At 71.1% G+C, this 57084-nt stretch carries 51 protein-coding genes (1 of these 51 only partly in view); 24 read left to right on the top strand and 27 right to left on the bottom strand.

Annotation, left to right across the window (positions count from 1 at the left end):
• The 4 genes in view from ABZ154_RS21205 to ABZ154_RS21190 are tightly spaced (at most 46 nt apart) and all read left to right on the top strand, a layout consistent with a single transcriptional unit that may run on beyond the window.
• Positions 1 to 729, top strand: the 3' portion of a protein-coding gene (locus ABZ154_RS21205) for an NTP transferase domain-containing protein (RefSeq protein ID WP_356834790.1). Its footprint begins 171 nt before the window's first position; only the last 729 of its 900 coding nucleotides appear in the window; the start codon falls outside the window, past its left edge; its stop codon occupies positions 727 to 729.
• Positions 726 to 2246, top strand: a complete 1521-nt coding sequence (locus tag ABZ154_RS21200; RefSeq protein WP_356834788.1) for a molybdopterin molybdotransferase MoeA — start codon at positions 726 to 728, stop codon at positions 2244 to 2246. Before ABZ154_RS21205 ends, ABZ154_RS21200 begins: the two co-directional genes overlap by 4 nt.
• On the top strand, positions 2204 to 3352 hold the full coding sequence (locus tag ABZ154_RS21195) for a potassium channel family protein (protein WP_356834786.1): 1149 nt from the start codon (positions 2204 to 2206) through the stop codon (positions 3350 to 3352). The genes ABZ154_RS21200 and ABZ154_RS21195 overlap by 43 nt, the downstream gene beginning before the upstream one ends.
• 46 nt (positions 3353 to 3398) lie before the next feature.
• Positions 3399 to 4457, top strand: coding sequence for an NAD(P)H-quinone oxidoreductase (locus ABZ154_RS21190; RefSeq protein WP_356834784.1), 1059 nt, complete (start codon positions 3399 to 3401; stop codon positions 4455 to 4457).
• Positions 4458 to 4552: 95 nt separating this feature from the next.
• On the opposite strand, the gene ABZ154_RS21185 is transcribed toward ABZ154_RS21190, so the two are convergent.
• The 6 genes from ABZ154_RS21185 to ABZ154_RS21160 form a co-directional block, all read right to left on the bottom strand.
• Positions 4553 to 5101 carry a bacterial proteasome activator family protein gene (locus ABZ154_RS21185; RefSeq protein ID WP_026241814.1) on the bottom strand — a complete coding sequence of 183 codons (549 nt, stop codon included), beginning with the start codon at positions 5099 to 5101 and terminating at the stop codon, positions 4553 to 4555.
• Positions 5102 to 5211: 110 nt separating this feature from the next.
• Positions 5212 to 8070: an FtsX-like permease family protein gene (locus ABZ154_RS21180; RefSeq protein ID WP_356834782.1), complete on the bottom strand. Its 2859-nt coding sequence runs from the start codon at positions 8068 to 8070 to the stop codon at positions 5212 to 5214.
• Positions 8067 to 8873, bottom strand: coding sequence for an ABC transporter ATP-binding protein (locus ABZ154_RS21175; protein WP_356834780.1), 807 nt, complete (start codon positions 8871 to 8873; stop codon positions 8067 to 8069). Before ABZ154_RS21175 ends, ABZ154_RS21180 begins: the two co-directional genes overlap by 4 nt.
• A gap of 256 nt (positions 8874 to 9129) precedes the next feature.
• Entirely contained in the window at positions 9130 to 9753 is a 624-nt protein-coding gene (locus ABZ154_RS21170) for a PadR family transcriptional regulator (RefSeq protein WP_356834778.1), read from the bottom strand.
• 94 nt (positions 9754 to 9847) lie between these two features.
• Entirely contained in the window at positions 9848 to 10288 is a 441-nt protein-coding gene (locus ABZ154_RS21165; protein ID WP_356834776.1) for a hypothetical protein, read from the bottom strand.
• A gap of 420 nt (positions 10289 to 10708) precedes the next feature.
• Positions 10709 to 12355, bottom strand: coding sequence for a protein kinase (locus ABZ154_RS21160; RefSeq protein WP_356834774.1), 1647 nt, complete (start codon positions 12353 to 12355; stop codon positions 10709 to 10711).
• 370 nt (positions 12356 to 12725) lie between these two features.
• On the opposite strand from ABZ154_RS21160, the gene ABZ154_RS21155 reads away from it, so the two are divergent.
• Positions 12726 to 14357: a protein kinase gene (locus ABZ154_RS21155; RefSeq protein ID WP_356834772.1), complete on the top strand. Its 1632-nt coding sequence runs from the start codon at positions 12726 to 12728 to the stop codon at positions 14355 to 14357.
• Between the two features lie 61 nt (positions 14358 to 14418).
• Here the strand turns inward: ABZ154_RS21155 and ABZ154_RS21150 are convergent, their stop codons facing one another.
• The 3 genes from ABZ154_RS21150 to ABZ154_RS21140 all read right to left on the bottom strand — a co-directional run bounded on the left by ABZ154_RS21150 (position 14419) and on the right by ABZ154_RS21140 (position 16699).
• On the bottom strand, positions 14419 to 15450 hold the full coding sequence (locus ABZ154_RS21150) for a phosphotransferase (protein ID WP_356834770.1): 1032 nt from the start codon (positions 15448 to 15450) through the stop codon (positions 14419 to 14421).
• Between the two features lie 63 nt (positions 15451 to 15513).
• Positions 15514 to 15951, bottom strand: coding sequence for a pyridoxamine 5'-phosphate oxidase family protein (locus ABZ154_RS21145; protein WP_356834768.1), 438 nt, complete (start codon positions 15949 to 15951; stop codon positions 15514 to 15516).
• A gap of 88 nt (positions 15952 to 16039) precedes the next feature.
• Positions 16040 to 16699, bottom strand: coding sequence for a response regulator transcription factor (locus ABZ154_RS21140; protein WP_356834766.1), 660 nt, complete (start codon positions 16697 to 16699; stop codon positions 16040 to 16042).
• Between the two features lie 348 nt (positions 16700 to 17047).
• Here ABZ154_RS21140 and pdhA point away from each other — a divergent pair, with 348 nt between their 5' ends.
• The 3 genes from pdhA to ABZ154_RS21125 are packed head-to-tail and all read left to right on the top strand — an operon-like array spanning position 17048 to position 20628.
• Entirely contained in the window at positions 17048 to 18208 is a 1161-nt protein-coding gene (gene pdhA, locus ABZ154_RS21135; protein WP_356834764.1) for a pyruvate dehydrogenase (acetyl-transferring) E1 component subunit alpha, read from the top strand.
• Between the two features lie 2 nt (positions 18209 to 18210).
• Positions 18211 to 19191, top strand: a complete 981-nt coding sequence (locus ABZ154_RS21130) for an alpha-ketoacid dehydrogenase subunit beta (RefSeq protein WP_030563182.1) — start codon at positions 18211 to 18213, stop codon at positions 19189 to 19191.
• Positions 19192 to 19203: 12 nt separating this feature from the next.
• Positions 19204 to 20628, top strand: coding sequence for a dihydrolipoamide acetyltransferase family protein (locus ABZ154_RS21125; protein WP_356834762.1), 1425 nt, complete (start codon positions 19204 to 19206; stop codon positions 20626 to 20628).
• 105 nt (positions 20629 to 20733) lie between these two features.
• On the opposite strand, the gene ABZ154_RS21120 is transcribed toward ABZ154_RS21125, so the two are convergent.
• Positions 20734 to 20886 (bottom strand): hypothetical protein, encoded by a 153-nt coding sequence (locus ABZ154_RS21120; RefSeq protein WP_356834759.1) that lies wholly within the window; start codon positions 20884 to 20886, stop codon positions 20734 to 20736.
• 10 nt (positions 20887 to 20896) lie between these two features.
• On the opposite strand from ABZ154_RS21120, the gene ABZ154_RS21115 reads away from it, so the two are divergent.
• Positions 20897 to 21115 (top strand): hypothetical protein, encoded by a 219-nt coding sequence (locus ABZ154_RS21115; RefSeq protein WP_356834757.1) that lies wholly within the window; start codon positions 20897 to 20899, stop codon positions 21113 to 21115.
• An 82-nt stretch (positions 21116 to 21197) separates the two neighbouring features.
• Here the strand turns inward: ABZ154_RS21115 and ABZ154_RS21110 are convergent, their stop codons facing one another.
• Positions 21198 to 21626 carry an ATP-binding protein gene (locus ABZ154_RS21110; RefSeq protein ID WP_356834755.1) on the bottom strand — a complete coding sequence of 143 codons (429 nt, stop codon included), beginning with the start codon at positions 21624 to 21626 and terminating at the stop codon, positions 21198 to 21200.
• A 226-nt stretch (positions 21627 to 21852) separates the two neighbouring features.
• Between ABZ154_RS21110 and ABZ154_RS21105 the strand changes: the two genes are divergently transcribed.
• Positions 21853 to 22734, top strand: a complete 882-nt coding sequence (locus tag ABZ154_RS21105) for a helix-turn-helix transcriptional regulator (RefSeq protein WP_356834753.1) — start codon at positions 21853 to 21855, stop codon at positions 22732 to 22734.
• Positions 22735 to 22739: 5 nt separating this feature from the next.
• Positions 22740 to 22934 carry a DUF397 domain-containing protein gene (locus ABZ154_RS21100; protein WP_356834751.1) on the top strand — a complete coding sequence of 65 codons (195 nt, stop codon included), beginning with the start codon at positions 22740 to 22742 and terminating at the stop codon, positions 22932 to 22934.
• A 69-nt stretch (positions 22935 to 23003) separates the two neighbouring features.
• Here ABZ154_RS21100 and ABZ154_RS21095 read toward each other — a convergent pair whose 3' ends face one another.
• The 5 genes from ABZ154_RS21095 to ABZ154_RS21075 all read right to left on the bottom strand — a co-directional run bounded on the left by ABZ154_RS21095 (position 23004) and on the right by ABZ154_RS21075 (position 25427).
• A complete protein-coding gene (locus tag ABZ154_RS21095; protein WP_356834749.1) occupies positions 23004 to 23906 on the bottom strand; it encodes a D-alanyl-D-alanine carboxypeptidase in 903 nt (300 codons plus the stop codon).
• A 151-nt stretch (positions 23907 to 24057) separates the two neighbouring features.
• Positions 24058 to 24222 carry a hypothetical protein gene (locus ABZ154_RS21090; protein ID WP_356834747.1) on the bottom strand — a complete coding sequence of 55 codons (165 nt, stop codon included), beginning with the start codon at positions 24220 to 24222 and terminating at the stop codon, positions 24058 to 24060.
• Positions 24192 to 24458, bottom strand: coding sequence for an AAA family ATPase (locus ABZ154_RS21085; protein WP_356834845.1), 267 nt, complete (start codon positions 24456 to 24458; stop codon positions 24192 to 24194). The genes ABZ154_RS21090 and ABZ154_RS21085 overlap by 31 nt, the downstream gene beginning before the upstream one ends.
• Positions 24459 to 24466: 8 nt before the next feature.
• Positions 24467 to 25120 carry a hypothetical protein gene (locus ABZ154_RS21080; RefSeq protein WP_356834745.1) on the bottom strand — a complete coding sequence of 218 codons (654 nt, stop codon included), beginning with the start codon at positions 25118 to 25120 and terminating at the stop codon, positions 24467 to 24469.
• A 109-nt stretch (positions 25121 to 25229) separates the two neighbouring features.
• Positions 25230 to 25427, bottom strand: a complete 198-nt coding sequence (locus ABZ154_RS21075) for a hypothetical protein (protein WP_356834742.1) — start codon at positions 25425 to 25427, stop codon at positions 25230 to 25232.
• Between the two features lie 114 nt (positions 25428 to 25541).
• On the opposite strand from ABZ154_RS21075, the gene ABZ154_RS21070 reads away from it, so the two are divergent.
• On the top strand, positions 25542 to 26225 hold the full coding sequence (locus ABZ154_RS21070) for a GntR family transcriptional regulator (RefSeq protein WP_356834740.1): 684 nt from the start codon (positions 25542 to 25544) through the stop codon (positions 26223 to 26225).
• On the top strand, positions 26222 to 27529 hold the full coding sequence (locus ABZ154_RS21065; RefSeq protein ID WP_356834738.1) for an MFS transporter: 1308 nt from the start codon (positions 26222 to 26224) through the stop codon (positions 27527 to 27529). The genes ABZ154_RS21070 and ABZ154_RS21065 overlap by 4 nt, the downstream gene beginning before the upstream one ends.
• Positions 27530 to 27600: 71 nt before the next feature.
• On the opposite strand, the gene ABZ154_RS21060 is transcribed toward ABZ154_RS21065, so the two are convergent.
• Positions 27601 to 28425, bottom strand: a complete 825-nt coding sequence (locus ABZ154_RS21060) for a maleylpyruvate isomerase family mycothiol-dependent enzyme (protein ID WP_356834736.1) — start codon at positions 28423 to 28425, stop codon at positions 27601 to 27603.
• Positions 28426 to 28650: 225 nt separating this feature from the next.
• Between ABZ154_RS21060 and ABZ154_RS21055 the strand changes: the two genes are divergently transcribed.
• A complete protein-coding gene (locus ABZ154_RS21055) occupies positions 28651 to 29442 on the top strand; it encodes a carbon-nitrogen family hydrolase (RefSeq protein ID WP_356834733.1) in 792 nt (263 codons plus the stop codon).
• A gap of 189 nt (positions 29443 to 29631) precedes the next feature.
• Here ABZ154_RS21055 and ABZ154_RS21050 read toward each other — a convergent pair whose 3' ends face one another.
• Positions 29632 to 30123 carry an LURP-one-related family protein gene (locus ABZ154_RS21050; protein ID WP_356834731.1) on the bottom strand — a complete coding sequence of 164 codons (492 nt, stop codon included), beginning with the start codon at positions 30121 to 30123 and terminating at the stop codon, positions 29632 to 29634.
• Between the two features lie 64 nt (positions 30124 to 30187).
• Here ABZ154_RS21050 and ABZ154_RS21045 point away from each other — a divergent pair, with 64 nt between their 5' ends.
• Positions 30188 to 32005: a thioredoxin-like domain-containing protein gene (locus ABZ154_RS21045; protein ID WP_356834729.1), complete on the top strand. Its 1818-nt coding sequence runs from the start codon at positions 30188 to 30190 to the stop codon at positions 32003 to 32005.
• A 53-nt stretch (positions 32006 to 32058) separates the two neighbouring features.
• Here ABZ154_RS21045 and ABZ154_RS21040 read toward each other — a convergent pair whose 3' ends face one another.
• The 5 genes from ABZ154_RS21040 to ABZ154_RS21020 all read right to left on the bottom strand — a co-directional run bounded on the left by ABZ154_RS21040 (position 32059) and on the right by ABZ154_RS21020 (position 39787).
• Entirely contained in the window at positions 32059 to 32796 is a 738-nt protein-coding gene (locus ABZ154_RS21040) for a DUF4232 domain-containing protein (RefSeq protein ID WP_356834727.1), read from the bottom strand.
• Between the two features lie 258 nt (positions 32797 to 33054).
• Positions 33055 to 35886: a BTAD domain-containing putative transcriptional regulator gene (locus ABZ154_RS21035; protein ID WP_356834725.1), complete on the bottom strand. Its 2832-nt coding sequence runs from the start codon at positions 35884 to 35886 to the stop codon at positions 33055 to 33057.
• Between the two features lie 168 nt (positions 35887 to 36054).
• Positions 36055 to 36276, bottom strand: a complete 222-nt coding sequence (locus ABZ154_RS21030; protein ID WP_030563210.1) for a DUF6458 family protein — start codon at positions 36274 to 36276, stop codon at positions 36055 to 36057.
• Positions 36277 to 36377: 101 nt separating this feature from the next.
• Positions 36378 to 37676, bottom strand: a complete 1299-nt coding sequence (locus ABZ154_RS21025; protein WP_356834722.1) for a M18 family aminopeptidase — start codon at positions 37674 to 37676, stop codon at positions 36378 to 36380.
• Between the two features lie 284 nt (positions 37677 to 37960).
• Entirely contained in the window at positions 37961 to 39787 is a 1827-nt protein-coding gene (locus tag ABZ154_RS21020; RefSeq protein ID WP_356834720.1) for an acyl-CoA dehydrogenase, read from the bottom strand.
• A 183-nt stretch (positions 39788 to 39970) separates the two neighbouring features.
• Here ABZ154_RS21020 and ABZ154_RS21015 point away from each other — a divergent pair, with 183 nt between their 5' ends.
• Positions 39971 to 40429 carry an SseB family protein gene (locus ABZ154_RS21015; protein WP_015609740.1) on the top strand — a complete coding sequence of 153 codons (459 nt, stop codon included), beginning with the start codon at positions 39971 to 39973 and terminating at the stop codon, positions 40427 to 40429.
• A gap of 176 nt (positions 40430 to 40605) precedes the next feature.
• Positions 40606 to 41562, top strand: a complete 957-nt coding sequence (locus ABZ154_RS21010; RefSeq protein ID WP_356834718.1) for a pirin family protein — start codon at positions 40606 to 40608, stop codon at positions 41560 to 41562.
• A 258-nt stretch (positions 41563 to 41820) separates the two neighbouring features.
• On the opposite strand, the gene ABZ154_RS21005 is transcribed toward ABZ154_RS21010, so the two are convergent.
• Positions 41821 to 43929, bottom strand: coding sequence for a SpoIIE family protein phosphatase (locus ABZ154_RS21005; RefSeq protein ID WP_356834716.1), 2109 nt, complete (start codon positions 43927 to 43929; stop codon positions 41821 to 41823).
• A 175-nt stretch (positions 43930 to 44104) separates the two neighbouring features.
• Between ABZ154_RS21005 and aspS the strand changes: the two genes are divergently transcribed.
• Together aspS and ABZ154_RS20995 are read left to right on the top strand one after the other, a co-directional pair.
• The gene (gene aspS / locus ABZ154_RS21000) at positions 44105 to 45904 is read left to right on the top strand and encodes an aspartate--tRNA ligase (RefSeq protein ID WP_356834714.1); all 1800 of its coding nucleotides are present in this window, start codon (positions 44105 to 44107) and stop codon (positions 45902 to 45904) included.
• Positions 45905 to 46187: 283 nt separating this feature from the next.
• Positions 46188 to 46982: a L,D-transpeptidase family protein gene (locus ABZ154_RS20995; RefSeq protein ID WP_356834712.1), complete on the top strand. Its 795-nt coding sequence runs from the start codon at positions 46188 to 46190 to the stop codon at positions 46980 to 46982.
• Between the two features lie 73 nt (positions 46983 to 47055).
• Here ABZ154_RS20995 and metG read toward each other — a convergent pair whose 3' ends face one another.
• On the bottom strand, positions 47056 to 48669 hold the full coding sequence (metG, locus tag ABZ154_RS20990) for a methionine--tRNA ligase (RefSeq protein ID WP_356834710.1): 1614 nt from the start codon (positions 48667 to 48669) through the stop codon (positions 47056 to 47058).
• Between the two features lie 183 nt (positions 48670 to 48852).
• On the opposite strand from metG, the gene ABZ154_RS20985 reads away from it, so the two are divergent.
• Both ABZ154_RS20985 and ABZ154_RS20980 read left to right on the top strand, forming a co-directional pair.
• The gene (locus ABZ154_RS20985) at positions 48853 to 49545 is read left to right on the top strand and encodes a response regulator transcription factor (protein ID WP_356834843.1); all 693 of its coding nucleotides are present in this window, start codon (positions 48853 to 48855) and stop codon (positions 49543 to 49545) included.
• Entirely contained in the window at positions 49542 to 50843 is a 1302-nt protein-coding gene (locus ABZ154_RS20980; RefSeq protein ID WP_356834708.1) for a HAMP domain-containing sensor histidine kinase, read from the top strand. The genes ABZ154_RS20985 and ABZ154_RS20980 overlap by 4 nt, the downstream gene beginning before the upstream one ends.
• Here ABZ154_RS20980 and ABZ154_RS20975 read toward each other — a convergent pair.
• A complete protein-coding gene (locus ABZ154_RS20975) occupies positions 50777 to 52324 on the bottom strand; it encodes a VWA domain-containing protein (RefSeq protein ID WP_356834706.1) in 1548 nt (515 codons plus the stop codon). The two genes, ABZ154_RS20980 and ABZ154_RS20975, sit on opposite strands and share 67 nt — an antisense overlap.
• A 293-nt stretch (positions 52325 to 52617) precedes the next feature.
• Here ABZ154_RS20975 and ABZ154_RS20970 point away from each other — a divergent pair, with 293 nt between their 5' ends.
• Positions 52618 to 54687, top strand: a complete 2070-nt coding sequence (locus ABZ154_RS20970) for a PhoX family protein (RefSeq protein WP_356834704.1) — start codon at positions 52618 to 52620, stop codon at positions 54685 to 54687.
• A 329-nt stretch (positions 54688 to 55016) separates the two neighbouring features.
• Complete coding sequence (locus tag ABZ154_RS20965) at positions 55017 to 55418, top strand: S4 domain-containing protein (RefSeq protein WP_356834702.1); 402 nt, start codon at positions 55017 to 55019, stop codon at positions 55416 to 55418.
• A gap of 87 nt (positions 55419 to 55505) precedes the next feature.
• Here the strand turns inward: ABZ154_RS20965 and ABZ154_RS20960 are convergent, their stop codons facing one another.
• Positions 55506 to 56390: a hypothetical protein gene (locus tag ABZ154_RS20960; RefSeq protein ID WP_356834700.1), complete on the bottom strand. Its 885-nt coding sequence runs from the start codon at positions 56388 to 56390 to the stop codon at positions 55506 to 55508.
• 118 nt (positions 56391 to 56508) lie between these two features.
• Between ABZ154_RS20960 and ABZ154_RS20955 the strand changes: the two genes are divergently transcribed.
• Positions 56509 to 56916, top strand: a complete 408-nt coding sequence (locus ABZ154_RS20955; protein ID WP_356834698.1) for a hypothetical protein — start codon at positions 56509 to 56511, stop codon at positions 56914 to 56916.
• Positions 56917 to 57084: the final 168 nt, after the last annotated feature.

Below are 57084 nucleotides of genomic sequence, written 5' to 3'. Positions count from 1 at the left end.
CCCGTCACCTGGACACGTGAAGTCCCCCACGGCGGCGGCCCGTTGGCGGCACTGGGCGCGGGGGTACGGCTGACGACGGCGGAGCGGGTTCTCGTCCTCTCCGCCGACCTTCCGCTCCTGGGCCCCGCCGCGGTCGAGGCACTGCTCGCCGCCGCCGGCGAGGACGGCCGGGAGGGCGCGCTGTGCACCGATCCTGACGGCCGTGACCAGCCGCTCGTCGCCGTCTACCGGGGAGAGCCGCTCCGCCGCGAGCTGGCCCTCATCGCGACTGAGCACGGCGGCCTGGCCGGGTTGCCGCTCCGGCTGCTGACCGGCGAGCTGGATCTCGCCCGGGTCGATGCCGGGCCGCACGCCGCGTTCGACTGCGACACTTGGGACGACATCGCCGCCGCCCGCGCCCGGATCAGGGAGCATGGGGCCGTGCTGGACGAATGGATCACCTCGGTCAAGAACGAACTGGGAATCGAACTCGACGTCGACACCGATGTCCTGCTCGACCTCGCCCGCGACGCCGCGCACGGCGTCGCACGGCCCGCCGCACCGCTCACGACCTTCCTGGTCGGGTACGCGGCGGCCAGGGCGAGCGCCGGCGCGGGGCCGGAGGAAGCCGCGGCGGCGGTCGCCGAGGCCGCCCGCAGGGCCACCGCACTCGCCCTGCACTGGGAGGCCGAGGACGCGGCGAAAGGGACCCTGCCGGAGGCGACCGACGAACAGGCCGGAACACCATGACCCTTGACGACGCAGAAGAGCTGGCCGTCGAACAGGCCCTGGCGCTGGTCGGCGGCCGGAACCACGCGCGTGACCGAGCTGACGATCAGGCGCGTGAGCGAGCCGGTGATCACGCGCGTGACCGAGCTGGCGATGACGCGCGTGACCGAGCTGACGATGACGCGCGTGACCGAGCCGACGATCAGGCGGGCGATCAGGTGCCGCACAACCAGAACCCGGGTAAGCCCGCCGACCCCCGTCCCACCCCGTGTTCGACACCCTCCACTTCCGCCTCCCGCGCCCCGGCTCTCCCCTGGGACCGCGCGCGGGCCGTCGCCGCGCGGGCCGGGCGGGGCGGTCCGCTCGCCGTGGTCCGGCTGCCGCTCGACCGCGCCCTGGGCCATGTGCTCGCCGAGCCCCTCGCGGCGCTCACCGATCTGCCGTCCTTCGACACCTCGGCCATGGACGGCTGGGCCGTCGCCGGGCCCGGCCCCTGGACGTACGAGGAGGGCGTGAGCCTGCTCGCAGGGGGCGGAGAGAGCCCCACCGCCCGCCTCCCCGACGGCACCGCCGTACGCATCGCCACCGGAGCCCGTACCCCCGCCGACACCACCGCGGTCATCCGCGGTGAGCACGCCCACGTCGACGAGGCCAGAGGGCTGCTCTCCACCCGGCGGCCCGTCGGCACCGGCCAGGACATCCGCCCGCGGGGCCAGGAGTGCCGCTCGGGCGACCAGTTGGTTCCGGCCGGCACGGTGGTCACCCCGGCGGTGCTGGGTCTCGCCGCGGCCGCCGGGTACGACGCCCTCCCCGCCGTCCCCCGCCCCCGCGTCGAGGTCCTCGTCCTCGGTGACGAACTCCTCGCCGCGGGACTTCCGCACGACGGCCTGATCCGCGACGCCCTCGGCCCCATGCTCGGCCCCTGGCTCCGGGCCCTGGGTGCCGAGGTCTCCGGCCCCCGCCGCCTCGGGGACGACGCCGAGGCCCTGCGCGAGGCCCTCACCTCCTCCGACGCCGACCTGATCGTCACCACCGGCGGGACCGCCTCGGGCCCGGTCGACCATGTGCACCCGGTCCTGGCCGCCCTCGGCGCCGAGCTGCTCGTGGACGGCGTCACGGTGCGCCCCGGCCATCCCATGCTCCTCGCGCGGCTCTCCCCGGAAGGGCCCTGCCTGGTCGGTCTGCCCGGTAATCCGCTCGCGGCCGTGTCCGGGCTCCTGACCCTCGCCGAACCGCTCCTCGCGGGGCTCGCGGGGCGCCCGACCCAGGACGCGTACCGGGCGCTCGTCCACGCCGATGTGCCCGGGCATCCGCACCACACCCGCCTGGTCCCCGTGGTCCACCGCGCGGGCCGTGCGGGCGGCCGGGACCATGTGGCGCCCCTGCGGTACAACGGGCCCGCCATGCTGCGCGGGATCGCCGCGGCGGACGGGTTGGCCGTCGTACCGGCCGGCGGGGTACGGTCCGGCACCGAGGTGGAGATTCTGGATCTCCCATGGGCCCCGGCGACGCCGTGGACAGAAGGGTGTTTCACGTGAAACTTCCCGGCCACGACGCCATGGCCAGGCAGGCCGACGAGCATGTCGTCCCGACGCGAGTGATGCTTCCCCGCCGGGTCATCGACCGTCCGGCGCGGCAGGTGGGCAAGCGGCTGCTGATGGCGCTGCTCGTGCTGGCCACGACGGTGCTGATCGTCTGGCTCGACCGCGACGGGTACAACGACAACGCCGACGGCAAGGTCGACCTGCTGGACGCGGTCTACTACGCGACGGTCACCCTCTCCACCACCGGGTACGGCGACATCACTCCGGTGAGAGACGGAGCCCGGCTGCTCAACGTGGTGCTGGTGACACCGCTGCGCGTGATTTTCCTGATCATTCTGGTCGGTACCACTCTCGAAGTCCTCACGGAACGGACCCGCGAGGACTTCCGGCTGAAGCGTTGGAGATCCAACTTGCGTGACCACACCGTCGTCGTCGGCTTCGGGACCAAGGGCCGTTCGGCGATCCAGACCCTTCGCGCAACCGGCCTGGCGAAGGAGCAGATCGTCATCGTCGATCCGGCGTCAAAGGTGATCGATGCCGCCAATGCCGAGGGCTATACCGGCGTCGTGGGTGATGCCACCCGCAGCGATGTCCTCCTGCGTGCCGAGCTCCAGAAGGCCCGTCAGATCATCATCGCCACCCAGCGCGACGACACCGCCGTTCTCGTCGCGCTGACCGCGCGTCAGCTGAACCGCGGAGCGAAGATCGTGGCAGCGGTCCGCGAGGAGGAGAACGCGCCCCTGCTGCGGCAGTCCGGTGCCGACGCCGTGATCACCAGCGCCAGCGCCGCCGGACGGCTGCTCGGTCTCTCCGTCCTCAGCCCGAGCGCGGGCACGGTGATGGAGGACCTGATCCAGCAGGGCAGCGGCCTCGATCTCATCGAACGGCCGGTGATAAAGGCCGAGGTGGGCAAGAGCGTCCGGGAGACCGACGACCTGGTGGTCAGCGTGTTGCGTGGGCACCGGCTGCTCGGTTACGACGATCCGGCGGCCAGCCCGTTGCAGCTGACGGACCGGGTCATCACCATCGTGCGCGCCACCGCTCCGCCGGGTGCCGGCCCTTCCCTGCCCCATCTGCAGCTGCCGCCGCACCGCTCCTGACCCCGGAAACGGGCAGGCGGCCGGCGGCGGGAGTAGCCTCGCGGCCATGCATGCGATCACGATCCCCGAACCCGGTGGCCCCGAGGCGCTCGTCTGGGCCGAGGTGCCCGATCCCGTACCCGGCGACGGCGAAGTCCTCGTCGAGGTCGTCTCCAGTGCCGTCAACCGTGCCGACGTCCTTCAGCGGCAGGGCTTCTACAATCCGCCGCCCGGCGCCTCCCCCTACCCCGGCCTGGAGTGCGCGGGCCGGATCGCGGCGCTCGGCCCGGGGGTGACCGGCTGGGCGGTCGGCGACGAGGTGTGCGCGCTGCTGTCCGGTGGCGGCTACGCGGAGAAGGTCGCCGTACCGGTGGGCCAGCTCCTCCCCGTACCGGACGGCGTCGATCTGACGACGGCGGCCGCGCTGCCCGAGGTGACCGCGACCGTCTGGTCGAACGTCTTCATGGTCGCCCACCTCCGCCCCGGCGAGACCCTCCTCGTCCACGGTGGCTCCAGCGGGATCGGCACCATGGCGATCCAGCTCGCGAAGGCGGTCGGCGCCCGGGTGGCCGTCACGGCGGGCAGTCCCCAGAAGCTCGCCGAGTGCGCGGCGCTCGGCGCCGACATCCTCATCGACTACCGCGAGCAGGACTTCGTGGCGGAGCTGGAGAAGGCGACCGACGGCGCGGGCGCCGACGTCATCCTGGACATCGTCGGCGCCAAGTACCTGGACCGGAACGTGAAGGCGCTCGCCGTCAACGGCCGACTGGCGATCATCGGCCTCCAGGGGGGCGTGAAGGGCGAGTTGAACCTCGGCGCCCTGCTGACCAAGCGGGCCGCCGTCACCGCGACCTCGCTGCGGGGCCGCCCGCTCGGCGAGAAGGCGTCCATCATGGCCGCCGTGCGCGAACATGTGTGGCCGCTGATCGCAAACGGGGTGGTCCGGCCCGTCGTGGACCGTACGGTGCCCATGGAGGACGCCGCGGAGGCCCACAGGGTGCTCGAATCCAGCTCCCACATCGGAAAGGTGCTGCTGGTCGCGCCGAACGCGGAAACCGCGCCGAACGCGGAAACCGCGCCGAACGCGGAAACCGCGCCGAACGCGGAAACCGCGCCGAACGCGTAAGCGCCGAACGCGCAAACAAGGCGAACGGCAGCGGGGCCCGGCACACATCACGGTGTGTGCCGGGCCCCGCCTCCGTTGTCCGCCATCGGATGTGGCTACAGGTACGGTCCCGAACGGATCGGCCCGTGCGGGTCCCCGCCGCCTTCCTCGTCCTCGTGGGCCATCCCGGGCGGCAGGGCGCGGCGCATCTGCTCCAGCTGCGCGCGGGCTGCCATCTGCTGGGCGAACAGCGCCGTCTGGATGCCGTGGAAGAGGCCCTCCAGCCAGCCCACCAGCTGGGCCTGCGCGATCCGCAGCTCGGCCTCGGAGGGCACCGACTCCTCGGTGAACGGCAGGGAGAGCCGCTCCAGCTCCTCCACCAGCTCCGGCGCGAGGCCGTCCTCCAGCTCCTTCACGGAGCTGGCGTGGATCTCCTTGAGCCGGACCCGGCTCGCCTCGTCGAGAGGAGCCGCCCTGACCTCCTCCAGAAGCTGTTTGATCATGCTGCCGATGCGCATGACCTTCGCGGGCTGTTCGACCATTTCCGTCACCGGGACCTCGCGCGACTCGTCGTCACTGGCACCGCCGCCGATAGCCATTCCGTCCTGGCCCACGACAAGGACCTGCGGATGCTCCTGCGACCGGTCATTCCTCGGCATTTCCATGCCGCCATTGTCTCGCACACGTGCCGTACACCCTGTTGGTGCCCCCGGAAACGGATGATCCACCGTCTCCAGGGGCACCGGAAGGGTCCCGCGGGCACCAGATGTGCCGGTCAGCCCGCCCGTCGGGCCAGCTTCTGCCGGGAACTGGTGAGGGCGGCCGCGAGCAGCCCGGCCAGCACCGGGACGACCAGGGCCAGCAGCGCGATGGTCTCCCACGGCATCACGATCGGCGTGTACGCCGACTGCATCGGATCCGCGCGCATATCCGCCAGCGCCGCGCGCAGGTCGGTCAGGCGCAGCGCGACCGCTGGCACGATCCCCGCCAGTGTCCCCAGCAGCACTCCGGTCAGGGCGACGACCAGGCACTGGAAGCCGGAGAGCGACCGCCGTACGCCCGGGGGCGCGCCCACCGCGCTGAGGGTGGTGAGGTCGGCCTCGGCGTCGGCCTTGGAGAGCCCGGTCGTGATGGCCGCCGCGCCCAGGGTCACGACACCGGCGAAGAGGGCGAGGATCAGCAGGACCGCCGCGTCGTCACGTTGCTCGGCGGAGTTCGAGGTCCATACGTAAGCGCGGTTACCGGCCTGCTCCATCGCCGCGTCGGTCGCCTGCCGCTCGGCGTCCGTCGGTTCGCGGCCCAGCGTGTAGATGCTTCCCATCTCCTCGGAGTGCAGGCCGAGCCGGTCCGCGGTCCGCTGCGGCATGACCATCCGGATGCCCGGGGTCGCCGCGTAGCCGTCCGGGGCGACGTACACCTTCAGCCGGTCCGTCGTGGTGCGGGCCTTGCCGGGGTGCAGGGCGCGGTTCTCCTTGTCGCGCTCGTTGTAGAGGTGGCGGGCCTCGAGGGTGATCTCACCGTTCTCCGCGTACGCCGAGTTGAGCAGGACGGGCGTGCCCGCGGCGAGGGCCTCCGCCGCCGCCGGGTCGTCGAGCTTCACGTACGAGGTGAGCAGGGCGGTGTCCCCGATGACGATCTTGTGGTCGTCGTTGCCGAAGGCGACCATGGTGTAGTTCTCGTCCATGCAGGCGGGGGAGTTCATCAGCCGCTTGTGCTCGTCGGCCGAGATACGCAGGGCGAGTTCCTTGGCCCCCTTGCCCTTCAGGGGGCAGGAATGGGCCTTACCGGTGGGCTTGACGATCTCCAGGGTCCCGCAGCCGTTCTCCTCCTCGTAGTACACGGAGCAGTCGCTGCCGGCCCAGACCCGCCCGAGCCGGGCGGGCGCGCCGCTGACCGGGTAGTTCTGCTCGACGGTGGCCCGTGCGCGGGGCAGGTCGGCCTTCTCGGCGGGGTCGTAGGTCATCAGCGCGGCGGTGCCCGCCGTGAGGTTGGGCTGGTGGTCGTACGCCTGCTCGGCGGCGCCGCTGGCTGTGTACGTGGCGATGGCGACGCTGCCCGCGACGGCTGCCATGACGGCGGCGACGGCGGGGGCGGTGCGGCCCCGGTTGCGGGCCGCGTCGCGAAGGGCGATGCGGGGCGTCAGCGGGAGCCGGCGGCCGAGCCGGCCGAGGAAGCCGACGATGACCGGGATGCAGCCGAGAAGACCCAGTTCGGCGAGGACGGAACCGCCCGCGACCAGGGTGGTGTTGCCGCTGACGCCCCCGTAGGCCGCGACGGCGGCGCCGCCCGCGAGCACGATGGAGCCGACGACCGGCAGCACCCGTGAGCTGCGGCGGGAGCCGCGGCGGCCGGTGAGCGACTCCAGGACGGACTGGCGGCCCGCCACGATCGCCGGGGCGAGTGCGGCGAGGACACCGGTGACCAGGCCGAGTACGGCGATGCCGAGGATCTCCCAGGGCTGGACGGTCAGTTCGCCGAAGCGGCGGCCGGTGAAGTCCTCGATCACCGGGCGGAACAGGGCGGTGAGGCCGAAGCCGGCCCCGACGCCGACGACCGCGCCCACCCCGCCGAGCACCGCGCCGCCCGCGAGCACCACGGCCCGCACCTGGCCGCGGGTGCCGCCGCACGAACCGACCAGACCCAACTGGCGGCGCGAACGGCGGGCGCCCACGGCGAACGCCGGGCCGGCCAGCAGCACGATCTCCAGGACGGCCATGGCGGCCACGGTGAGGGCCGCCGCGGTCATCTCCGCGTCGCCGCTCTCCCAGTTCTGCATGTGCGCGGCCATGGGGACTTCGGAGTCCGGCGGCGGGTTCAGGGCGACCTGGCGGGCTAGTACCACCACGCCCTTCTCATTGGCGGCACGTACGTCCGGCCAGGTCACGCCCGCGCCGGGCGGGCCCTTGACCAGCCACTTCAGTTCGCTCGCCTGGGGCGGCAGGATCTCCTTGTCGCCGTCCGCGGTCTTCTGCCACGGGGCGATGACCGCGCCGGGGACGGTGAAGAGGGACTTGTTCTTCAGCTCGGCGGGGAGTTCCACCGCTCCGGTGAGGGTGTAGACCTGCTCGGGGCCGCGCACGGTGACGCGGTCGCCGACGGAGAGCCCGGACGCGTCGAGGAAGGCCTCGGTCGCCGCGATCTCGTTCTTGGCCCGCGGGTAGGCGCCCTCGGCCAGCTCGATCCGGCCGCGCAGCAGCGGTTCGGCGACGGCCAGTTCGATGATCTGGGTGTCGGTGATGCCGTGGCGGGTCGTCACGGAGGCGGGCACGGACCGCTCGGTGAGGTAGCGGGAGCCCTCGGGGAAGGTCGCCGGTACGTCGACGGGCTTGCGCTCGTCCTCGGGAAGCGTCTCCGGTGCGTCCTCGGGCGTCTGCCACATTCTGCCGTCGGGCATCTGCTCCAGCCGGACCGGGCCCAGCCCCTGGTCCGTGTAGCGGGCGTCCGCCGCTCCCAGCGCCGACGTCAGATCCTCCGCCGCGGTGGGCAGCGCGCTGCGGTACGTCAGGTCGGCGGCGGTCACACCGAGGACCGGCAGGGCGATCATCGCGACGACGAGGGCGCTGCGGCCCTTGGCCCGCACCGCGTCACGTCTGGCTATGCGGAAGGCGGCACGCCATCCGGGGAAGAGGCTCACTTGGCGGACCCGGCCGATCCGGAGGTGCCGGTGGTTCCTGCCGCTCCCGCGAGCAGCGAGTCGGCCCCGGTGGTCAGTGTCTGGTCGACGATCGAACCGTCGCGGAGGAAGACGACCCGGTCGGCCCAGGCCGCGTACCGGGGCTCATGCGTCACCATCACCCCCGCCGCGCCCTGGTCACAGCGGGTGCGCAGCAGGGCGAGGACGGCCTCGCCGGTCTCGGAGTCGAGCGCTCCGGTCGGCTCGTCGGCGAGCACGAGGCGGCGGTCGCCGACGAGGGCGCGGGCGATGGCGACGCGCTGCTGCTGGCCGCCGGACATCTCGTCGGGGAAGCGGTCGGCTATCTCGGTCAGCTTCATCTCGGCCAGTGCGGCGAGGGCCTCCTTGCGGGCCTTGCGCACGGAGACACCGTCGAGTTCGCGGGGCAGCGCGATGTTCTCGGCGGCGGTCAGGGCGGGGATGAGGTTGTAGTCCTGGAAGACGTATCCGACGCTGCGGCGGCGCAGGGCGGCGACGCCCTTGCGGCCGAGGGTCGCGATGTCCTGGCCCTCGATGATGACCTGGCCGCTGGTGGCGTTGTCGAGCCCGCCGGCCAGGGTCAGCAGGGTGGACTTGCCGGAGCCGGAGGGCCCCATCACGGCGACCAGCTCACCCGGGTGCACCGAGAGGCTGATGCCGCGTAGGGCGTGCACCTCGGCGATGCCGGAACCGTGGGTACGGGTCAGGGCCCGCAGTTCGAGTACGGGGGCGCCTGCGGGTGTCCCGGAGGACGGCGGCGGAGGTGTGGAGGCGGGCGAGGACATGGTGAGTGGTTCCCCCTAGGACGAAAGCGCTGGTCGTGGAGTGCGGAACAGGAAGCGTGCGGAACAGGAAGCGTGCGGATTCAGGAGACGTTCGGATCAGGAGACGTTCGGATCAGGAAGCGGCCGACTCTGGAAGCGGCCGGCTCAGGAAGCGGCCGGCTCAGGAACGTGAGGCACAGGAAACGTCAGGCTCAGGAAGAGTCAGGCACAGGAAACGTCAGGCGCAGGAAGAGTCCGGGCTCAGGGAACGTGAGGCTCAGCGCCGGGCCTTCGTGCGCCCGGTCAGGGAGCGGGCCGGGCCCCGGGTGGCCGCCGGGCCGGGTTCGGCCGAGGGCTCGGTGGCGGCGGCTTCGGCGAGGCGGACGAGGCGCGACTCGCAGTGGTCGAGCCAGCGAGCCTCGGCCTCCGCCTGGAAGATCAGCTGCTCCACCACGAGGAGCCAGGCGACCTCGTCCCGGTTGGCGGGGACGTCGGCCAGGGCCTGGGCCTTGAGCCGGGTGTAGTCCTGCATGGCCTTGAGGGTGTGGCTGCGCTGGGACTGGATGACACCACGGATGTCGACATCCGGGGCTCCCACGACCATGGCGAGCTTGATGGCCAGTTCGTCGCGGGGCGGGTTGGTGCGGTCCACCGGGGTCTCGAACCAGCTGCGCAGCTCGGCCCGGCCGTCGTCGGTGATCGCGTAGAGGTCGTGCCCGGCCTCGTCGGCCCCCTCCTGCACGACCATGCCGTCGCGCTCCAGGCGGCTGAGCGTCGTGTAGACCTGGCCGACGTTCAGGGGCCAGGTGGAGCCGGTGCGCGACTCGAACTCGGTGCGGAGCTGGGAGCCGTACCGGGGGCCCCGCTCCAGGAGGGCCAGCAGCCCGTGGCGGATCGACATACTGAGTATGTATACCGAGTATGTCCTTCCTGGCAAGTCTCGTGGCAGTACGGCCACGGGGCGGAAGAGCCCGTTTACGTGATGTGAAGCGGAATCAGTTCACCCGGCGCAGACGGAAGGCGAGGAAGGCGATCCCGAGCCCGACCAGGGCGATACCCGTACCCAGGGAGACCTGCTGCACCTGGCGTACGGCGGCGGCGTCCAGGGCGCGTGCGGCCGGGGGGCCCGGCTCGCTGAACGCCTCGGGCGGCGGAGTGAAGACCGGCAGGCCGACGGCGCTCTCCTCGGGCTCGTCCGACGGCTCCGGCTCGACCGGCGCCTCGGCCCGCGCCTCGGCCCGCGCCACCTCCAGCGGGGTCAGCGAACGCCCGGGGCGTGCCTTCCCGGCCCCGGCCTCGCGCCCGGCCAGCGGCGCGGTCGACCCCGACACCTCGACGGAAGCGGAACGGCTGGGAGAGGGCGGAGCGGAGCCTTCCGGGGCCTCGGCACCCTCCACGTCATCGACATCCGCCGAAGGGCTGCTGTCGGGCTCCACAGGCTCAACGGTCCCTTCCGTGCCGGGGGCCCCGGACGACGGCGGCAGGAGACCCGAGGGACGCGCGGAGGAGGGTGAAGCACCTGATGGGCCAGGCGTGGCGGCGGGACTCGACGCGCCGGGGGGCGTTGCACTGGCGGACGGCCCGTCGGCGGAAGCGGCCCCGCCCAGCGGACCCAACGGCCCCAGCGCCGCGCCGGCCGCCACCAGCAGACAGACCGCGCACCTCGACGACCACACGGCCGGACGTCCTGGAGCCATGAGATCAGCGTCACACGCGTACCTGCATCCGGCATCCCGGATGGGCGAGGAGGAGATAACCGGCCGTTCCGGGGTCCATTACCACCCCGAAACAGAGATCCACAGCCCCGCAATGATCAGAAACGAACGCCCCACGAAGCCCTGGAGCCCCGGGACCGTTCAGGAAGGCCGGCCCGTCGAGACCTTCAGCTCGAAGTGGGCGCCGCGCTCGGGGACCGCCGTTCCGGAGGACGGGAACTGCCCAACGATCTGGCCCTCGGCATAGGTGTTGCCCGGCTCCTCGATCTCCTTGATCGTCCAGCCCGCGGCGGCCGCGCACTCCTTCGCCGAGAAGATGTCCTTGTAGACGAAGCGGGGCGCCTGGACCTTCTTCGGGTCGTTGGAGTCCTCGGTGGCGTTCGTGCAGGCCGTCGTCTTCATCGTCCGGTTGCGCTCCGGCGGCCGGTAGCCCTCGTCCGTCGAGGTCTCGCTGGTTCCCGGGTCGCCGCCCTTGCTCGCCTCCTTGTCCTTGCCGTCCAGGAGGGAGAGCGCGGTGATCAGGCCGCCGACGGCGAGGAGCGCGACGACGATCGAGCCGACGATGACCGGCATGTTCCGCCGGGACGAGCCGCCGCCCGTGGAGCCGACGGCCGTCTGGTGCTGCGGGGTGATCGTGTACGGCGGCGGGGTCTGGTGGGCGAGCGGGCCCGGCGTCGGGTAGCCCTGGGCCGCCTGCGGATAGCCGTAGCCCGGCGCGGGCGTCGGGGCCGGCTGGTTGTACGGGCCCGACTGGTACGGCGGCTGCGGGTGCGGCTGGTACGGCGTCTGGACGCCCTGCGGGGCGGGGACGGCCTGGTCGACGGGCGGGAACACCGCCGAGCCGACGCCCGCCCCGCTGTTGGCCGGTCCGCCCCCGGCGACGATCACCGGGGCGCCGGTCTGACCGCCGGACGCGCCCAGCACCCGGGCGATCTCGTCCCGCATCGCGGCGGCGCTCGGGAAGCGCTCGTTCGGGTTCTTCTTGAGGGCGCGGGCGACGAGCGCGTCCATCGCCGGGGTGACCGACCGGTTGACGCTGGACGGCGCGACCGGCTCCTCCTGCACATGCGCGTACGCGATGGCGAGCGGCGAATCCGCGTCGAATGGGATCCGGCCGGTGAGCAGTTGGAAGAGCATGATGCCGACCGAGTACAGGTCGGAGCGGGCGTCCACACCGCGGCCGAGGGCCTGTTCGGGGGAGAGGTACTGCGGGGTGCCGACGACCATGCCGGTCTGCGTCATGGAGGTGACACCGGACTGCATGGCGCGGGCGATGCCGAAGTCCATGACCTTCACGATGCCGCGCTTGGTCATCATGACGTTGCCGGGCTTGATGTCGCGGTGGACCAGGCCCATCTCGTGGCTGGTCTCCAGCGCGGCCAGCACGTCCGCCGTCACCTTGAGCGCCTTGTCGGCGGGCATGGCGCCGTACTGCCGGATGTCGTCGGCCAGCACCGAACCGAGCGGCTGCCCCTCGACGTACTCCATGACGATGTACGGCATCAGGGCGCCGCCGAGCTCGTCCTCGCCGGTGTCGAAGACCGAGACGATGTTGGTGTGCTGGAGCTTGGCGACGGCCTGCGCCTCGCGCCGGAACCGCTCGCGGAACGACTGCTCACGCCCGAGCTCGGTGTGCAGGGTCTTGATCGCGACCTGGCGGTCCAGGGCGGAGTCGTAGGCCAGGTAGACGGACGCCATCCCGCCTTCGCCGAGCAGGTCACGCAGCTGGTAGCGGCCGCCTGCCACCGCCCCGCCCGCATAGCGGCCCTGTGCGCCGTCCTGACTCATGACTTGCTTCCCCCTCGACGGCGCGGCCCTGGTGCGCGATGTGTTGCACCCGCGACGTGATGCACACGCGATGTTTCTGTAGGACGCGGTCACGTGCGACCCGGTTCCGTACAACGCGATTACGCGCCAAGTCTGCCCGAGGGGTCCGACACGTCAAGCCGGGTGCCCGTTCCGTGACCCTACGCGCAGGAAGCGTCTCGGAAGCGTTACAGGAAACGTATGGATTCGCGGTGTGGGACACGCCGACCGGTCGGATGATCCGTCCGGTGCGGAACCTGGGTGTCCGGTGGAGGCTGTAGCGTGACGTGGCAATGCAGCAAGGCACCGTGAGAACCCGCGGACGCGCGGACAGATACGACGGCGAGGACTGATGGCACCCGATTCCGAAGCAAACGGCGGCGGATTTTCGGATGGCTCCGACGCCTGGGGTGTCGGTGGCGTCGTCGGTGACGGACGCTACCGGATGACCTACCGGCTCGGCCGGGGCGGCATGGCAGAGGTGTACGCGGCGGAGGACGTCCGGCTGGGACGTACGGTCGCGGTCAAACTGCTCCGCTCCGACCTGGCCGAGGACCCGGTCTCCAAGGCCCGCTTCACCCGCGAGGCGCAGTCCGTCGCCGGCCTCAACCACCATGCGATCGTCGCCGTGTACGACTCCGGCGAGGACACCGTGGGCGGCCAGACCGTCCCGTACATCGTGATGGAGCTGGTCGAGGGCCGCACCATCCGCGACCTCCTCCTGACCGCCGAGGCGCCCCCGCCCGAACAGGCGCTGATCATCGTCTCGGGGGTGCTGGAGGCGCTGGCCTACTCGCACCAGCACGGCATCGTGCACCGGGACATCAAGCCCGCCAACGTGATCATCACGGACTCCGGCGCGGTCAAGGTGATGGACTTCGGCATCGCACGGGCGCTGCACGGCGCCCAGTCGACGATGACCCAGACCGGCATGGTCATGGGCACGCCGCAGTACCTCTCCCCCGAGCAGGCGCTCGGCAAGGCCGTCGACCACCGCTCCGACCTGTATGCCACCGGTTGCCTGCTCTACGAACTGCTCGCGCTGCGGCCCCCGTTCACCGGTGAGACCCCGCTCTCGGTGGTCTACCAGCACGTCCAGGACATCCCGGTGCCGCCGTCCGAGGTCTCGGACGTGGTGCCGCCGGAGCTGGACGGGATGGCCATGCGGGCGCTGGCGAAGGACCCGGACGACCGGTTCCAGAGCGCAGAGGAGATGCGCGGGCTCGTCCAGTACAGCCTGCAGATGCTCCAGGTGCAGGGCGGCCACACCGGTACGTGGAACACCGGACCGGTCGCGCTCCATGAGGGCGGCCAGACCCCGCCGCACGGGATGGCGGGCTCGACCCGGGCGATGGGCCACCCGATGCACGGCGACACCTCGCAGGGGCCGATCCTGCCCCCGATGAACCCGGACGACGGCGGTTACGACGGCGGCCACGGCGGCCGGCGGGGCGGTGGCCGCCGCAACAAGATGCTGCTCTTCGTGCTGCTCGCCCTGGTCGCGATCGGCGCCGGGGTCGCGTTCGCCATCAGCGCGGCGAAGGACGACGGCAACAAGAAGACGCCGGTCACGCCGTCCACCTCGGTGAGCTCTTCCGAGGAGGAGCCGTCGGAGGAGCCCTCCGAGGAGGAGACCTCCGGGGAGGAGCCGGAGCAGCCGAGCAACTCCACGGGCGGTCAGACGCAGCCCCAGCCGCCGCCGTACAACCCGCCGCCGACCCAGACCCAGCCCTCGTTCACGCCGTCCCCGACGCCGTCCGACAACACGGACACCGGGACGACGGACGGCAACACCAACGAGGGCACCACGGGCGAGCCGAGCGGCGACCCCACCGACCCCACCACCGACCCGGGCACACCGGGCGGCAACGGCGGGGAGCCCGGCAGCTCCGAAGGCGCGAACGCCGGCGGTAGCGCGGGCAGTGCCGGCAGCAGCGGTAGCGGCGACACGGCCGGTCCCGCAACGGGGGGCACCACCCCCTAGCAACCGACCTGGGGACCGCCACGTCACGCACGCCGCCCCACGTCACGCACGCCACCCCGCGTCACCCCGTGAAGGCCGCGCACACCGCCTCGTACTCACGGGTCCACCACACCGCCAGGGCCGACACCGCAGGGAACTGCGGGTCGGCCCTTCGGTCGTCCAGGCGGTAGCGCCAGCGCAGTATCCAGAAGTCGTTGAGCCGCTCCCACCACACCCGGTGCACGGCGGCGGTCAGTTCGGCCGCTCCCGCCCCCGCCGCACGCCGGTACGCGCGGGCGTACGCCCGTACCTTCGGCAGGTCCAGCTCCCCGCCCGGCTGCACGAAGAAGATGGCCGCCGCCCGGACCGCCTCCTCGGCGCGCGGCTGCACACCCAGCCGGTCCCAGTCCACGATCGCGACCGGATCGGCGCCCCGGTAGAGCAGGTTGAGCGGATGGAAGTCGCCGTGAACCCACCCGGTGGCGGGTCCGTCCGGCGTCGGAGGCCGGCGGTGCGCATGCCGCTCCAGCAGCACCCGGCGCTCCACGAGGCGGTGCACGGCGAGCTCGTCGAAGGCGTCACGCGGGGTGTCCCGGGAGCGCTGCCCACGCGCCACGGCCAGCAGTTCGTCGATCAGCGCGAAGGTGTCGGCGGCGTGCGGGCTGCCGTACCCGGCGGGTAAGGGCCCCTGCGACGGCTCGGGTGCACCATCCGGCGGCATGACCTGCTCAAGAGCGGTGTGTACGGCTCCGAGGAGCGTCCCGAGCCGCCGGGACTGGTGGGGGGTGAGCTGGGATCCGACCCGGTGCAGGCCGTCGACCCAGGGGTGCAGGGCGTAGCAGCGGTCGCCGATCACGGTGACCGTGGTGCCCTCCGCGTCGGTCAGCGGCGGGACGACGGGGACGCCGAGGGAGGCCAGGCGCTGGGTGGCGCGGTGCTGCCGCACGATCGTGGCGCGCTCACCGGTGGCGTCGCCGATGTGCTTCTTGTCGAGGTGGTGCTTGAGGAAGTAGGAGCCGCGGGTGGTGGACACGCGGTATCCGTGGTTCAACAGGCCCTTGGTGATCGGCTCGCAGGCGAGCGGTTCTCCCACGTCGGGGTAGCGGCGCAGCACCTCGCCGACCGGGGGAACTGGTGGGCGGGTTACATATGAGCGCGGCACTTACCAAATGGTAGATCACGCTGCGTGGCGGACAAGCTGACTTGCGTCGAAGCCCAGAGTGTGCTCCGTGACGAAGTGCGGGTCGACCCGGAGGTAGGCCGACGCGAAGGGCTCCCCGTTGACGCGGACGGGGGCGGCACCGAAGAGTTCTTCCTGCTCAGGGCAGAGATGGACGATCTCGGCGGGCCCGGTGAACTGCACCGACCACAGGGTTTCGCCCCCCTCGCCACAGGACGCGTTGTAGTTGTCCGCCCCATAGGCGACGACGCTCCCGTCGCATGCCTCGTGGTAACCGAATCCGCTGTGTATCCGCAGCAGGATGCGGCCGTCGCTCACGATGTGCCGGGCCACCGCCAGGAACGGCAGGGCGCGCATGCTGGTGGCGAGGCGGCCGTACGGGACCCGGCGGAGCAGATCCATCGCCGTGGGCGCGGGGGATTCGTCGGAGGGCATACGGTCCACTGTCCGGCACGCGTAGGGGCCGGGTAAGAGTCCCCGGCCCCGGGTGGCGCGGGACCAAAGTCCCCAGCCCTCCCGTGGGTCAGCGGCGCTCGGCCTGGAGCCGTGCGACATACGCGGCCGCCTGCGAGCGGCGCTCCATGCCCAGCTTGGACAGCAGGCTGGAGACGTAGTTCTTGATCGTCTTCTCGGCGAGGTGCAGCCGCTCCCCGATGACCCGGTTGGTCAGCCCCTCCCCGATCAGGTCCAGGATCTTGCGCTCCTGCTCGGTCAGTCCGGAGAGCTTGTCGTCCCCCTTGCCGTTGCCGCCGTCACGGAGCCGCTCCAGCACCCGGGCGGTGGCGACGGGATCCAGCAGGGATTTTCCGGCGGCGACGTCCCGTACGGCACCGAGCAGTTCATTGCCCCGGATCGCTTTGAGCACATAACCCGACGCACCGGCCATGATCGCGTCGAAAAGGGCCTCGTCATCGGCGTACGAGGTGAGCATCAGGCATTTGATGTTCTCGTCCAGCGAACGGACCTCCCGGCACACCTCCACACCGCTGCCGTCGGGCAGCCGGACGTCGAGCACCGCCACATCGGGACGCGTCGCCGGGATCCTGACCAGGGCGTCGGCGGCCGTGCCCGCCTCACCGACCACCTCGATGTCGGGCTCGACGGAGAGCAGCTCATGGACGCCACGCCGGACGACCTCGTGATCGTCGAGCAGAAATACCGTGATTTTTCCATCTTCGCGCACGGTCGCAGTCTCACATACTCGTCCCTCCTCCGCTCTTCCCAGCCGCTGATCCGCGGGATAACGTGCCGTTGTTCCGGCGGCCTGCAAGGCTGTTACCAGTGCTGTGACCAGCAGAGCTTCGTGATTTTTTCGATTTACTTGGAAATCCAAGCAAAAACGCAGGTCAGACAGGGTTTCGCAGTTATGCGATGCACTGGGTAACGTGCCTATGACAGGGCGCTCGCCGGGGCACCTGTCACGCCTGTATCCCGGCCGAGCGGCACCCACCCCGTGCACGGGTCCGGACACAGGCGAGCCGCACTGGTTCCCGGCAGACCCCGGGGGCCGGACCGACGGAGGAGCACGCACGTGACCGTGGAGAGCACTGCCGCCACGCGTAAACCGCGACGCAGCAGCAAGCGGACCAGCGCCGCCAAGACGCCACAGAGTTCCGAGCCCCAGCTCGTGCAGCTGCTGACGCCCGAGGGCGAGCGTGTCGAGCACCCGGACTACAGCATCGACCTGAGCGCGGACGAGCTGCGCGGTCTGTACCGGGACATGGTGCTGACCCGCCGCTTCGATGCCGAGGCGACCGCGCTGCAGCGACAAGGGGAGCTGGGCCTGTGGGCCTCGCTGCTGGGCCAGGAGGCCGCACAGATCGGCAGTGGCCGGGCGCTGCGCGACGACGACTACGTCTTCCCGACCTACCGTGAGCACGGCGTGGCCTGGTGCCGCGGGGTCGACCCCACCAACCTGCTGGGCATGTTCCGCGGGGTGAACCACGGTGGCTGGGACCCGACGACCAACAACTTCCACCTGTACACGATCGTCATCGGCTCGCAGACCCTGCACGCCACCGGCTACGCCATGGGCGTCGCCAAGGACGGGGCGGACTCGGCCGTGGTCGCGTACTTCGGTGACGGCGCCTCAAGCCAGGGCGATGTGGCCGAGGCGTTCACGTTCTCCGCGGTCTACAACGCCCCGGTCGTGTTCTTCTGCCAGAACAACCAGTGGGCCATCTCCGAGCCCACCGAGCGCCAGACCCGCGTGCCGCTCTACCAGCGCGCGCAGGGGTACGGCTTCCCCGGCGTCCGGGTCGACGGCAACGACGTACTGGCGTGTCTGGCGGTCACCCGCTCCGCGCTGGAGCGCGCCCGCCGCGGCGAGGGCCCGACGCTGGTCGAGGCGTTCACGTACCGCATGGGCGCCCACACCACCTCCGACGACCCGACGAAGTACCGGGCCGACGACGAGCGCGCCGCCTGGGAGGCGAAGGACCCGATCCTGCGCCTGCGCACGTACCTGGAGAAGGAGAAGCTCGCCGACGAGGCGTTCTTCACCGAGCTGGAGACGGAGAGCGAGACCCTCGGCAAGCGCGTGCGCGAGGTGGTGCGGGCGATGCCCGACCCGGAGCCGATGGCCCTGTTCGAGCACGGCTACGCCGACGGCAGCTCCCTCGTCGACGAGGAGCGTGCCCAGTTCGCCGCCTACCAGGCATCGTTCGCCGACTCTGCCGAGGAGGGCAAGTAGCCATGGCCGTGGAAAAGATGTCCATCGCGAAAGCGCTCAACGAGTCGCTGCGTCTGGCCCTCGACACCGACCCCAAGGTCCTCATCATGGGTGAGGACGTCGGAAAGCTCGGCGGCGTCTTCCGCATCACCGACGGCCTCCAGAAGGACTTCGGCGAGGACCGGGTGATCGACACCCCGCTCGCCGAGTCCGGCATCGTCGGCACCGCCATCGGCCTGGCCCTGCGCGGCTACCGCCCGATCGTGGAGATCCAGTTCGACGGATTCGTCTTCCCCGCGTACGACCAGATCGTCACGCAGCTCGCGAAGATGCACGCCCGCGCGCTCGGCAAGATCAAGCTGCCCGTCGTCGTCCGTATCCCGTACGGCGGTGGCATCGGCGCGGTCGAGCACCACAGTGAGTCCCCCGAGGCGCTCTTCGCGCACGTGGCGGGACTCAAGGTGGTCTCCCCGTCCAACGCGAGCGACGCCTACTGGATGATGCAGCAGGCCGTCCAGAGCGATGACCCGATCATCTTCTTCGAGCCCAAGCGGCGTTACTGGGACAAGGGCGAGGTCGACACCGAGTCCATCCCCGGCCCGCTCCACAAGGCCGTCACCGTCCGCGAGGGCAGCGACCTGACGCTCGTCGCTTACGGCCCGATGGTGAAGGTCTGCCTGGAAGCGGCCGCGGCCGCCCAGGAGGAGGGCAAGTCGGTCGAGGTCCTGGACCTGCGCTCGATGTCCCCGATCGACTTCGACGCCATCCAGACGTCGGTCGAGAAGACCGGCCGGCTCGTGGTCGTCCACGAGGCGCCCGTCTTCTACGGCTCCGGCGCGGAGATCGCCGCCCGCATCACCGAGCGCAGCTTCTACCACCTCGAAGCGCCGGTCCTCAGGGTCGGCGGCTACCACGTGCCCTACCCGCCGGCCCGGCTGGAGGACGAGTACCTGCCCGGCCTGGACCGGGTGCTCGACGCCGTCGACCGCTCGCTGGCGTACTAGAGGAGACGGGTCGTGACGACGATGACACAGACGTCCGCTCGCTTCCGCGAGTTCAAGATGCCCGACGTGGGCGAAGGGCTCACCGAGGCCGAGATCCTCAAGTGGTTCGTCCAGCCCGGTGACACGGTCACCGACGGCCAGGTCGTGTGCGAGGTCGAGACGGCGAAGGCGGCGGTGGAGCTGCCGATCCCGTTCGACGGCGTGGTGCACGAGCTGCGCTTCTCCGAAGGTACGACGGTCGATGTCGGCCAGGTGATCATCACGGTGGACGTGGCGCCTGGCAGTGGTGACGAGGCCCCCGCCCCTGCTCCGGTGCAGGAACCGGTGGAGGCCCCCGCTCCCGTATCCGAGGAACCGAAGGGCCGTACGCCGGTCCTGGTCGGCTACGGGGTCGCGGAGTCCTCCACGAAACGCCGCCCGCGCAAGGGGGCTGCTGCTCCGGAGGCCGCTGCGGTGGCGGCGGCGGTGCAGGCGGAGCTGAACGGGCACGGGGCTCCGGCGCCTGCTGTTCCGGAGGCCCCGGCCGGCCGGCCGCTGGCGAAGCCCCCGGTACGGAAGCTGGCCAAGGACCTGGGGATCGACCTGACGACGGTGGTGCCGACCGGCAAGGACGGCGTCATCACCCGCGAGGACGTGCACGCGGCGGCGGCTCCGGCGGCTTCTCCGGTTGCGGCGCCTGAGGTCGCTGAGCCGGTCGCGGTGTCCGCCCCCGAGACCCCGGCAACGGTCGGCTCGGCTCGCGAGACCCGCGTCCCGGTCAAGGGGGTCCGCAAGGCGATCGCGCAGGCGATGGTCGGATCGGCCTTCACCGCCCCGCACGTCACCGAGTTCGTCACGGTCGACGTGACGCGCACGATGAAGCTGGTGGCGGAGCTCAAGGAGGACAAGGAGATGGCAGGGGTGCGGGTCAACCCGCTCCTGATCATCGCCAAGGCCCTCCTGGTCGCGATCAAGCGGAACCCCGAGGTCAACGCCGCCTGGGACGAGGCCAACCAGGAGATCGTTCGGAAGCACTACGTGAACCTGGGCATCGCGGCGGCCACGCCGCGCGGCCTGATCGTGCCGAACATCAAGGACGCGCAGGACAAGACGCTGCCGCAGCTCGCGGCGGCCCTGGGCGAACTGGTCAGCACGGCGAGGGACGGCAAGACGTCCCCGGCGGCGATGGCGGGCGGCACGGTGACGATCACCAATGTCGGCGTCTTCGGCGTCGACACGGGCACCCCGATCCTGAACCCGGGCGAGTCCGCGATCCTCGCGGTGGGCGCGATCAAGCTCCAGCCGTGGGTCCACAAGGGCAAGGTGAAGCCGCGTCAGGTCACCACGCTGGCCCTGTCGTTCGACCACCGCCTGGTCGACGGCGAGCTGGGCTCCAAGGTGCTGGCCGATGTGGCGGCGATCCTGGAACAGCCGAAGCGCCTGATCACCTGGGCGTAGCGTTTTCGCCGGTGGGCCCGTACGCAGCTCTGCGTACGGGCCCACCGGCGTATCGGAACCCGGAAGCCGTTGCCCTGACGAGCGTCGGTCGCGGCGGTGAAGGTGTCAGCCGGCGCCCGGGGCGGACCGCGAGGACGCATGGTCGGCGGGTGGGCCGAGGAGCGCGGCCGCGGCCTCCTCCGCCAGGTCCTCGGCGTGGGCGGGGAGGGGCCGGCCGGCCCGGAGGTGGCGACGGACCACGGCGAGCGGCAGATCCACCACGGCGAACGTGACGCTCGCCGTCCAGGGCCCCTTCGGCGCCGAGGCTCCTGGCGAGGGACCCGAGGGCGGAACGTACGCGCCGGTCGCCGTCGTCCGCGCGGCGCAGGTGTTCCTCGGACCAGTCGGCCCGCCGAAGTCCTCGGCCGTAGAGGAGGAGAGCGGCTTCCTGGCGCGTCCGGCGCGGTGGGGCTCTTACGCGCGGCATCTGCGCCGTCTCGCGCGCTGAGCTGCGGGCACGCGGTCGACGCGCTCAGGCGGGTGGGCCTTCCGACCGGTGCTGCGGCCACGACAGGTACGGCGGCGGCTTGTCACGGCACGGCGAGTTCGGCGAACACGGACTTCCCGACGGTACGGGGCTCGACGCCCCAGTCGTCGGCGAGCTGGGCGACGATCAGGAGCCCGCGCCCGTAGCAGTCGTCGGTGTCGGGCCGCCGGAGCTGCGGCAGCCGTTCACCGCGCGGATCGCTGACGGCGACGCGGAGGGCGAACTCGGTGAGCGTGAGGTGGACCCGGATGAGCCGCCCCCGGATGGCTCCGTGCAGGAGCGCGTTGGTGGCCAACTCGCTGACGAGCAGGGCCGCGTCACCGGCCATCCCCGGGCGCCCCCACTGCAGGACGAGCCGAGCGGTCCGATGCCGGCTGAGCGAGACGCTGCGAGCGGTGGGCGTGTAGTCGACCCGGTCCTCACGGAGGACCGGCTCGGGGGTGCGGGCTGAGGTCTCCTGGGCTGCGGTCATGGTCGCGTGCCTCCGGGGTGGGGTGGGCGGTGGCTGTGCCGTCGCTGCGGTGGGCAGGGCGGTGCGCTTCCGCCGGGCTTGGCTCCGCTGTGCTAGCGGTGGAGCACTGACGGTAGCGGTGTGATTGACCCTGCAGCAATAATTTCGGGCAGAAAATTCTCTGCGCTAGTTGGTGTTCGAAGGGCGGAGGTCCCAGACTTGGTCCACTCGGCGGAGAGGGTGAGACGTGGCAGGCAACAGTCCTGATCGAGGCCGGACGGTCTCTACGGTGCTGGGACGCCGTCTCGGCGGTGAGTTGCTCCGGATGCGGGAGGCGCACGACATGCGTCAGTCGCACGCGGCGGACGCGTTGACGGCGTCGGTCGCGAAGGTCGCCAAGATCGAGCGGGGCCTCGTACCGATACGGGATCCCGACATCCGGGCCTTGTGCCATCTGTACGGCGAGGCCGATGCCGGTGCCGTCGACAGACTGTTGGCCCTGGCGAAGGCAGATCGCGAGCGCCGTAAGGCGAGCGGCTGGTGGAACCAGTACCCGGGACTTGAGTCCATGGTCGAGTACGTGGCGTTGGAGGACATCGCCAGCAGTCTGCGAACCTGGCAGCTCGCCATTGTGCCCGGCTTGTTGCAGACGCCCGACTATGCGAGGGCCTTGGCGGTGGGGAACGGATCCTGGGAGGATCCTGACGAGATCGAACCCTTCGTCGAGGCTCGGATGGCACGACAGGTTCGATTGACCGGTGACCGTCCACTGGAGTTGTGGGCGGTGATGCATGAAAGTGCTCTGCGCCAACTGGTGGGAGGGCGACAGGTGATGAGGGACCAGCTCGGCCATCTGCTCGACATGGCTCGGCAGCCGAACGTGAAGCTCCAGGTCGTGCCCTACCTGGCGGGTGCTCACCCCGGAATGACGAGCGCCTTCACTATCGTGTCGTTCGCTGATCCCGGAGCACTTGATGTGGTCCATATGGATACAACATCGAGCACGCTCTGGCTGGAGAGCGATAATGATGCCGACCGCCACGTCAGACTCTTCGACCGCATCACGCGGCTGGGCCTGGCGCAGCGCAACTCGGCCAGACTGGTCGATGGCATTCTCAAGGAGTTGTAGGCCCTGTGTCCGCGTACAAATTCGTCAAGTCCAGCTACAGCGGCGGCAACGCTGGACAGGAGTGCGTCGAAGTGGCCCGCAACATCCCCCACGCCGTCGCTGTCCGCGACTCCAAGCGCCCAGGCGGCCCCGTCGTCGCCGTCGCGCCCGCCGCATGGAGCGCCTTCACGGCCGACCTGCGCCAGCCGCGACAGCCGTAGGTACGGCGAAGGGGCCCGGCGCGCACACATTGTGCGGGCCGGGCCCCTTCGCCGTATGACGCCTGCGGGCTACTTTTTGAACCCGTAGTCCATGAGCTTCTTCGCGTCTGCCGTGCGGTTCGCCTCCGAGGACGACGTGAGGACCGTGCCGATGACCGTCTTGCCCTTACGCGTCGCCGCGAAGACCAGGCAGTACTTGGCGGTCGGGCCGGAACCCGTCTTCACGCCGATCGCGCCGCTGTAGCTGCTGAGCATCTTGTTGGTGTTGGTCCACGACATGTAGCGGTAGCCACCGCTCTTCGTGGTGACCTTCTGCTTCGTCGACTTGGTCTTGACGACCGTGCGGAACGTGGAGTTCTTCATCGCCTGGCGGGCGATGATCGTCAGGTCGCGCGGGGTCGAGTAGTTCTTCCCACTGCTTATGCCGTCGAACGAGTCGAAGTTGGTGTTCTTCAGCTTGAGGCTCTTCGCCGTGGAGTTCATCTTGCCGATGAACGACTTCACGCGGGCCGCACGGGTGGAGCCGGTGCCGAACTTGTCGGCCAGCGCGTACGCGGCGTCGCAGCCGGACGGGAGCATCAGGCCGTAGAGGAGCTGGCCCACGGTCACCTTGTCGCCGACGATGAGCCGGGCGGACGAGGCGTTCTTGGAGACGATGTAGTCGCTGTAGGCCTTCTGGATCGTGACCTTGGTGTTGAGGTTCACGTTCTTCTGCTGCAGCACCACGAGGGCGGTCATGATCTTCGTGGTGGAGCCGGTGGAGCGGCGGGTGTCGGCGGCCTTGCTGAAGAGGCTCTTGCCGGTGCCGCTGTTCATCACGAAGCCGCCCTTGGCGACGATCTTCGGAGCCGGCGGCGGAGTGGCGGCCTGCGCCGTCGAGGCGAAGGCGCCGCTCGCCAGCACCGCACCCGCGGTGAGAGCCACGGTGCTCGTGATGGTCACGCGATTGATGCGCTTGATCCCGATTTTCAACTGAAAGCTCCAAATGCCCCTGATGTGCGGCCACAAATGGGTGCCGCTCGGTGGTGAGACTCCTGGAGCGGGAGAAAGGATGCGTTCCCTAGCGGGTGAATTTGCGCAGCCTTTACGTTAGCCGTTCGGACGCCCCTGACGGCGGTTCAGGTCAGACGTAGGAGGCGAGCAGTTCGTCCAACGTCCAGATGGTGGCTCGCACCCCGGACGTCCGGGCGAGATACCGGTCCCGCTCGATGAGGATGTTCAGATCGCCGCAGCCGAGCTTGTTGCAGGCGGGCTGGATCAGGCTGCTTCCCGTGCTGCCGCCGTCCACGAGGGCCTGGAGATGGGCCGCGTCCCATTCGGCCTCGCTGAGCGCCCAGGGCGCCTTGCCCGGTCCCGCGAGCAGACGATGACGCCTTGGTGGTCGTCGCCGCTGAGGGCGGAGAGCAGTGCGGGGCTGTGAGTGGTGATGAGGACCCGGGTCGCGCTCTCGGTGGCCGCCTCACGGACGAGCCGTAGTACCTGCGAAGCCTGGGACGGGTGCAGCCCGTTCTCCAGCTCCTCGATGACCGAGGTCAGGAGCGGGCAGGCCCGAAGCTCACTGTCGGCCCCAGCTCCAACCCGTCGCCCCCGGTCAACAGAGACGTCGTGATCGCGAGGAACCTGAGCATGCCGTCACTCATCTCGCGGGCGGGAGTCGTCCCCAACGCGTCCTCATCAAACGCGAGCATGACGTCTCCCAGTTCCGGCCTCGTGACAAGCAGCCGTTCGATGTCGTGGTCCACCAGTCCGCGAAGCAGCTCGACAAGGGTGCCGAAGAGCTCGGGGTCGTGGCGTTGGACACTGCCGATTGCTGCTGAAAGGTTCTCGGCCGTCCTGCGCAGGTGAGTGTCGCGGGCTGGCACGTATCGCCGCATGAGGTGCGGCACCGGGTCCAGGTGGAACACACCCGTGAGCGCGGTCAGGACGGCAGCGCCCGCCCAGAGGGCGTGCGTTTCGCCCTCGCTGTCTCCGCTGGCGCGCAACGCCAGTCGCGCCGTCAGAAGCCGGTCGTTGAGGAACAGAGCACTGGGATTGCGGCCCGGCTTTCCGTTGTGCCAGGCCGCATTGATGTGGTGCCCGCGCTGACTCGGCTCTCCGCTGATGAGTAGTGGCTTGATGCCCGTAGCCGTGGGGCCGGTGAGCCGTTCCTTGACGATCCGTACCTCTGGTTCCACCTGGATCGTCACGTCGAACGTAATGGGACCGCCCTCCGTGCCGATCGTGCAGCCCAGCGAGAACCGGTCCGAGCCGTGCGGCACGCACCCGCTCAGCCCGCCCCGCACCGGCCCCGCCGCGCTACGTCGGCTCTCCAGGGGCCTCGCTCATGTCGTCCCCGCGCGCCAGCCGGGAGAGGACTTCGAGCCCGTCCAGCGCGTTCGACTTGCCGCTGCTGTTGCACCCGATCAGGACGGTCAGAGGCGCCAAGGGGAGCACCGCGCAGTGGAAGCTCTTGCACGCGGTGAGACGTACCTCTTCGATGGCGGGACCTGTCACCTGCTTAATTTGGCGCGCACTCAACACCTCTGTAGCGCGCACTCCAGAGCATGCCACGGTCCAGAATCCGGACGTCCCTCCTCCATGCGTGCATGTTGTATCTATGCTGTGCGCATGCCTGCCGCAGCCCCCGCCCCCGTACAGCCGAAGATCACCTCCCTCAAGCAGCCGCCCGCCGCCGAGCGCGTCTACACGCACATCAAGGAGGCGGTCCTGGACCGTCGCTACGAGGGCGGGACGCTGCTCACCGAAGGGGGGCTCGCGGACGCGGTAGGGGTGTCGCGCACGCCGGTGCGGGAGGCGTTGCTGCGGCTGGAGGTCGAGGGGCTGATCAAGCTCTATCCGAAGAAGGGCGCCCTCGTGCTCGCCGTCTCCGCGCAGGAGATTAAGGACGTGGTGGAGACCCGGCTGCTGGTGGAGGAGTTCGCGGCGCGTAAAGCTGTTCCCGCGTCGCCCCGGTTGATCGCGCGGCTCGAACAGCTCCTGGAGGAGCAGCGGCAGCTGGCGGAGGCCGGGGACCTGGCGGCCGTGGCCGTCAAGGACCGCTGCTTTCACGCCGAGATCGTCAAGCACGCGGGCAACGAGATCCTCTCGCGCCTCTACGACCAGTTGCGCGACCGCCAGTTGCGGATGGGCGTCGCGGTGATGGAGGCGCATCCGGGCAGGATCGAGGCCAACATCACCGAGCACAGCGAGCTGTTGGAGGCGATCCGGGGCGGGAACGCCGAGGAGGCCGCGCAGGTCGTCCGGCGCCACGTCAGCCGCGTCCGGGTGCTGGTCCGGGGTGAGGACCGGTGAGTTCGGCCGCCCCCACGCTCTCCCTGCCCGGCGATCCACCCGGGGGCCGGCGCGCCGCCTGGGTCTGGGGAATCGGCGTCGCCGTCTACTTCGTCGCCATCATCTTCCGTACGAGCCTGGGTGTGGCCGGTCTCGACGCCGCCGACCGCTTCGACGTCAACGCCTCCGCTCTGTCGACCTTCTCCATCCTCCAGCTCCTCGTCTACGCGGGCATGCAGATACCCGTGGGGCTGATGGTCGACCGGCTCGGCACCAAGCGGGTCCTCACCATCGGGGCCGTCCTCTTCACGGTCGGACAGCTCGGTTTCGCGCTCTCCCCCTCGTACGGCATGGCGCTCGCCGCCCGCGCCCTGCTCGGCTGCGGTGACGCGATGACGTTCATCAGCGTGCTGCGGCTCGGCAGCCGCTGGTTCCCCGCCCGGCGCGGGCCGCTGATCGGCCAGGTCGCCGCGCTGTTCGGGATGGCGGGCAATCTCGTCTCGACCCTCTTCATCGCGCGGGCCCTGCACAGCTTCGGCTGGACGACGACCTTCGTCGGCAGTTCGCTGGCGGGAGTCGTCGTGCTCGTCCCGCTCCTGCTCTTCCTGAAGGACCACCCCGCCGGGCACGAGCCGCCGCCCGCCGAGCACACGGGCGCCTCGTACGTCCGCAGGCAGATCGCCGCCGCCTGGCGGGAACCGGGGACCCGGCTCGGGATGTGGGTGCACTTCACCACGCAGTTCCCGGCGATGGTCTTCCTGCTGCTCTGGGGGATGCCGTTCCTGGTCGAGGCGCAGGGGCTGAGCCGGGCGACGGCGGGCACGCTGCTCACCCTGGTGGTGCTCTCCAACATGGTGGTGGGGCTCGTCTACGGGCAGATCATCGCCCGCCACCACGAGGCGCGGGCCCCCATCGCCCTGGGCACGGTCGCGACCACCGCCCTCCTCTGGGCCTGCGCGATCTTCTATCCCGCCGCTCACACCCCGATGTGGCTGCTGACCGTCCTGTGCGTGGTGCTGGGCGCTTGCGGCCCGGCATCGATGGTCGGCTTCGACTTCGCCCGGCCCGCCAATCCGCCGGAGCGCCAGGGCACCGCGTCGGGGATCGTCAACATGGGCGGGTTCATCGCCTCCATGACGACGCTGTTCGCCGTGGGGGTGCTGCTGGACGCCACGGGCGGCAACTACCGGGTCGCCTTCGCCTCGGTCTTCGTCCTGGAGGCGCTCGGCGTCATCCAGATCCTGCGGCTGCGCCGCCGGGCGGCGCTCAGGGAACGCGACCACCATGTGGTCAGCCGGGTGGAGGCCGTGCACGTACCCGCGTGACCCGCGCGGCCATGCGCTCGGCGGCGCGCCCGCCCATCCGCGAGTGAACTCCGGGCGGGCGCCGCCGGGAGCTACGGGGTGACGGCGAAGTGCTCCAGGATCGCCGTGGCCAGCTCCTGGTCGCCCTCGGCCTTGATCCGGTCGGCCACGGCTGCCGGCCGGACCCGGCCGCAGGCGAGGCGTACGAACGTCTCCCAGTCCATCGACAGGGTCACGGCCGGGCCCAGCGAGGGGGAACCGTCTACCGAGCCCCGGCCCTCCGCGTCGACCCGTACCGTCCGCAGGAACTCCACCGGGCCGTGCACGTCCAGCACCACCGCCGAGTTGGCCGGTGCGCCCGCGTCCTTGGCGACCACCTTCGGCAGCGCGGCGAGGAGGACGTCCCGGGTGATGTGCGCGCCGGGGCTGTCCAGGTTGCCCGGCTGGCCGAGCGTCGTGCGCAGGTCCTGCTCGTGCACCCAGACGTCGAAGGCCCGCATGTTGAGCGCCACTTCGAGGGTCTGCTCGGCCCCCAGGGGCGCGCGGACCGTGGCGTCGGGGGAGCGGGACTCATTGCGGAGCTGCCGGGCGCGGCGGATGAGGACGTACTCCAGCTCGGACGTCATCTCCGGAGCGGTGTGGTGGCGCCGGACGTCGACCTGCATCTCCATGTACCGGGCGAAGTCGCTCTGCACGTGGTAAAGGTCGCGCGGCAGCGTATGGATGGGCCGCGGATCGCCGAGCATCTCGCACTCCATACCGATGACGTGCGACACGATGTCCCGCACCGACCATCCGGGGCACGGTGTGCGGCGGTTCCACTCCCCCTCCGCGAGTGGCTTGACCAGGTCGGCTATCGCTTCGATGGAGTGAGTCGCGGAGTCGGCGTAGGTCTGGAGGCTGGGATGGACGGTCACGGGACCCCTCGGCGGTTCTTCGGTGCATGGGCTGGAGAGCAGGGAGTGCCGGCGGGCGGGCCGGCACGGACGACGCTGTCGTGGGCTGCGGGCTGCGGGCTGCGGGCTGCGGGCTACGTGGAGGTTCAGTCGCCTAAGTTACGCTGCGAGCAGGCACCCCGGCAGTGCTTTCGTGTGACGATCGTAGGCCCGTGTTGACGGCTCGAATGCCAGGACGGTGGTAGTGTGCGCGCCTCCCTCATCCAGATCGCAGTAGACCCGGACGAATCCGTCGAGGCCCGGCGCGAGCGTGCGGCCTCCTTAGTGGTCGCTCAGCGCGGCTCCGACCTGGTGGTCCTTCCCGAGCTCTGGCCGGTCGGAGCGTTCGCCTACACCGTTTTCGAGCAGGAGGCGGAGCCACTCCAGGGCCCCACCCACGACGTGATGGCGAAGGCGGCCGCCGAGGCGGGCGTCTGGCTGCACGCGGGCTCGTTCGTCGAGCGCGCGCCGGACGGCACCCTCTACAACACCGCGCTGGTCTTCACCCCGGACGGTGAGCGCTCGGCCGTCTACCGCAAGATCCACCGCTTCGGCTTCGACAAGGGCGAGGCGGTCATGATGGGCGCCGGCGAGGACCTGGTGACCGTCGCCCTGCCGCGGACCACGCTGGGCCTGGCCACCTGTTACGACCTGCGCTTCCCTGAGCAGTTCCGCGGGCTCGTCGACGCGGGCGCCGAGATCCTCGTCGTGGCCGCGGGCTGGCCCGAGCGCCGTCGCGCCCACTGGACGCTCCTCGCGCAGGCCCGTGCCGTCGAGAACCAGGCGTACGTCCTCGCCCTCGGCACGGCGGGCACCCACGCCGACGTCCCGCAGGCCGGGCACAGCATCGTCGTCGACCCCTGGGGTGAGGTGCTCGCCGAGGCCGGGGCTCAGGAAGAGATCCTGACCGTGGAGTTCGATCCCGCGAAGGTGGGTGCGACGAGGGAGCAGTTCCCGGCACTGAAGGACCGGCGCCTCGGGCTGGCGCCACCGCGCTGATGGCAGCCTCGTGGGGGGCTGGGGCTTGCTCATGCCGGGGCTGGGGCTTGCTCAGCACCAGTGCCGCTCCGCGCTCGACCGGCCGGGAAGCGCTGAGGTGGACGCCCACGAGGTGCAGTACACGCCGCCGCGCGTCCTGTGTCGCACCGTTTCACGTGAAACAACGAAGCTCGCGCGCGCCACTACGTATCAGCCCTCGTTCTCCTTGTCCGCCAGCACGATCACGCACATCGACACGGCGATGAGCAGCGCGATGTCCGCGTCCTCCCGGACCACGTCGATGCCGTACGTGTCCCGGATCGTCAGCCAGCGCCGCGAGACCTGGGCCAGCAGCTCACCGTCGTACTCGATCGCGAACTCGCGGTCCAGGATCTTGCCGCTGACATCGATCTCCGTGCCGTCCACCAGGGTCACCCGGTAGTGGTTGCGCAGCAGCGACAGGCGCTTGCGCTTGACCTGGGCCAGCTCCTCGCCGCCGCGCTCGATGAGCATGGTGTCGCGCAGGCTGATGAGCTTCTGCCGCAGTTCGACCAGCACCCGGCCGTCGGCGTCCTTCAGCTCGAAAGTGTCACGCAGCCGCATCGCCTTGCCGTCGACCAGGAAGACCTTGCGGCCCTCGGTGTCCTCGATCCAGTAGTCGTCACCGATGGCGAACAGGCGCTCACGTACGAGAAGTCTCATGCGACACAGGTTCCCCCGGGCCCCGGCGGAATGCCCGCAGGTGGGGTCGGTGTTGACTGGTGGCATGGCATCACGTGCACGCGTCCGCGCCCCCGAACTCATCGGCAAGGGCGGCTGGCTCAACACAGGCGACCGGCAGTACACCCTCTCCGAACTGCGAGGACGCGTCGTCATCCTCGATTTCTGGACCTTCTGCTGTGTGAACTGCCTGCATGTCCTGGATGAGCTGCGGGAGCTGGAGGAGAAGCACCGCGACACCGTGGTGATCATCGGGGTCCACTCGCCGAAGTTCGTCCACGAGGCCGAGCACCAGGCCGTCGTCGACGCCGTCGAGCGGTACGAGGTCCACCACCCCGTCCTGGACGACCCCGAGCTGGCCACCTGGAAGCAGTACGCCGTACGGGCCTGGCCGACGCTCGTCGTCATCGACCCCGAGGGCTATGTCGTCGCCCAGCACGCGGGCGAGGGCCACGCCCACGCCATCGAGAAGCTGGTCGAGGAGCTGGAGGCCGAGCACGGGGCCAAGGGCACGCTCCGCCGCGGCGACGGCCCCTACGTGGCGCCCGAGCCGGTCGCCACGCATCTGCGCTTCCCGGGCAAGGCGCTGCTCCTGCCCGAGGGGGGCTTCCTCGTCTCCGACACCACCCGGCACCGCCTGGTCGAGCTGGACGCGGACGGCGAGACCGTACGGCGCCACTTCGGCACGGGCGAGCGCGGCCTGAACGACGGCGGCCCGGACGAGGCCCGGTTCTGCGAGCCGCAGGGGCTCGCCGTGCTCCCGGACGGCCGCGTCGCGGTCGCGGACACGGTCAACCACGCGATCCGCGCCCTGGACCTCACGACCGGGGTGACCAGCACCCTGGCCGGGACCGGCCGCCAGTGGTGGCAGGGGACCCCGACCAGCGGCCCGGCGCGCGAGGTGGACCTCTCCTCGCCGTGGGACCTGGCCTGGTTCGGTGACCGGCTGTGGATCGCCATGGCGGGCGTGCACCAGCTGTGGACGTACGACCCCGAGAACGGGACCGTGCGGGTCGCCGCCGGTACCACCAACGAAGGGCTGGTCGACGGACCGGCCGCCGAGGCCTGGTTCGCCCAGCCGTCCGGCCTCGCGGTCTCCGCCGACGGCGAGCGGCTCTGGGTCGCCGACTCCGAGACCTCCGCCCTGCGCTGGGTCGACCGGGACGAGCACGTGCACACCGCCGTCGGCACCGGGCTCTTCGACTTCGGCCACCGCGACGGAGCGGCTGCCCAGGCGCTCCTCCAGCACCCGATCGGCGTGACCGCGCTGCCCGACGGGTCCGTGGCCGTCTCGGACACGTACAACCACGCCCTGCGCCGCTACGACCCCGCGTCCGACGAGGTCACCACGCTCGCCACCGACGTACGCGAGCCCAGCGACGCGGTGCTGGTCGACGGCGACCTGGTCGTCGTCGAGTCCGCCCGCCACCGCCTCACCCGCCTCCGGCTGCCCGAAGAGGCCGTACGCGTCGCCGAGCAGGCGCACCGCACCCAGCGCGCCGCCACCGAGATCGCCGCAGGCACCCTCCGCCTCGACGTGGTCTTCCAGGCGCCGGCGGGCCAGAAGCTGGACACCCGGTACGGGCCCTCCACCCGGCTGCTGGTCTCCGCCACCCCGCCCGAGCTGCTGGCCGAGGGCTCCGGCGCGGGCACGGACCTCGGGCGCGACCTGGTCCTCGCGGACGGGGTCACCGAGGGCGTGCTGCACGTCTCCGCGATGGCCGCGTCCTGCGACGACGACCCGGCCAACGAGTACCCGGCCTGCCACGTCCATCAGCAGGACTGGGGCGTCCCCGTCCGCGTGACCGCGGAGGGAACGCCCCGGTTGCCGCTGGTGCTGGCGGGGATGGACAGCCCTTCCTGAGGGCTCCGGGCTCAGGGCTCAGGGCTGGCGGCTGACGGACGCGGGCCGACGGCTCAGAACTCGTCGGCGCCGTTGCGCAGCTCGGTGGTCCAGTAGCCGGTGGCCCACTTCTGCGGGTTGACGGCGAGGCCCTCGGTGGCGGGGGACTTCACGACCGCCGTCCCGCCCCCGTTGGCCTTCAGCGTCACCGTGAACTCCTTCACCGTCTCGGTGCTCCCCTTCCGGCCGCCCTCGGACATGCGCACCGCGGCATAGGCGGACTGACCGGGCTCCAGGACCACCGACGCCTCCGGCTTGCTCTTGGCGACGGGCGGGACGATGCCCCGCGCGTTGTCCAGGAAGTGGATGTGCGGGTACTCCTTCATCTCGCAGCCGGCGCCGGAGGTGTTCTTCGCGGTCAGCGTGAGGTGGGTGTAGGGCGGACCGTCCTGGCGTTCGGCGGTGATCTCGAGGCCCTGCGCGGTGCAGAGGGGGACGGAGGCACGGGAAGCGCCGACGGGGGAAGCGCCGGGCCCGGTGGTGCCGGAGCCGCTCGTCGTGCCGGACCCCTTGGCCGTGCCGGCCGCCTGCTCGGTGCCGGCGGATCCGGTGACGCCGGTGGTCCCGGTCTCCTGCGCTTCCTCGGTGGCCTCCTCCGAACCGGGCTGCGCGGCGACCGTCGCGCCGGCGCTCACCGCCGGACCGGCGGACCTGGTACCGGTGTCGCTGTCACCGCACGCGGTGAGGGTGAGGGCCAGGACCGCGGTGGTCGTGGCGGCCAGGACGGTGCTGCGGTTGCGGAACGTACGCACGGAGGCTCCCCCGGGAGTGGTGGTGGGACGGACGCCCGGTCAAGACGGCCGCCCCGAGTTGCTGACAGGGATGACTCTGCCCGCCGCCGCTCACGTATCGCTGCCGTGCCGCTGACGTCCGGCTGACGTGCCGTCCGGGGCGGCTGGCGGCCGGCGGCCGGGCGTTTTCGACGCTTGCGGCTCGCGGGCCGGCCGATGCCACCGTCCGGGCGCCCTCGGGGCCGCCGTGACGCCCGTGCCCAGCCTGGTGCGAAGCGCTCAGCCCTCGCCGGAAAGCCGCCGCAGCGCCTGTTCGTGCCGCCGCCGGTGGTCGGCCCGTGCCGTCACCCGCAGCAGCACTCCCAGCGCCCGTACGGCCCCCTCGTCGTACCCGGCGCGTTCCGCCTCCGTCGCCGCCCGGTCCAGCAGCCGTATGCCCTCGTCCTCCTCGCCGAGCACGATGCGGGCCTCGCCGCTGACGGCCAGCAGCAGGGTCCGGCGGGCCACCTCCTCGTGCTCGGGTCCCAGGTCGAGCGCCGTCCGGGCGGACGTGAGGGCGTCCTCGGGGCGTCCTGCGGTGAGCTGTATCCGGGCGAGGTGCTGGAGGCCGAGCATCTCGGTGTGCCGGTCGGCCTCCGTACGGGCCAGGCCGACGGCCCGTACGCACCCCTCCTGTGCCGCGGCCGGCTCACCCAGTTCGGCCTGGACGACCGCCAGGTTGATCAGCGCGGTCGCCTCGCCCAGCGGGTCGCCGGCCTGGCGGGCCAGCAGGGTCGACCGCTCCAGGAGGGCGGCGGCCTCTGCGGTCCGGCCCTCCTCCGTCAGCACCCACCCCAGCAGGGTGAGCACCCGCGATTCGGCGTACGGGTCCTTGACCGCGCGCGCCGAGTCGAGGGCCAGCTCCAGCAGCGGGGACCAGTTGTCCCGGACCCGCCACACCACCTGCGGCCACTGGAGCAGGATGATCCGCCAGGCCCGGTCGTCGAGTTCCGCGTCCCGGGCGGCGACGGCGGCCAGCGCCAGGTCGTCCCGCTCGGCGGCCAGCCAGCGCATCGCCGCCGTACGGTCGGCGAAGTCCCGTACGGCGGCGGGGTGGCGGTAGCCGTCCGGCAGGACGAAGCAGGGCTCGCCGCCGGGCTCCACGGTGTCGGCGGCGGCCAGGGCGGTGGCGATGTAGTGGTCGAGCACGCCGGCCAGCGCATCGGACGCTGCGGCCGGGTCGAGCCCGCGGGCGTACAGGCGCACCAGGTCGTGCAGCACCCAGCGCCCGGGCGCGGTCTCGGTGACGAGATGGGCCGAGGCCAGCCGTTCCAGCGCGGCGGCGGCGTTGACCGGGTCCGTCCCGGCCAGTGCGGCGGCCGTGTACGGGTCGAAGTGGCCGCCGGGATGGTGGCCGAGCCGGGCGAACTGGTGGACCGCTTCGGGCGGCAGGTGCTGGACGGTCAGCCGCAGGGCGGCCGAGACCCCGGTGTCGTCCACGTCGAGGTAGGCCAGCCGGGAGCGCTCGTCGGCCAGTTCGTCGGCCAGCGCGGCGAGCGTCCAGCGCGGGCGTCCGGCCAGCCGGGCGGCGGTGACGCGCAGGGCGAGCGGCAGTCCGCCGCAGAGCTCGGCGAGCCGGCGGGCCGCCACCGGTTCGGCGTGGACCCGCTCCTCGCCGAGCACTCCGGCGAACAGGGCCGTCCCGTCGTGAGGTCCGAGGGTGTCGAGCGGGACGGGCCGGGCGGCGTCCGAGGCGATCAGCCCTTCCAGCCGGTGGCGGCTGGTGACCAGCGTGACGCAGTCGCTGCCGCCCGGGAGCAGCGGCCTGACGGTGGCGGAGTCGCGGGCGTTGTCGAGGATCACCAGCAGCCGGCGCCGGTCCGTCAGCGACCGGAAGAGCGCGGCCGCCGCCTGTACGGACTCCGGGACCCTGCGCGGGGCGACACCCAGCGCGAGAAGGAACTCCCGCAGTACGTCGATGAGCGCGGCCTCCCCGGCGTCGCTGAACCCGCGCAGATCGGCGAAGAGCCGCCCGTCCGGGAAGAGCGCGGGGCTTCGGTGGGCCCACTGGAGGGCCAGTGCGGTCTTGCCCACCCCGGCGGGGCCGGTGACCAGACAGACGGGCGCCTCGCCCGCCGCCGCCCGGGTCAGCGCGGCCAGTTCGGGCCCGCGCCCGTGGAAGCCGCGGGGGGCGCGGGGAAGGAGATCGGCGGCCGTGCCGTCGGCGGCGGTGGGGGCTGCGTTGCCGGACACGGCGGCGGGAGAGGGATCGGCACCGCGTACGGCGGCGGCCTTGTCGGGTACGGCGGTGGGTGCGGTCCCGGGCCCGGTGGCGCTCACGGGCTTTGGTACGTCCCCCGTCCCGTGCTCGGCTTCCCCGTCGGCACGTCCCGGTTCCCCCCGCAGGATCAGCGCGTAGGCGTCGGCGAGTTCGGGCCCCGGGTCGACGCCCAGCTCGTCCGCGAGCAGCCGCCGTGTGCGGTGGAAGCGGTCCAGGGCCTCCGACTGGCGTCCCGCCCGGTACAGCGCCAGCATCAGCGCCGACGCGAGCGACTCCCGCAGCGGGTGCGCCGCCGTCTCCGCCGCCAGCAGGGCCGCCGCACGGTGGTGTTCGCCCAGCGCCCCGTACGTGCGGGCCAGGTGTTCGACCGTCGCCAGTCGCGACTCCTCCAGCGAGTGCGCGGCCGCCCTGAGCGGCGGGCCGGTGAGTGCGCCGCTGAGCGCCGGCCCCTGCCACAGGGAGAGGGCCTCCTTGAGCATCAGGACCGTGTCGGCGGGGGAGCGCTGTTCCCGCGCGAGCATCAGCAGCTCCTCGAAGCGCTGCGAGTCCAGCAGGGTCTCCGGCAACCGCAGGACGTACGCGTCACCGAGGGTGGCCAGTTCCACTCCGTACGCCTCGGCGTCCGCGTCCACCAGGAGAGCGCGGAGACGGGAGACGTGCCCCTGGATCACGCTACGGGCGTGCAGCGGGGGTTCGTCGTCCCACAGGGAGTCCGTCAGCCTGCCGACGGTGACCGGGGTGTTGGCGGACAGCAGGAGCGTGGCCAGCAGGCTGCGCCGTTTCGCGGGGCCGAGCGGCAGCGGCCCGGCGAGCGTTTCGACGGAGACCGTGCCGAGCAGCCGGAACTCCACGAGCGGCTCCCCTTCCGGGCGGGACGTGCCCGCGGTGAGGGGCGCGGGATCCGTTCCAGATTATCGGGGCCGCCGGGGGCCGGTGCCGGGGTCACTCCTGGTCGGGGCCGGTTTTCGGCCGTCGGACGGGCCGGGCCTTAGCCCTGCCGCCCGGCCGCGGCCGCCGGGTCAGTGGTAGCGCTGCTCGTCGTCCTGGACGACCGTGGTGGTGGGCGGCACGACCATGCGCCGACGGCGCGCGATGCTCATGTAGACGAAGACCCCGATGAGGCCGACGAGCATCATGATCCAGCCGACCAGGTCGACATTGACGGTGTCCACCTTCCAGTCGGTCGCGAACGCCAGAATCGCGCCGCCACCGATCAGGAGAATGCATCCTCCGAGTCCCATGAATCCCGCCTCCTCGACGGCCCGGTGAATCCGGACCGATGTAGGGGTCGGGTACCCGGCCCGGCAACAACCATGTCCGGGACGGCGGTTGAGCGCGGGGGTCAGTCCGTCAGGAACGCCGTGAGCGCGTTGGCCAGCAGATACGGGTCGTCGGCGCCGCACAGTTCACGCGCGCTGTGCATGGAGAGGATCGCGACGCCGATGTCCACGGTGCGGATGCCGTGCCGGGCGGCGGTGATCGGGCCGATCGTCGTGCCGCAGGGCATCGAGTTGTTGGAGACGAACGTCTGCCACGGCACGCCCGCCTTCTCGCAGGCGGCGGCGAACACCGCGCGGCCGCTGCCGTCGGTGGCGTACCGCATGTTGACGTTGACCTTGAGGATCGGCCCGCCGTTGGCGACCGGGTGGTGTGTCGGGTCGTGCCGCTCGGCGTAGTTGGGGTGCACGGCGTGGCCGGTGTCGGAGGAGAGGCAGACCGTCCCGGCGAAGGCGCGGGCGTGGTCCTCGTACGTACCGCCCCGGGCGAAGACCGAGCGTTCCAGGACCTTGCCGAGGAGCGGCCCGTCGGCCCCGGTGTCGGACTGGGAGCCGTTCTCCTCGTGGTCGAAGGCGGCCAGTACGGGGATGTACAGGAGCTCCTCGTCCGGCTGTCCCGCGACGGCGGCCAAGGCGGCGGTCGCGGCGTGCACGGAGAGGAGGTTGTCCATCCGCGGTCCGGCGACCAGCTCGCGGTCGCGGCCCAGGTAGGACGGCGGCTCGATGGCGTGCGGCATGAGGTCCCAGCCGGTGACGTCCTGCGCGTCGACGCCGGCCTCCTCGGCGACGAAGCGGATCAGGTCGCCCTCAGCCACCTCGCCGAGACCCCAGATCGGCTGCATGTGGCGCTGCCGGTCGAGCTTGAGGCCGTCGGTGTTGGCAGAGCGGTCCAGGTGTACGGCCAGCTGGGGCACCCGCAGCAGCGCCCGGTCGATGTTGACGAGCCGGTCGGTGCCGTCCCGCAGCGAGATCCGGCCGGCGAGTCCCAGGTCCCGGTCGAGCCAGGTGTTCAGCAACGTGCCGCCGTAGACCTCGACGGCGATCTGGCGCCAGCCGTGCGACTCCGTGTCGGGCAGCGGCTTCACCCGCAGGTTCGGGGAGTCGGTGTGCGCGCCGACGATCCGGAACGGGGTGTGCGCGGACGCGCCCTCCGGCACGTACCAGGCGATGATCGCCCCGCCGCGGAGCACGTACTTCCCGCCGGTGCTCGCGTCCCAGGCGGCGGTCTCCTCGACCTGGCGGAATCCGGCCACCTCCAGCCGGGCGGCAGCGTTGGCCACGGCGTGGTACGGGGACGGGCTCGCCGCCAGGAAGGACATCAGATCATCGGTGTGCGCACGGTCGAACCGGTGGCGAGAACTCATGGTCTTCACTGTATCGAGGGACCCGAGTCCGGAATCCGGTGACCGGCTGGTTGCTGCCCGGGGCTGCAGCTCGTCGATCGCGGTCAGGTCGATGTCGTACGGGGCGGAGAGCTTGAGGCGGTCGTGGTGGCCTCTTGATCGCTTCCGCCTTGACCACGACGGCATCCGGCTCCGGGACGCTTCTCCTGCCGACGGCCCGCGCACTCAGCTGATACGACAGCGCCGCCACCCGAACGATTTCCGGATGGCGGCGCTGTTGACGTACCGAGCGGTCGGGCGAGGCCCTAGAAGGCGGCCTCGTCCAGCTCCATCAGGGAGTTGTCGACGCTCTCGGCGAGCGCGCGCTCGGCCGAGACGCCCGGGAGGATGTTGGCCGCGAAGAACTTCGCGGCGGCGATCTTGCCCTGGTAGAAGGCGACGTCCTTGGCGGAGGCGGTCGGCAGCTTCTCGGCGGCCACGGTCGCGCCCTTGAGGAGCAGGTAGCCGACGACGACGTCGCCGGAGGCCATCAGCAGGCGGGTCGTGTTGAGCCCGACCTTGTAGATGTTCTTGACGTCCTCGCCGGTTGCGGTGAGGTCGGTGATCATCGTGCCGACGATCGCCTCCAGGTCCACGGCCGCCTTGGCGAGCGAGTCCAGCGCGGGGGCCAGCTCCTCGCTGCCCTGGGCGCCGGCGAGGAACTTCTTGATCTCCTCGGAGAGCGTGTTGAGCGAGACACCCTGGTCGCGGACGATCTTCCGGAAGAAGAAGTCCTGGCCCTGGATCGCCGTCGTGCCCTCGTAGAGGGTGTCGATCTTGGCGTCCCGGATGTACTGCTCGACCGGGTACTCCTGGAGGTAACCGGAGCCGCCGAACGTCTGGAGCGACTGCGCCAGCTGCTCGTAGGACTTCTCGGAGCCGTACCCCTTCACGATCGGGAGCAGCAGGTCGTTGAGGCCGTTCAGCGCCTTGGCGTCCTCGCCCGCGGCCTCCTTCTCCTGGATCGCGTCCTGGACGGTGGCCGTGTACAGCACGAGGGAGCGCATGCCCTCGGCGTACGCCTTCTGCGTCATGAGCGAGCGGCGCACGTCGGGGTGGTGCGTGATGGTGACCTTGGGCGCCGTCTTGTCCATGAACTGCGACAGGTCCGTGCCCTGGACGCGCTCCTTGGCGTACTCCAGCGCGTTCAGGTAGCCCGTGGAGAGGGTGGCGATGGCCTTCGTGCCGACCATCATGCGGGCGAACTCGATGATGCGGAACATCTGGCGGATGCCGTCGTGCTTGTCGCCGATGAGCCAGCCCTGGGCGGGGTGGCGGTCGCCGAAGGTCATCTCGCAGGTGTTGGAGGCCTTGAGGCCCATCTTGTGCTCGACGTTCGTCGCGTACACACCGTTGCGCTCGCCCAGCTCGCCGGTGGTCCAGTCGAAGTGGTATTTCGGGACCAGGAAGAGCGAGAGGCCCTTGGTGCCGGGGCCCGCGCCCTCGGGGCGCGCCAGCACGTAGTGGAGGATGTTCTCGGACATGTCGTGCTCGCCCGAGGTGATGAAGCGCTTCACACCCTCGATGTGCCAGGAGCCGTCCTCCTGCTGCACGGCCTTCGTCCGGCCGGCGCCGACGTCGGAGCCGGCGTCCGGCTCGGTCAGCACCATCGTCGAGCCCCACTGCTTCTCGACGGCGATCTCCGCGACCTTCTTCTGCTCCTCGGTGCCCTCTTCGAAGAGGATGCCCGCGAAGGCGGGGCCGGAGGAGTACATCCACACGGCCGGGTTCGCACCGAGCAGCAGCTCCGCGTAGCCCCAGATCAGGGAGCGGGGGGAGGTGGTGCCGCCGATCTCCTCGGGCAGGCCCAGGCGCCAGTACTCGGAGTCCATGAAGGACTGGTACGACTTCCTGAAGCTCTCCGGGACCGGCGCGGTGTTGGTCTCCGGGTCGAAGACCGGCGGGTTGCGGTCGGCGTCGGCGAAGGAGTCGGCGAGCTCGTTCTCCGCGAGGCGGGCGATCTCCTCGAGGATGCTCTTCGCGGTGTCGACGTCCATCTCCGCGAACGGACCGGTGCCGTACAGCTTGTCGCGCCCGAGGACCTCGAAGAGGTTGAACTCGATGTCGCGGAGATTCGACTTGTAGTGCCCCATGGGAAGGCTCCGTAATCAATAGCAGTGGCGCACAGCGCCCCGGGGAGTGATGCGGGTCGGGCGACAGGCAGGCGTGGGTGCAGGCAGACGCGGGTGTATCAGCTGACCTCTACGATGATGCTACCCGTCAGTAATAAGGCGCAACCCCTCAAGCCGTAGATGTGTCCGATTACTCTTTGCAGCATGTACGGCTACGACCAGAACCCTGGTGCTCAGCAGCAGATGGGTCAGATGGGCCAGATGGGTGGCGGCTACGGCGAGCAGCCGCTGTATCCCGAGCCCTCTCCGCCCTCCCTGGCCGACGCGGTACGGGCCTTCACCACCGGCTCCCTCTCCGCCGAGGACTTCCAGCAGATCTTCGCCACGTCGAAGGTCTACTGCCCGCGCGGTGACAACCCCGGCTTCCTGGCACTGCACAACACCCAGCAGCCGGTGATCCCGATGTTCACCACGCTCAAGGAGCTGCGGCTCTACGCGGGCAAGGAGTCCAAGTACTTCGTGATCACCGGCGCCGAGGTGATCGACCTGCTCCCCACGGGGTACGGCTTCGTCCTGGACATGGAGGGTGATCACCGGATGGTCTTCGACGCCAAGGCGGTCGAGCAGATGGTGGACTTCGCGATGCGGCGTATGTACGGGTAGGTGTTTTCGGTCCGTGGGTCGCTGACCTGCGGGTTCTTCGATCGGGCGAGGGCCCGCGCCGCGAGCGGCGCGGGCCCTCGCGCTGTCGGTGGGCGGGGCGGGAATGCCGCACGCCTTGCAGGATGTTCACCATTCAACTAAATTGGTTCCAGAAGACTCGCCCGGAGGTGGCTCCCATGCCCGCAGTGACCGTCGACAACCCGCTGACCCTGCCCAAGGTGGCCGCTTCGGGTGACGCCGTGGCCCGCCCCGTGCTCGCCGTGACCACGGCGCCGAGCGGATTCGAGGGCGAGGGCTTCCCCGTCCGCCGCGCGTTCGCGGGGATCAACTACCAGCACCTCGACCCGTTCATCATGATGGACCAGATGGGTGAGGTGGAGTACGCCGCAGGCGAGCCGAAGGGCACTCCCTGGCACCCGCACCGCGGGTTCGAGACGGTCACCTACCTGATCGACGGGTCCTTCATCCACCAGGACTCCAACGGTGGCGGCGGCACCATCGAGAACGGCGACACCCAGTGGATGACCGCCGGATCGGGGCTGCTGCACATCGAGGCGCCGCCGGAGTCGCTCGTGCTGTCCGGCGGGCTCTTCCACGGCCTCCAGCTCTGGGTGAACCTCCCCAAGGCCGACAAGATGATGAACCCGCGCTACCAGGACATCCGCGGCGGCGAGGTGCAGCTCCTCACCTCCCCGGACGGCGGCGCGCTGCTCCGGGTCATCGCCGGTGAGCTCGACGGGCACCAGGGGCCCGGCATCACGCACACCCCGATCACGATGATCCACGCCACCGTCCGGCCCGGCGCCGAGGTGACCCTGCCCTGGCGCGAGGACTTCAACGGACTCGCGTACGTCCTGGCCGGGCGTGGCACGGTCGGCGAGGAGCGCCGTCCGATCCGCCTCGGGCAGACCGCGGTGTTCGGCAGCGGCGGCTCGCTGACCGTCCGCGCGGACGAGAAGCAGGACGGGAACACCCCGGACCTGGAGATCGTCCTCCTCGGCGGCCGCCCGATCCGGGAGCCGATGGCGCACTACGGGCCGTTCGTGATGAACAGTCAGGCCGAGCTGCAGCAGGCCTTCGAGGACTTCCAGGCCGGCCGCCTCGGCACGGTTCCGGCGGTTCACGGCATGTGACGTCCGGGAGTGGTCGAGCTGACAGCCCGTCACTCGTACGGTGGTGGCGGGCGGGCCCGCGGTCGCGCACCGTGCTCGGGTGGGAGGGTGCCTGCTGCGGGCATGCTGCTCGCCGTCCCGATGTGCGCGGCGGCATTCGGCGTACTGGGCGAGCTGCGCCGACGTTCACGGGGCGGCGGCGGATCCAGCCCGTCCGGCGTTCGAGGACGGAACCGTTACGGGGGGGAGATCCCCGCAGCGATCAGGGCCCCGGGTTCCTCAGGGCGCCCCCGGCTCGGCCGACTCGTACAGCTCGAACCAGATCGACTTCCCCTCCCCCCGCGGATCCACCCCCCACGCGTCCGCCAGCATCTCCATCAGCACCAGCCCCCGCCCGCTGGACGCCATCTCCCCCGGCCGCCGCTTGTGCGGCAGCTCGTCGCTCGCGTCGGCCACCTCCACGCGCAGCCGCCGGTCCCCCCGCTCCCCGGAGACCTCCGCCAACATCAGCGCGTCGCCGTCCGTGTGAACCAGCACGTTGGTGGCCATCTCCGAAACCATCAGGACCGCCGAGTCGACCTGCTCGGGGTCCTTCCAGTCGTGCAGCAGCTCCCGTACGAGCTGCCGGCCCACCGAGATCCGCTCGGGCTCGGCCTGCGCGATGGTCAGGACGCTGCGGCGGGCCGGCGTCCGAGGCGCCCGCGTGCTCTCCCGTCGCAGCACCAGCACCGCGATGTCGTCCTCACGGCGGTCGGCGAGCGGACCGGTCGTGTAGTGCGAGGTCGGCCCGTGCACGGCCTGGACCAGCGCATCCGCCATCTGCTCCAGGTCCTCGGTGGGCTCCTCCAGGACCGGGCGCAGCCTGCCCCAGCCGGTGGCCATGTCGTGGCCGCCGGTCTCGATGAGGCCGTCCGTGCAGAACATGATCGTTTCGCCTGGTTCCAGGACGACCCGGGTGGTGGGGTAGTCGGAGTCCGTCTCGATGCCCAGCGGCAGCCCGCCGGCCGTCTGGCGGATCACCGCGGTGCCGTCGGCGCTCACCACCACCGGGTCGGGGTGGCCCGCGCGCGCGATGTCCAGGGTCCCGGTCTCCGGGTCCACCTCCGCGTACAGGCAGGTCGCGAAGCGCGGCGCGGAGGGCTCGCCGTCGCCCGCCACGCCCTCGTACGCGTCGGTCAGCCCGGCGAGGAAGCGCGAGGCCCGGGCGAGTACGGCGTCCGGTCGGTGCCCCTCGGAGGCGTACGCGCGCAGGGCGATGCGGAGCTGGCCCATGAGCCCCGCGGCCCGAACGTCATGGCCCTGGACATCGCCGATGACCAGGGCGATCCGGCCGTTGGGCAGCGGGATCATGTCGTACCAGTCGCCGCCCACCTGGAGTCCGCCGCCAGTCGGCACGTACCGCGCCGCCACCGTCATGCCGGGGATGTCCGGCCCCAGCGTCGGCATCATCGAGCGCTGGAGACCGAGTGAGAGCTCCCGTTCGGTCTCCGCGACCCCGGCCCGGGCCAGCGCCTGGGCGAGCATCCGGGCGACCGTGGAGAGCACCGCGCGCTCGTCGGGCGAGAACCCCACCGGATGCTGGAACCCGGCCATCCACGCGCCCATCGTGCGGCCGGAGGAGACCAGGGGCAGGAACGCCCAGGACTGCCGCCCGAAGCGCCGGGCCAGCGGCCAGGTGGCGGGGTAGCGGCGGCGGTACTCCTCGGGGGAGGGGAGGTAGATCGCGCGGCCGGTGCGGACGACCTCGGCGGCTGGGTAGTCGGTGTCCAGGGGCATATCGGTGAACGGGTCCTCGTCCGCCGCGCTCTGTCCGTGGTGGCCGATGATCGTCAGCCGCTCGCCGGCGGAGCCGAAGACCGCGAGCCCGTCCGGCGAGAACCCGGGCATGGAGAGGGACGCGGCGACCCGCAGCACCTCCTCCGTGGACCGGGCCTCCGCCAGTGCCCGCCCGGCATCCAGCAGGAACGCCTCCCGCGACCGGCGCCAGTCCCCGGTGATCGGTGTGTGGGGTCCGGCCGAGCCCAGTTGCGGCTCGGCGACCTCCTGGAGCGTGCCGATGAGCAGGTAGTTCTCCCTCTCTCCCTCCGCCGCTACCACCGGCTTGGAGCGGCTGCGTACCGTACGCAGCACCTTCCCCCGCTCGTCCACGATGCGCAGCCGGGCCTCGGCCAGGGTGCCCTCGGCGACGGCCAGGTTCACGACCCCGTAGATCTCGTTCCAGTCGACCGGGTGGAAACGGGAGCGCACCGCCGCCTCCCGGTAGCTGCCGGGCTCGGCGGGCAGGCCGAGCAGCCGGGCCGCCTCCGCGTCGAGCGTGACCGTGCCGGCTGCGTTGTCCCAGCGCCACAGGCCGGTCGCGATCGCGGCCAGGACTTCCTCGGTGCGCATTGCCCCACTTTAGGAAGATGTGCTATCCGTACGCCACCGAGGGGACGCCGAGTACGGGCACCTGGCGGAAGGCGGCGGGGAGGGGAGCGGCAAAGGGAAATGAAGAGGCCCGCCCCCGGGCGGTAGCCTGGGGAAGCTCATTCCACACCTAACCGCGAAGACTGGATGAACGACGATGCATCGGTACAGGTCCCACACCTGCGGTGAGCTCCGCGCCTCTGACGTCGGCACCGACGTCCGGCTGAGCGGCTGGCTGCACAATCGCCGAGACCTGGGTGGCATCCTCTTCATCGATCTGCGCGACCACTACGGTCTGGTGCAGCTCGTCGCCCGCCCCGGCACCCCCGGCAACGACGCCCTGGCGAAGCTGACCAAGGAGACCGTCGTGCGGATCGACGGCAAGGTCTCCGCGCGCGGTGCCGACAACGTCAACCCGGAGCTGCCGACCGGTGAGATCGAGATCGAGGTCAGCGAGGTCGAGGTGCTCGGCGAGGCCGGCCCGCTGCCCTTCACGATCAACACCGAGGACGGCGTCAACGAGGAGCGGCGCCTGGAGTACCGCTTCCTCGACCTGCGCCGCGAGCGCATGCACCGCAACATCCTGCTGCGCTCGGCCGTGATCGCCTCCATCCGCTCCAAGATGGTGGCCCTCGGCTTCAACGAGATGGCGACCCCGATCCTCACCGCGACCTCCCCCGAGGGCGCCCGTGACTTCGTCGTACCGTCCCGGCTGAACCCCGGCAAGTTCTACGCGCTGCCGCAGGCCCCGCAGCAGTTCAAGCAGCTGCTGATGATCTCGGGCTTCGACCGCTACTTCCAGATCGCACCCTGTTTCCGCGACGAGGACGCCCGCGCTGACCGCTCGCCGGGCGAGTTCTACCAGCTCGACGTCGAGATGTCGTTCGTCGAGCAGGAGGACGTCTTCCAGCCGATCGAGAAGCTGATGACCGAGCTCTTCACCGAGTTCGGCAACGGCCGCGAGGTCACCTCGCCGTTCCCGCGCATCCCCTTCCGCGAGTCGATGCTGAAGTACGGCAACGACAAGCCGGACCTGCGCGCCAAGCTGGAGCTCGTCGACATCTCGGACGTCTTCGCCGACTCCGGGTTCAAGGCGTTCGCCGGCAAGCACGTCCGCGCGCTGCCCGTCCCGGACACCGCGGGCCAGTCCCGCAAGTTCTTCGACGGCCTCGGTGAGTATGCCGTCGAGCACGGAGCCAAGGGCCTGGCCTGGGTGCGTGTGGGCGAGGACGGCACGCTGGCCGGGCCGATCGCCAAGTTCCTCACCGAGACCGACGTCAAGACGCTCACCGAGCGCCTCTCGCTGGTGCCGGGCCACGCCGTCTTCTTCGGCGCGGGCGAGTTCGACGAGGTCTCCAAGATCATGTCGGTCGTCCGGGTCGAGGCCGCCAAGCGCGCCGGCCACTTCGAGGAGGGCGTCTTCCGGTTCTGCTGGATCGTCGACTTCCCGATGTACGAGAAGGACGAGGAGAGCGGCAGGATCGACTTCTCGCACAACCCCTTCTCGATGCCCCAGGGCGGCCTCGCCGACCTGGAGGAGAAGGACCCGCTGGACATCCTCGCCTGGCAGTACGACATCGTCTGCAACGGCATCGAGCTGTCCTCGGGTGCCATCCGTAACCACGAGCCCGAGCTGATGCTCAAGGCCTTCGAGATCGCCGGGTACGACCGGGAGACCGTCGAGCACGAGTTCGCGGGCATGCTCCGCGCGTTCCGCCTCGGCGCCCCGCCGCACGGTGGCATCGCCCCGGGCGTCGACCGCATCGTGATGCTGCTCGCCGACGAGCCCAACATCCGCGAGACGATCGCCTTCCCGCTCAACGGCAACGCCCAGGACCTGATGATGGGCGCCCCCACCGAGCTGGACGAGTCCCGGCTGCGCGAGCTGAACATCCAGCTGCGCAAGCCGGTCGCCGCGAAGGGCGCGGGTGCGTCGGAGAAGCCTGCCGACCAGTAGTCCGTCCGGTCCCGCTCTGCGGACGTTTCACGTGAAACAGCCCCCGATCATCTGATCGGGGGCTGTTTTGTTGCGGGGGCGGCGGGGGCGGCGGGGGCGGCGGGGGCAGCACGGGCGGCACGGGCGGGAGGGGCGCGGGCGGCCGGGCGACGCCGTACAGCCGGATGGCCGCGGTTCGGATTCGGCGGCGCCGGGTGCGGCAAAGACTGGCACCGAGACACCCCTCTCGCGCCCCTTGCCGCCCCCGCCACGCCGTCCGCCGTCACCCGAGGAGCCCGCCACCGTGTCCGTCCCGCTCCGCCCGGCCGCCCTGCTCACCGCACCGCTCCTCGTCCTTGCCCTGCTGCTCACCGGCTGCGCCTCCTCCGGCGCCACCCCCGCCACCGCGCCCGTAGGAGCCCCGGGGCAGGGCGCCGCGGGCCCGGAGTCCGACGCCGCCTCCGTACTCCGCTCATCCCCCTCCCCCGAGGCGACGCCGAGCCCCGCGGAGATCCCGGGCCTCGGGCCGCGGACTCTCGCGGAGATCCCCGGGAAAGCCCGGCAGGCGTTCGTCGTCACCGGGGAGGACGAGGACGCCAACCGGTCCCGCGCGGTGCTGTACAGCCGCGAGGACCCCGCGGAGGGATGGGTCGCCGTCGCCGGTCCGTGGGACGCCCACAACGGCATGGACGGCTGGACCGACCACCATGTGGCGGGCGACCTGAGGTCCCCCAGGGGCGTCTACTCCCTCACCGACGCGGGCGGCCGCCTCCCCGACCCGGGCGCTCTGCTCCCGTACGACGAGCACCCGCGGTTCGCGGTGGACGGCGAGGGGTTCTTCGGGGAGCCCCTGGAAGGCTCCTTCGACTACGTCGTCGCGATCAACTACAACCGCACGGAGGGCGTCACCCCCCTGGACCGCACCCGCCCCCTCGGCCTCGAACGCGGCGGCGGCATCTGGATCCACGTCGACCACGGCGGCCCCACCCAGGGCTGCGTCTCCATCCCGGAGGAGCGCATGGAGGAGCTCCTGCGCACCCTGGACCCGGAGCTGAACCCGGTGATCGTGATGGGGGACGCGGAGACGCTGGGGCGGTGATCGGGCTTGCGTAGGCCAGGAGCCCGGGACCGGTGCTCGTGGTCCCGGGCTCCTGACGTACGTACGGCAGCGGTTAGGCCGGCTTCTCCTCCAGGCGCGGGAACAGCACCGCGCCCTTCGTCACCGTCGCGCCGACGGGCAGGATGCCCCAGGTGCCCGCGTCCTGGACCTTCTGGTCGGCCAGGGCGCCCAGGGACTCCTCGGCGCCCAGGGACTCCCACAGGCTCTGCGAGGTCTCCGGCATCACGGCGTTCAGCAGGACCGCGACGCCGCGCAGGGCCTCGGCGGCCGTGTACAGGATGGTCGCCAGGCGGGCCTGGCCCTCGGGGGTGGTGTCCTTGGCCACCTTCCAGGGCTCCTGCTCCGTGATGTAGCCGTTGACCTGCTTCACGAACTCGAAGACCGCCAGGATGCCGGACTGGAAGTCCAGCTCCTCGCCGATCTTCCGGTCGGCGGTCGCCACGGCCTTCGCCAGGCCCTCCTGCACGGCCCGCTCGGCGTCACCGGCGGCCGTGGCCTCCGGCAGCGCGCCGCCGAAGTACTTGCCGACCATGGCCGCCACGCGCGAGGCGAGGTTGCCGTAGTCGTTGGCCAGCTCGGAGGTGTAGCGGGCGGAGAAGTCCTCCCAGGAGAACGAGCCGTCGCTGCCGTACGCGATGGCCCGCAGGAAATACCAGCGGTACGCGTCCACGCCGAAGTGCGAGGTCAGGTCCTGCGGCTTGATGCCGGTCAGGTTCGACTTGGACATCTTCTCGCCGCCGACCATCAGCCAGCCGTTGGCGACGACCTTGCCGGGGAGCGGCAGGCCCTGCGCCATCAGCATCGCGGGCCAGATCACCGTGTGGAAGCGGAGGATGTCCTTGCCGATCAGGTGCACGTCCGCCGGGAACGTACCGTCGAACTTCTCCTGGTTGGCGCCGTAGCCCACGGCCGTCGCGTAGTTGAGCAGCGCGTCGATCCAGACGTAGATGACGTGCTTGTCGTCCCACGGGACCGGGACGCCCCAGTCGAAGGTGGAGCGCGAGATCGACAGGTCCTGAAGGCCCTGCTCGACGAAGTTCACGATCTCGTTGCGCGCCGACTCCGGCTGGATGAAGCCCGGGTTCGCCGCGTAGAACTCCAGGAGCTTCGGGCCGTACTCGCTCAGCTTGAAGAAGTAGTTCTCCTCCTTGAGGAGCTCCACCGGCTTCTTGTGGACCGGGCAGAGCTTCTGTCCGGCGAACTCGCCCTCGCCGTCGATCAGATCGCCGGGGAGCTTGTACTCCTCGCAGCCCACGCAGTACGGGCCTTCGTACCCGCCCTTGTAGATCTCGCCCTTGTCGTACAGGTCCTGCACGAACTCCTGCACACGGTCGGTGTGCCGCTTCTCCGTCGTCCGGATGAAGTCGTCGTTCGCGATGTTCAGATGCTCCCAGAGGGGCTTCCACGCCTCCTCGACGAGCTTGTCGCACCAAGCCTGCGGAGTGACGTCGTTCGCCTCGGCCGTGCGCATGATCTTCTGACCGTGCTCGTCCGTGCCGGTGAGGTACCACACCTTCTCGCCGCGCTGGCGGTGCCAGCGCGTGAGCACGTCGCCTGCGACGGTCGTGTAGGCGTGGCCCAGGTGAGGAGCGTCGTTGACGTAGTAGATGGGGGTCGAGACGTAGTACGCCGTCGCCCCCTGCTTCTCGGATCCAGTGGCCGCCATGGTCGAAATCCTAACGGCCCGTTCAAGATCTACTCACATCGATGAACAGGGGTCCTGCGCGCAGACGGAGTGGTGCCCTCCGGTGGAGAGCTTTGCGGAGAGTCCCTTCCCGTCATGGTTCCCGTGGGAAAGTCGCATCCTGGGAGGGAGCGAACAAGCGTGCACGAGGCAGGGGACATCACCATGCGGGTACTGGTCGCCGAGGACGAGGAGATCCTCGCGGAACTGGTCGCGACCGGGCTGCGCCGGGCCGGCTTCGCGGTCGACACCGTCTACAGCGGAGACGCGGCCCTCGCCTACCTCGGCTTGCACGACTACGACGTCGTTGTGCTCGACCGCGACCTCCCGCGCGTCCACGGCGACGACGTGGCCCGCCGTCTGGTCGCATCCGGCTCCCGCACCAGGATTCTGATGCTGACCGCGTCCGGCGCCATGGAGGACCGGGTCGCCGGGCTCGACCTCGGCGCCGACGATTACGTCAGCAAACCGTTCGAGTTTCCCGAGCTGGTCTCCCGGGTCCGCGCCCTGCGCCGGCGCAGCGCCAGACCCGTACCGCCCCAGCTGGAACGCCACGGCATCCGGCTCGACACCGTACGGCGCTCCGCGCTCCGCGACGGCCGGGAGCTGGATCTGTCGCCCAAGGAGTTCACCGTGCTGCAACTGCTGCTGGAGGCGGACGGGGGGACGGTCAGCGCGCAGGAGCTGCTGGAGCGGGCCTGGGACGCCAACGCCGATCCTTCGCCAAGCTCTCACCTGTCGTTCGAGCAGGGGAGGCCCCATACCGGTGCCGTACACGTCTGCGTGAGCAAACTCCGCGCCACGCTCGGTGAGCCCGCGCTGATCCGTACCGTCCAGGGCGTCGGGTACGCCCTGTGAAGCCGGCGGGGCGGTTCCGGCTGTGGCGGCCGGTGGGGGCGTCGAAGCTGTCGCACTCGACGATCAGGACGCGTATCGCCCTCGTGTACGGCGGGGTCTTTCTCGTGCTCGGCACGGCTCTGCTCGCCACCGTCAACGTGGCCTCCCGTGCCGGTACGGACTCCGAGGCGCGTGCCATCGCCTCCTCCGCCGTCGTCGTCCCGCCCGGGTACACCGTCAACGGCCCGTTCATCGCCCGCGGCTCGGTCGGCGCGCCCACTGTCTACGAACTGACCGACCACGTCAGTGACGCGGCGAGTAAGCAGCACATGTACTGGTCGGTCGCCGCGCTCCTGGTGATGACGGCGGGCGCGGTCGGCGTGGGATGGTGGATCGCGGGCCGGGTGCTGAGGCCCGTGCACGCGATGACGGCGAAGGCCCGCCGGCTCTCGGAGCGGACGCTGCACGAGCGGATCGGCTCCACCGGCCCCGACGACGAGCTGAAGGAGCTGGGCGAGACGCTGGACGCGCTGCTGGCCCGCCTGGAGAAGGCGTTCGACAGTCAGCGCCGGTTCATCGCGAACGCCTCGCACGAGCTGCGGACCCCGCTCGCCACCCAGCGCGCGGCGATCCAGGTGGGGCTGGACGACCCGACCCCCGAGGACCTCGTCCGCACCCGGCAGACGCTGCTGGACACCAACCGGCGCAGCGAGCGGCTCATAGAGGGGCTGCTCGTGCTGGCCCGCAGCGAACGGGGGCTGGCCGCAGACGAGCGCGAGGACGTCCGGTTCGACCGGGTGGTGGCCGAGGAGGCGGCCCGGCATCCGGGGATGAGGGGGGAGACGGGGCGACGTCCAGGGGCCTCTGCGGGTGAGGCAGGGCGCACTCCGGTCGTTGCCGTCGAGGTGGCGGCCTGCCCCGTGCGTGGCAACCGGCTGCTGCTTTCCCAGCTGGTGTCCAACCTGCTGGCCAACGCGGTCACGTACAACATGCCGGGCGGTTCGGTGGACGTCTCGCTGAGCGGCGACGGCGCCCTCGTGGTGCGTAACACCGGCCCGGTGGTCTCCGAGGCGGACATCGCGGGGTTCTTCGAGCCGTTCCGGCGGGGTGAGGGACGCGACCGGATGGGCCCGGGGTCGGGCCTCGGGCTGTCCATCGTGCGGTCCATCGCGGTGGCCCACGGCGGTACGGTCACGGCGGTACCGGGCCCGGAGGGCGGCGGTCTCGCCGTGACCGTACGGCTGCCGGTCGATCAGCCCGCGGAACGGGCCTCGCGCGCCGCGATCCAGGCCGGCAGCCCGGCGAGGATCTCCCGGTAGAGCTCGGCGTCCGCGACCTCGCGCGGGGCCGGGCCGGCGTGGAAGAAGGCGGCGTTGGGGGCGTCCAGCTTCCGCAGGAAGTCGAAGCCCTTCGCGTCCTGCTCGCCGAACGCGACGAACTGGAAGAACAGCGGCAGCCGCGCCGCGTCCGCCAGGGCCTGGCGGGCGAGCTGCTTGGCGTCCGGCGGGCCGTCCGTCTGGAAGATCACCAGAGCCGGACCGTCGGCCTGCGACTTCTCGTGGTGCGCCACGATCTCCTCGACCGCGCGGTGGTAGTTCGTCCGGCCGAGGCGCCCGAGGCCCGCGTTCAGCTCGTCGACGCGGCCCTCGTGGGCGGCCAGCTCGATCGTGCCGGTGCCGTCGATGTCGGTCGAGAAGAAGACGACGGGCACGGTGGCGTCGGCGTCCAGGTGGGCGGCGAGGGCCACGGTGCGGTCGCCGAGGTGCTGGGCGCTGCCGTCCTTGTAGAACGGCCGCATGGAGCCGGAGCGGTCGAGGACCAGGTAGACGCGGGCGCGGAGCCCGGTCAGCCCGTGTGCCTTGAGCGCCGCCTGCGCCGCCTTGTACGGGGCGACGAGCTGCGGCGCGTGCTGGGTGACGCGGGCGAGGGGGGTGGCGGGCTTGGCGGCGGGGGGCCTGGGGGTTGCCTCGGTGGCTGCCGGGGTTGCGGTGGGGGCAGCGGCTTCGTCGCCCTCGGTGGAGGCGGAGGCCGGCGGGGCGGCTTCCTGGGCGGGTGCTGCTTCCGTTTCCGGCTCCGGCGCCGTCGCTGCTGAGGGCACGGGCTCCGGGGCGGCCTCGGGGACGGCCTCGGCCTCGGGGGCCGCGACCGGCTCCGCTTCCGGCTCGGGGGCGGGCTCCGGGGCGAGATCGAGGTCGAGGTCGATCGTGATCGGGTCCGGCTCCGCGGCCGGTGCCGGTGTGGGCTCCTCGGCCTCTACGGGCTCGGCGACGGGCTCGTCCGCGTGGACGGGCTCGGCAGCCTTCACCGCTTCCGCGGCGGGCTCCTCGACCTTGACCGGCTCGACGACCGGCTCGGCGACGGGGTCGGTCTCCGCTGCGACGGGCTCGGCCGTGGGCTCCTCGACCTTGACCGACTCGACGACCGGCTCGACGACGGGTTCCCCGACGGGCTCGCTCACGGTCTCCGTCTTCGGCTCGACGACCGGCTCCGCGTCCGGGCCCGAGCCCTGTGCGGGGACGGTCGGCGAGGGGGAGGACGCGGCGGCCGCCTTGTCGAAGGCCGCGGCCACCAGGTCCGCGGCACCGGCGTCGCCGTCGGTGGTCGCGGTGCTCTTCGTGACGGGCGAAGCCGGGGCCGGGATCGAAGCCTTCGGCTCCGGGGTGGAGCCGGCCGCCGAAGTGGTCTCCGGCTCCGGCTCCGTGGACTGAGTGCGCTCGGCCTGGGGCGGGACGGTGGCCGTGGTCGGCTCGTCCTGCTCCGTGCGGCCGAACACCTTACGCAGCAAGCTCCGAATGCCCATGGGCGAGGCCTTTCGCATGAGTTGGGTGCGGGGAATGTCCGACCTGGGTGATTTCATCCCTGGCCAGGACGGATACGTAAGGTTAGCGGCCGGATCCGGCCGTTCGCCGGTCCGGCCCACCCCTGCGCCAACCGAGCCGAAACCGATCCCGGACCGAGTCCGGCGCGGTGCCCGCGTACGGCGTCAAAGGAACAGGGGTGGCCCGGACTTCACCCCCCGTTCACCGGGAGTCCCTCGGACCGCGTGCGGGCGCGCCTACCGTCACGCACGACACACCGACGGAGGGAATCCACGTGCGTAATCTGCTGCCGCTCATCAGCTCCCACCCGGGCGGGCGTTCCGCGCTGACCTGCCGCTTCCGCTGCGGGGACGCCTGCTTCAAGGAGACCCCGAACACCAGCGACAACGAGTACGCCGGCGACATCATCGCCCGTGCCGTCTCGCGCCGCTCGATGATGCGCGCAGCCGCCGTCGTGACGGTCGCCGCCGCAGCCGGGACGGCCGCGCTGACCGGCCCGAACGCTCCGCAGGCGGAGGCCGCCGCGCTCACCGGTCACGGGCACAAACCGGGTCCGCCCCACCAACCGGCTCCGTCCGGCGCCCGGGGCCTGCGGTTCTCGCCGGTCGCGCCAAACGAAAACGACAAGGTCACCGTCCCCGACGGGTACAGCCAGAACGTGGTGATCCGCTGGGGCGAGCCGATCCTGCGCGGGGCGCCCGCCTTCAACCCGGACAAGCAGTCCGCCAAGGCGCAGGCCGGCCAGTTCGGTTACAACAACGACTTCCTCTCGCTTCTCCCGCTCCGCGGTGAGCGCGGCCGTCAGGTCCTGGTCGCCAACCATGAGTACACGGACGAGATCCTCATGTTCCGCGGCTACGATCCGGCCAACCCGACGCGCGAGCAGGTGGAGATCGCCTGGGCCGCGCACGGACTCTCCGTGGTCGTCGTCCAGGAGGAGAACCGCACCGGCAAGCTCGGCCCGGTCAGCCGTCACCCGCTGAACCGCCGGCTCACCGCCACGAGTGAATTCCGGGTCACCGGACCGGCCGCGGGGAGCGCTCTGCTGCGTACGTCCGCCGACCGCACCGGCCGCAAGGTGCTCGGCACCCTCAACAACTGCGCGGGCGGTACGACTCCGTGGGGCACCACGCTGCACGGCGAGGAGAACTTCAACCAGTACTTCGCCAACGGCACCACCGACATGCACAAGCGCTACGGGATCGGTACCGGCGCCACCGAGCGCAAGTGGGAGCGGTTCGACTGGCGGTTCGACCTGGCGAAGGAGCCCAACGAGGCCAACCGCTTCGGCTGGGTCGTCGAACTCGACCCGTACGACCCGGACTCCACCCCGCGCAAGCGGACCGCGCTGGGCCGGTTCAAGCACGAGGCGGCCGAGCCCCGGTTGACGTCGGACGGGCGCCCGGTCGTTTACATGGGTGACGACGAGAAGTTCGACTACCTCTACAAGTTCGTCTCCAGCAAGCGGATGAAGAAGGGCACCTCGCGCGCCGCCCGCGAGCACAACCTGACGCTGCTGGACGAGGGCACTCTGTATGTCGCGAAGCTGACCGGCGACTCCCCGGCCGCCGAGATCGACGGAACCGGAAAACTGCCCACCGACGGCGAGTTCGACGGCAGCGGCGTCTGGATCCCGCTCGCCACCGGCACCACCTCGCACGTGCCCGGCATGACGGCCGAGGAGGTGTACGTCTACACGCGACTGGCCGGTGACAAGGTCGGCGCCACCAAGATGGACCGGCCCGAGGACGTCGAGCCCTCACCGCGCACCGGCCGGGTCTACGTGGCGCTCACCAACAACTCCGACCGCGGTAAGGAGGGCAAGGCCCCGGCGGACGAGGCCAACCCGCGCAACGGCAACAAGCACGGGCAGATCCTGGAGCTGGCGGAGAACTGGGACGACCCGACGAGCGACGGGTTCGCCTGGCGGCTCTTCCTCGTCGCGGGCGACCCGAACGACCCGGCGACGTACTTCGCCGGATTCCCCAAGGAAAGTGTCAGCCCCATCTCCTGCCCGGACAACGTGGCCTTCGACGCTCATGGCAACCTGTGGATCTCGACCGACGGCAACAAACTCGGTTCGCACGACGGCCTCTTCGGCGTCGCGACCCACGGCGACCGGCGCGGTGAGCTGAAGCAGTTCCTGACCGTCCCGACCGGTGCGGAAACCTGCGGGCCGGTCATCCAGGACCGCCGTGTCCTGGTGGCCGTCCAGCACCCGGGCGAGGTCGACGGCGCCTCGGTGGAGAAGCCGGCGAGCACCTGGCCCGACGGACCCGGGAAGATCGTCCGTCCCTCCGTCGTCGCGGTCTGGCGCCAGGACGGACGCGACATCGGTGTGTGACCCTGAGGTCGCATGACCATCAGGCCTGTGCCCAGCCGGTGCGGGCCTGATGGGCATCCCCCAAAAGCGCGCGTGAGGAGCGGAACCGGAGGCCTACGGTGAGTGGCCGATGTGGCCGATGTGGCCGATGTGTGCCCAGTGGTGCCGAGCACCGTGCACCGCACACGCTGACCAGGAAGGCTCCCCATGGGCCTCCCCTCGCGCAGCATCCGCCTCGCGGCCTGTGTCCTGGCGGCGGGGGCGCTCCGTTCCTGACGTTCTGACGTTCCTGACCGGTGCGGCCGGTAAAGGACGGCGTCCCAGCGTCCACCCGGACTAGAGTCGGACCCATGGTTTCCGGTGACGCGCCGCAGGCGGAGGGAAGCGTCCGGGTCGACGTGTGGATCTGGTCGGTCCGGCTGACGAAGACCCGCGCCCAGGCGGCCGCCGCCTGCCGGGCCGGCCATGTGAAGGTCGGTGGCGAGCGGGCCAAGCCCGCTCAGGCGGTCCGCGTCGGCGACGAGGTACGGCTCCGGCACGCGGGACGGGACAGGGTGGTCGTCGTCTCGAAGATCGTGAAGAAGCGGGTGGGCCCTCCGGTCGCCGCCGAGTGCTTCGTCGACAACAGCCCGCCCCCGCCGCCGCGCGAGCTCGCGATCCAGGTTCCGGTACGGGATCGGGGCACGGGCCGCCCGACCAAGCGCGACCGCCGCGAGATGGAGCGACTCCAGGGACGCCCGCCGGAGCTCTGAGCCAACCGGCGGCCCTCCGTGCGGGTTCTGTCCTGTTGTTTCACGTGAAACGTCTGTACGGGTGTTTCCCGTGAAACGTCGAGACGGTCACCCCCGCCGGGCTCTTTGATGCCCCGGCAGCACCCGAGCCACCACTGCCCCCACCAGCAGGACCGCCCCGATAGCCAGCACCACCCACACCGTGGTCCGCAGCGAGGCGGTGAGGGCGTCGACCACCGCGGCTGCCGCGTCCCGGTCGCTGTCCGGCACCTCGTCCAGCGCCCGGCTCCGCCCGACCGCCATCAGGATGCGGAGCACGATCGCCCCGAGGACGAACCCGGCGCCGACGGCCGCGGTCGCGGTCAGGGCGGCCCGGAGCCCGCCCCGTACCGTCGCGATGCCCACCACCAGCACGAGCAGGACCAGCGTGGCGATGGCCGGCCAGATGCTGCAGTAGCGCAGCCAGTGGAACGAATCCCTGAGGGTGTCCGCGCGGTCCGCCCCGATCACCGTGATCTCCGTCCGCTGGACGGGGATCTGGTCCGCGAAAGGCACGCCCTGGTTCACCAGATCCTGCTTGACCTGCCCGATCACCGGCTCCAGGTCGATGGTGACCGCCTCGCCGCTGTCGCCGTCCAGCGCGGCGGTGACGGCCTTGTGGGCGGTCCGGTTGGCGGTGTCCCAGGCGTTCGCGAAGGCCTCGGTGGAGGTGAAGGATCGCACGGTCCCGTGCAGGAAGTCCTGGACCGTGTCCTGGAGCGGGCCGAGGTCGATCTGCTCCATCGCCTTGTCGGTGATCAGGTCCGTGACGGTGCTCTGCACCGCCGGGTCGGACGAGAGCGGGGAGACGGCGGAAACATAGCGGTCGGTGTCGTCGATCTCCAGATCGACCCAGGCGGAGAGCGCGCTGAACGGCACCAGGACGGCGAGCAGGACGATCAGGAGGGCGGAGAGGGCCGCCGAGATCACCGAAGCCGTCGAGGAGGTGCGCACCCCTCCAGGGAATCCCGTGCGGAGCCGGACCGCTCAGGGCCGTACGCCGTTCGAGTTGCCGGGCCGGGCGGGCGGGTGTGCTCTGGAGGAACGGGGGCGAGGGAAGGAACTGTCCGCGATGGTCACACACGCAGCCATGCCCGGCCGGAAGCGGGCGCGCGCGCACGCCCGGCCCCGCAGTCTCACTCCGTACGCCGTGGCCGTGCCTCTGGCGCTCGGCATCATCTACGGGTTCTACGCCGCGTTCATCCGCCGCGACGGCGGGCCCAGCACAGGCGGGCAGGTCGTCCTGGGCCTCGTCTCCGGTGCGGCGGTGGCGGCCCTCTGCTTTGCACTGGGCCGGATCCAGCGGACGCTGCCGCGTGGGCTGCGGGCGCTTGCGTACGGCGCTCTGACCGCCTGCGCGGTCGGCTTCCTGGTGAGCCTGACGGATACCAGCGTGCTGCGGTCGACCGTGCTGGGGCTGGTGGTCGGCGTGGGTGTCTTCCTGACCACGTTCTACCTCTTCTACTCGCGGGAGCGCTGACCGCGGGGGCCGGTCGCGAGGGCCTTTCCAGCCGTGGACACCGCCCGCGGGCGCGGCCGCCAGATCGCATCTGGCCCAGCGACCGCAGCTCGGCGAGCACCTCGGCCTCGGTGCGCGCCCAGGGAAGGTTCAGGGCCTCCGCACTCTTGATCACGTCGGGCACCGCGG

It is taken from the genome of Streptomyces sp. NPDC006261 (assembly GCF_040613515.1).
GTDB lineage: Bacteria > Actinomycetota > Actinomycetes > Streptomycetales > Streptomycetaceae > Streptomyces.
The sequence above is the reverse complement of the archived record's forward strand: the minus strand, read 5'-3'. Positions and strand labels throughout refer to the sequence as shown.

What these genes read in the sequence shown, in the direction of transcription:
- ABZ154_RS21200 (WP_356834788.1), top strand. Translation starts at nt 726, where the DNA reads ATGACCCTTGACGACGCAGAAGAGCTGGCCGTCGAACAGGCCCTGGCG.
- ABZ154_RS21195 (WP_356834786.1), top strand. Translation starts at nt 2,204, where the DNA reads ATGGGCCCCGGCGACGCCGTGGACAGAAGGGTGTTTCACGTGAAACTT.
- ABZ154_RS21190 (WP_356834784.1), top strand. Translation starts at nt 3,399, where the DNA reads ATGCATGCGATCACGATCCCCGAACCCGGTGGCCCCGAGGCGCTCGTC.
- ABZ154_RS21185 (WP_026241814.1), bottom strand. Translation starts at nt 5,101, where the DNA reads ATGGAAATGCCGAGGAATGACCGGTCGCAGGAGCATCCGCAGGTCCTT.
- ABZ154_RS21175 (WP_356834780.1), bottom strand. Translation starts at nt 8,873, where the DNA reads ATGTCCTCGCCCGCCTCCACACCTCCGCCGCCGTCCTCCGGGACACCC.
- ABZ154_RS21170 (WP_356834778.1), bottom strand. Translation starts at nt 9,753, where the DNA reads ATGTCGATCCGCCACGGGCTGCTGGCCCTCCTGGAGCGGGGCCCCCGG.
- ABZ154_RS21160 (WP_356834774.1), bottom strand. Translation starts at nt 12,355, where the DNA reads ATGAGTCAGGACGGCGCACAGGGCCGCTATGCGGGCGGGGCGGTGGCA.
- ABZ154_RS21155 (WP_356834772.1), top strand. Translation starts at nt 12,726, where the DNA reads ATGGCACCCGATTCCGAAGCAAACGGCGGCGGATTTTCGGATGGCTCC.
- ABZ154_RS21145 (WP_356834768.1), bottom strand. Translation starts at nt 15,951, where the DNA reads ATGCCCTCCGACGAATCCCCCGCGCCCACGGCGATGGATCTGCTCCGC.
- ABZ154_RS21130 (WP_030563182.1), top strand. Translation starts at nt 18,211, where the DNA reads ATGGCCGTGGAAAAGATGTCCATCGCGAAAGCGCTCAACGAGTCGCTG.
- ABZ154_RS21110 (WP_356834755.1), bottom strand. Translation starts at nt 21,626, where the DNA reads ATGACCGCAGCCCAGGAGACCTCAGCCCGCACCCCCGAGCCGGTCCTC.
- ABZ154_RS21070 (WP_356834740.1), top strand. Translation starts at nt 25,542, where the DNA reads ATGCCTGCCGCAGCCCCCGCCCCCGTACAGCCGAAGATCACCTCCCTC.
- ABZ154_RS21050 (WP_356834731.1), bottom strand. Translation starts at nt 30,123, where the DNA reads ATGAGACTTCTCGTACGTGAGCGCCTGTTCGCCATCGGTGACGACTAC.
- ABZ154_RS21045 (WP_356834729.1), top strand. Translation starts at nt 30,188, where the DNA reads ATGGCATCACGTGCACGCGTCCGCGCCCCCGAACTCATCGGCAAGGGC.
- ABZ154_RS21030 (WP_030563210.1), bottom strand. Translation starts at nt 36,276, where the DNA reads ATGGGACTCGGAGGATGCATTCTCCTGATCGGTGGCGGCGCGATTCTG.
- ABZ154_RS21025 (WP_356834722.1), bottom strand. Translation starts at nt 37,676, where the DNA reads ATGAGTTCTCGCCACCGGTTCGACCGTGCGCACACCGATGATCTGATG.
- ABZ154_RS21020 (WP_356834720.1), bottom strand. Translation starts at nt 39,787, where the DNA reads ATGGGGCACTACAAGTCGAATCTCCGCGACATCGAGTTCAACCTCTTC.
- ABZ154_RS21015 (WP_015609740.1), top strand. Translation starts at nt 39,971, where the DNA reads ATGTACGGCTACGACCAGAACCCTGGTGCTCAGCAGCAGATGGGTCAG.
- ABZ154_RS21010 (WP_356834718.1), top strand. Translation starts at nt 40,606, where the DNA reads ATGCCCGCAGTGACCGTCGACAACCCGCTGACCCTGCCCAAGGTGGCC.
- ABZ154_RS21005 (WP_356834716.1), bottom strand. Translation starts at nt 43,929, where the DNA reads ATGCGCACCGAGGAAGTCCTGGCCGCGATCGCGACCGGCCTGTGGCGC.
- aspS (WP_356834714.1), top strand. Translation starts at nt 44,105, where the DNA reads ATGCATCGGTACAGGTCCCACACCTGCGGTGAGCTCCGCGCCTCTGAC.
- metG (WP_356834710.1), bottom strand. Translation starts at nt 48,669, where the DNA reads ATGGCGGCCACTGGATCCGAGAAGCAGGGGGCGACGGCGTACTACGTC.
- ABZ154_RS20985 (WP_356834843.1), top strand. Translation starts at nt 48,853, where the DNA reads ATGCGGGTACTGGTCGCCGAGGACGAGGAGATCCTCGCGGAACTGGTC.
- ABZ154_RS20975 (WP_356834706.1), bottom strand. Translation starts at nt 52,324, where the DNA reads ATGGGCATTCGGAGCTTGCTGCGTAAGGTGTTCGGCCGCACGGAGCAG.
- ABZ154_RS20965 (WP_356834702.1), top strand. Translation starts at nt 55,017, where the DNA reads ATGGTTTCCGGTGACGCGCCGCAGGCGGAGGGAAGCGTCCGGGTCGAC.
- ABZ154_RS20955 (WP_356834698.1), top strand. Translation starts at nt 56,509, where the DNA reads ATGGTCACACACGCAGCCATGCCCGGCCGGAAGCGGGCGCGCGCGCAC.